Below are 57,671 nucleotides of genomic sequence, written 5' to 3'. Positions count from 1 at the left end.
TTGGCCACGTGCCCGGTGCGCAGGTCAACGATGGGCTGGTAGTACACTTGCAAGCCGTTTTCTTCGCGCAGCGCGTTACGCAGTTCTTCCTCCAGGTGCAATTCCAGACTGGCCTTGGTCTTCAAGGCCGGACTGAAGAAGTTGACCCGATTGCGGCCGTTGCCCTTGGACTGGTAAAGCGCAAGGTCCGCGTGTTTAAGCAGCTCGTCGCACGTGGCCCCGTCACGCGGAAAGACCGCGATACCAATACTGGTGGTCATGACCATGCGCCTGCCTGCCAGCGCAATGGGCTCCTTCATTTTCTGCATGACGCGATGCGCCAGATGACGGGCCTCTTCGTAGTTGGGAATGCTCAGCAGAATGCAGAACTCATCGCCTCCGAAGCGCGACACCACATCCTGAACGCGGGTGGCACTGCGAATACGCTCTGCAATTACCTTCAGCAGCTCATCCCCGGCATCATGGCCCAGGCTGTCATTGATGCGCTTGAAATGGTCGATGTCCAGAAACATGACCGCCAGCATGCCTTTGCCGATGGTGTGCTCGAGCAGCTTCTCGGCGAATATCTGGTTGAAACCGCGACGATTGATCAGGTTGGTAAGCGGGTCGTAATGCGCCACTTGCTGGAGCGAGACGCGTGCCTGGTCCAGTTGGCTGAGCAGGGCGTTGACGCGCTGCAGATCATGTTCTTTGCCTTGCAGCTTCTTGTCAGCCATCGCTGCGCTAATGCTTCCCGCGATGATCAGTAGGGTAATGGCGGCAATGGTCAGCCCCAACTGATGACTGTTTGCCGTGTTGGGGATATGCAGTTCGCCCCCCTCAGGAATGACCAGCCGCAAGGCACGCATGCCCATCAGATGCATGGTCAAGAGGCCTGCGCCCAACAGCAGGCTCACGCCGTACCGAAACATTTGATGGAACATGCCACTGTAGTGTCGCAGGTGTCGGGAGAGCGTCAGCAGGGCCACGCTCGCCAGAATGGCCACCAGAATTGACAGCGTAAACGTGCTCGGCTCGTAGTACTGCGCGGCATCCGAGTGCATCGCAGCCATGCCCATGTAGTGCATGACGCTGATTCCGATACCCATAGCGAGGGCGCTCAGCAGGCACCGTTTGACGCTCAATGACTGGACGGTCAACGCCCTCATGGCGATCAGTGCTGTCAACAGCACAATCAGCAATGATCCCAGCGTGATGCCCAGATCGTAAGTGATGGTCAGCGGCGCCTGAAAGGCCAGCATGCTGATGAAGTGCATGGCCCACACACCACCCGCCAGACAAAGCGCCCCCAGCGCCTTCCAGACCCGTCGGCTTCTTGTTGCGTCGACATGAATGACTCGGTCGGCGATGTCCAGTGTGGCGAAACAGGCCGCACAGGCCACGCCGTAGGCCAGTGCTAACAGAAACAGATTGTGACTGCAGTCGATCAGCAATTGCCCGTTTGCCGGCATGCCGACAAACATATTCAAACCCAGCCACTCCATAGCGAGCCCTATTTCTTCACTGCCAGGGCGCCAAGGCTTAAGGCCTGGGCGATTCGAGCTGAGTATAGAAGCTGTGAGCAGCTTGCCACTATGACGACGAACAAATTTGGAATGGGGCCAATAACGAATGGTTATAAAAAAACATCACCGAGTGTGCGGTTTACGAATGTTTACAGACAGTCAGGCGCTGGCCTTCTAGATTGATACGACTAATAAGAAGGGACGACTGCCTCATGAGCACGCTTCGTACGGAAACCCCCACTCAGGCCGCCAATGCATGGCGCGTCCTCTTTCTGCTGTTTCTGGCCAACCTGTTCAACTTCTTCGATCGCACCATTCCGGCCATTATCGTCGAGCCCATACGAATGGAATGGCACCTGAGCGATTTTCAGCTCGGGCTCCTCGGGACCGCCTTTACGTTGGTGTACGCCATCGCGGGGTTGCCGCTGGGGCGCATGGCCGACAATGGGTCGCGCAAAAAGCTGATGGGCTGCGGCCTGGCGGTGTGGAGCGGGCTTACGGCAGTCAACGGCATGGTCGGAAGCTTCTGGACGTTTCTTCTGGTGCGCATGGGTGTTGGTATCGGCGAAGCCAGCTACGCGCCTGCAGCCAATTCGCTGATCGGTGATCTTTTCCCGGCCCATAAGCGATCCCGCGCCATGGGCATCTTCATGTTGGGGTTGCCACTGGGTTTGCTGTTGGCGTTCTTCACCATTGGTGCGATGGTCAAGGCGTTCGACAGTTGGCGCGCGCCGTTCTTCATCGCTGCGGTGCCTGGGCTGCTGCTCGCGGTATTCATTTTCTTCATCAAGGAGCCCAAGCGTGGCGCGGCTGAAAGCGTGCGCATGTCGCAAGTCAAAATCGAGAAACCGATTCGCCGTGTGCTGTCGATTCCGACCTTTCGCTGGCTGGTACTGGGCGGCCTGACGTTTAACTTTGCCACCTATGCCTGCAACTCATTCATGGTGCCGATGCTGCAACGCTACTTTTTGCTGCCGTTGCAGGAGGCGGCTGTCGCAACGGGCGTTATTGTCGGTGTGACCGGATTGGTCGGCCTGACGGTGGGCGGCTGGATCGCCGATAAACTGCACCAGCGCTCACCTAACGGTCGCCTGTTGTTTGCGGCTTTCAGCATGCTGGTGGCGACGATTGCCACGGGCTATGCGTTGCACGCCGGGCGGATCGAAATCGGTATGTTCGTGGCAGTGTTCAGCGTGGGCTGGCTGTTCGCGTACAACTTCTACACCTGTGTCTATACCGCGATTCAGGACGTGGTCGAGCCGCGTTTGCGGGCTACAGCGATGGCATTGTTCTTTGCCGGGCTGTACCTGCTGGGTGGCGGGGCGGGGCCGGTGGTGGTCGGTTTGCTGTCCGATCATTTCGCTCATGCGGCCATGACGGTCGCGGGTGCCGAGGTGATGAGCGAAAGCTTCAAAGCCATCGGCTTGCACGACGCCATGTACCTGATTCCGGCAGCATTGCTCATGACCCTGGTGTTTCTGTTTCAGGCATCGCGCTGCTTCAGCAAGGATGCCGAACGCATGAAAGCAAGGATGGTGGCCGAGGAGCCGGCAGAGGATGTATCGGAGGGGGCGGTGGTTTGAGTGGGTCGGATCAAGGTCTGTTTGAGTGAACAAGCCCGCTCCCCGGGATTTGACCAGAGAGCAAGCTTGTGTCAGCGACAGCAGGCAGTCATCAGCCCGCCACGAGCACCCGAATCGCTTCCAGACGTAACGCGGCTTTTTCCAGCATGGCCAGACCTTGCTCACGCTGCGTGCGCAGAGCGACCAGTTCGCTGTCGCGCACCGTCGGGTTGACCGCTTGCAAGGCCGTCAGGCGTGCCAGTTCTTCTTCAGTATCGGCTGCCAGACGACGTTGCGCTTCGGCTACGCGCTCGGCGTGTTTCGGCGTGATCTTCTCTTCACCTGCGTTGATGCGAGGCGTGAGCACATCGCGTTGCGCCTGAATGAACTTGTTGGCGCTGGCACGCGGCACGCTTTCGAGCTGGTCGTTCAAGGTGTTGAACGATACGCGGCTCGACAGATCATTGCCGTTGGCATCGAGCAGGCAACGCAGCGCAGCCGGAGGCAGGTAGCGACCCAGTTGCAAAGAACGCGGCGCAACCACTTCGCTGACGTAGATCAGTTCCAGCAGCACAGTGCCCGGCTTGAGCGCCTTGTTCTTGATCAGCGCCACGGCGGTATTGCCCATGGAGCCAGATAGCACCAGGTCCATGCCGCCTTGCACCATCGGGTGTTCCCAGGTGATGAACTGCATGTCTTCGCGAGACAGCGCCTGGTTACGGTCGTAGGTGATGGTCACGCCTTCGTCGTCGCCCAGCGGGAAGCTGGCGTCGAGCATCTTCTCGCTCGGTTTTAGGATCAGCGCGTTTTCCGAATGGTCTTCGCTGTCGATGCCGAACGCGTCGAACAGGGTTTCCATGTAGATCGGCAGGCTGAACTGGTCATCCTGTTCCAGAATGTCTTCGACCAGTGCCTCGCCTTCACCTGCGCCACCGGAATTGAGTTCCAGCAGGCGGTCGCGACCGGTGTGCAGTTCGCTTTCCAGACGCTCACGTTCGGCGCGCGCCTCGTCGATCAGGCTTTGCCACTCATCGTCGTCACCGCTTTCCAGCAGCGGTAGCAGGCGCGGGCCGAACTGATGCTGCAGGGCGTTACCGGTCGGGCAGGTGTTGAGGAACGCGTTGAGCGCTTCGTGATACCACTGGAACAGCCGGGCCTGCGGGCTGGTTTCCAGGAACGGCACGTGCAGCTCGATGATGTGTTTCTGGCCGATACGGTCCAGACGACCGATACGCTGCTCCAGCAGGTCCGGGTGGGACGGCAGGTCGAACAGCACCAGATGATGGGAGAACTGGAAGTTGCGGCCTTCGCTGCCGATTTCCGAGCAGATCAGCACCTGAGCACCGAATTCTTCATCCGCGAAGTAGGCGGCAGCGCGGTCGCGCTCAAGGATGTTCATGCCTTCGTGGAAAACCGTGGCCGGGATGCCGGAGCGCACGCGCAGGGCGTCTTCCAGGTCCATCGCGGTCTCCGCGTGGGCGCAGATGACCAGCACCTTCACACGCTTGAGCATCTTGAGGGTATCGATCAGCCAGTCGACGCGCGGATCGAAACGCCACCAGCGTTCTTCCTCGCTGACTTCCGAGTGGGCCTGAAAGCTGACTTCCGGGTACAGGTCGGGATGTTCGCCGAGTGGCAGCTCCAGGTATTCGGCCGGGCAGGGCAGCGGGTAGGCATGCAGTTTGCGCTCAGGGAAGCCCTGTACAGCGGCGCGGGTGTTGCGAAACAGCACGCGGCCTGTGCCATGGCGATCGAGCAATTCGCGGATCAGGCGAGCCTTGGCTTCATCGTCGCCTGCGTTGACGGCTGCCAGCAGGGTGTCGCCTTCGGCACCGAGGAAGCCATGAATGGTCTTTTGCGCTTCTGCCGAGAGCACGCCCTTGTCGAGCAGTTCCTGCACCGCCTGAGCGACGGGGCGATAGTTGTCGCTTTCGGCCCGGAAGGCCTTGAGGTCGTGGAAACGATTTGGGTCCAACAGGCGCAGGCGCGCAAAGTGGCTGTCCTGGCCGAGTTGTTCGGGCGTGGCGGTCAGCAGCAGTACGCCGGGAATGACTTCGGCCAGTTGCTCGACCAGTGAGTACTCGGCGCTGGCCTTGTCTTCGTGCCAGACCAGGTGGTGCGCTTCGTCGACCACCATCAGGTCCCAGCCGGCCGCGAACAGGGCGTCCTGAGCCTTTTCATCCGAGACCAGCCACTCCAGCGCAACCAGCGCCAGTTGGGTATCTTCGAACGGATTGCCTGCATCGCTCTCCATGAAGCGCTCGGCGTCGAACAGCGCGACCTGCAGGTTGAAGCGGCGGCGCATCTCGACCAGCCACTGGTGCTGGAGGTTCTCCGGCACCAGGATCAGTACCCGGCTCGCGCGCCCCGACAGCAGTTGGCGATGGATCACCAGACCGGCTTCGATGGTCTTGCCCAGGCCTACTTCGTCGGCCAGCAATACGCGCGGCGCAATGCGGTCCGCCACTTCGCGAGCGATGTGCAATTGGTGCGCGATAGGTTGCGCACGCACACCACCCAGCCCCCACAGGGAGGACTGCAATTGGCGGCTGGTGTGTTCCAGCGTGTTGTAGCGCAGGGAAAACCAGGACAACTGGTCGATCTGGCCCGCGAACAGGCGGTCGGTTGCCAGACGGAACTGGATGAAGTTGGACAGCTGGGTTTCCGGCAGCGTGACCACTTCGTTCTGGGCGTTGAGGCCGTGATAGACCAGCAGCCCGTCGACATCGTCCACTTCGCGGACGGTCATCTTCCAGTTTTCGAAGTGAGTGATCACATCGCCCGGAGAGAAACGCACGCGGGTAAGCGGTGCATTACGCAGTGCGTACTGGCGCGTGTCGCCAGTGGCCGGGTAGAGCACGGTCAATAAGCGGCCGTCCTGTGCCAGAACGGTGCCTAAACCCAGCTCGGCTTCGCTGTCGCTAATCCAGCGTTGCCCCGGTTGATACTGCTGCGCCATGCTGCCTGTCTCCCGACTTGAAAAAGCCGACTATGTTAACGGAACGCGCCCTGAAGACCAAAGGCGGCGTTGAAAAACACCACGGATTGACGGCCGATCAGTAAATTTTCCTGTCCTTGGCACTAAATTCATTAAACATAGTCAAAAAAATCCGTACAAATTATTACAGCCTATTACAAAGCTGTTCAAGTTGACGAGCAGACGGCCGAAAGCCCGGTAAGAGGAGATAAACCATGCTGCAACCTATGCTTCCGCTGAGTGTGGTACCGGTCACGTCCCAGATGGACCCGGCCAAGCGCGTGCCGGATATCCCGCCTGTCGCACCCGTACAGGAGAGTTCCAACGAGACCTCCATCGACCTGCGCAATGAAGACACCGAGCGCAGCGCCTTGCTGTTACGTGAAGAACAGCAGCGTCAGCAGCAGCAACATCAAGGCCGCAGCGGGGAAGAAGGCGAGGAGTATCAAGGCCTGGTGATTCCGGGTGACTCGCTCAATGCCGACAATACCGTGCCTGTCGTGCCATTGATCGACGATGAGCCGCGCCAGGGTTTGTGGGTCGATATCCAGATTTGAGGTCGAGCATCCCGTAAGAGGATGCCGCCTGGCGTGTTTTTGATGGTCTTGCACCTGCCTTCATGTTCCTGACTGGTCATCGCCGATGCTATTGAGCATTATTGGCGATGATTCCCCGTGTCCGAGAGCTGCAAAACCATGAGCGACGATGGCAAATTGATCGATCTGGGCGCCGAGCGCGCCAAACGCGTTCATGACCTGAACGACAAACGCCTGAACGAGGTGCGCAATGCTTTCGAGCAGGCGATGCCGTTGAGCGGCAAGAAAAAACCGAAGAAAAAGCCCAAGAAGCGTTGATGACCGCTTATCTGCCCTACTAACTGCCGAGCCTTGAATCGCAAGCGACAAATTGCGCCAGTATTGACCTGAGTCAATTGCCCTGAGTGTCGTTGTGACTAATCTGATCTCAATGGATGGGTCATGAAGACGTTCCTGACCAACCGTCCGTCAATGAGCACGCAAGGCACTTGGGCGACTTCGGTCGCCTTTTTTTCGTGCGCACATTCATCAGTTACCTGTTCTGGCTCCAGCGTTCGCCAGGTTATAGGCCTTGGCTTCTTCGGCGGTCTTCACGTCGCGCTGATAGGGCGGCGTCCAGGCGGTGGTGGGTGATTTCTGGGTGAAACTGACGTTGCTGCCGATGTCCTTGAAGTGCGCGTCGCCCTTGTCATCCAGTACGCCCTGATTGCTAGGGTTGTTGGCGGTGTCCACGCCCTTCTGGAAGTAGTTGGCCTGGGACAGGATGGTTGCATCACCGGTCGCGGTGAAGCCCAGATGGAAGTCGTCGACCAGGTTGTTGTAAACATCGAAGTTGCCATGACGCATCAGGCCGGGCGCGCGAACGTCGAGGTTGTTGAACAGGTTGTTGGCGATGGTCATGTGCGGGTAACCCTTGTAGGCCGCCTTGGCTTGCGCCGAGTCGTCCGGCTGGCCAAGGATCACGCCGTATTCATTGTTCTGGAACTTCGAATTGGTCAGGCTGACATTGTCGGCCGTGCCTCCGACGTAAAGCAGCTTGTCCAGCCCTGTCGGGTTCTGGTCCTTGGTGCCTGAAAAGGTGTTGTGGTCCAGCCAGTAACGCTCACCACTGTTGATATACATCTGCATATCGTTGTTTTCACGGTAGCGGCTGTCGTGGCTGAAGTTCAGGTTCTGGAAAATGTCGTTACTGGCACCTTTGTCATTGGCCAGGTAAATGTTGTGCAGACCATTGCCTTTCTCCGTGCCGAGCAGGGTTTTGTTGGCACCGAATTTCACTGTCACTTTGCTATCGGCAGACAGATCGGCACCGAGGCGAACGGTGCGGGCCTTGTCGTCGGCGAGGCTTTTCTGCAGCTCTTCCACGGTATTGACTGTGACGACCTCACCACCATTGCCGCCGGTGGTGTTGGACGTCTTGGCGAAACCGACCATGCCGGACATGTCTACGCCGTCACCTTTGGGATGGGCTGAGCGAGTGACCGGGTTTGCCGCTTTTTCAGGGGCTGTCGGCGTCTGATCAATAGCCGGGTGTTTGATGGCTGGCACAACCGGATCGCTGGCCAGCGGCGGCTTTGTCTCATCCTCTTTTGTGCGTGCTTTATGAAGCGGGATGCTCGTGGGGTCTGCTGCTGGAGGTGGCGTGGCTGTCTGTTTTTTCTGCACTGTGACCGAATGGTCTGTCGTCGGGTCGTTGCGCACCTCGAAGGGCTTTTCTGTTGCAGGCGGCACTGAACGAGATGTCGACTGTGACGGTGTTGTCGGCGTCGATCCAGCACCAGAAGGTTGAGGATTGGCCGGTGTGTTGCGACTTTGCGGCTGCGCGCTGGACTGTGGTGCCGATGCCGGTTGCTGCTGCCGATCACCCGTCAACAGTGAAATCAGTTCCTTGAGAACGCTGCGGATCGCCTCTACCAGTTTGTTCAGCGTCAATGCGCCGTCCGCGCCTTGCGGGCTGGATGAGCAGGCGTTTGTCTGAGTCAGTTGGGCTCCGGCACGCAAGCTACCGGGTGCCGCACTCATCGCAGCCTTCTGCTGGGGCGAGCTGAAATCAATCGTATGGCTCGTCTGGCCTGCGCCAAAGCCTGGCGGCAGGGCAGTGCTTTCGGGTGCCGGATTGACGGCCGACGCAGATAAGCCGGGAGCGGGGTAGTAGTTTCGGTTGATGGTATTCATGCGTGCGGTCCCCGCCTGCGGGAGTGAACGGTTCGTGATCCCAGAGAAATGCTGCTTGCCTCTGAGTGGGCGTTGCACGAAATCAGTTCCACGAGGGGCGCGTGAACCGGTGCCGGGCTGAGTGCCTGGCGAAGGAGGGGGCTACAGGGCAAGGCCGGGCATGCGTCGTCACGCATGTCCGGCCATTCGAATCAGCCGAACGTGATTTCCGGCAGCACAGTCAGGTCGACGGTCTGCTGTTTGCGCGGAGCGAGGATTTCCGCTTCGCCGTCCACGACCAGCTCATCGTTCTGGTTGAACACACGGGTAGCGATGCGCACGCGGAATTTCGGCAGCTTTTCGAGAATTTCCAGGCGCACGGTCAGGGTGTCGCCCAGTTTGACCGGCTTTTGAAAGGTCATCTGCTGGCCAATGTAGATGGTGCCCGGCCCAGGCAACTCACACGCCACGGCGGCGCTGATCAGTGCGCCACTGAACATGCCGTGAGCGATACGCTCCTTGAACATGGTCTTGGCGGCGTATTCAGCGTCCAGATGGACCGGGTTGTGGTCACCGGACATGGCGGCGAACAGCTGGATATCGCGCTCGTGGACCGTCTTGCTGTAGCTGGCGGTCTGACCGACTTCAAGGGCTTCGTAAGGCGTGTTGGTGACTTGAGTCATGTGGCTGTCCTGAGCAATAAAAGGGTATGGAACACATCGCGTCATTCGGCCCGGCGCGGTCTCGGCTGGTCCAGGGCATACTGCAGCCAGTCGAGCAGGTCACGTGTGACCTCATCGCGGTGGGTGTCGTTGAGCAGTTCGTGACGCGCTTGCGGGTAAACATTAAGTTGTAACACTTGATGACCGGCTCCTGCCAATGCGTCGGCAAGATCTTTCAGACGCTTGCCGGCGCTCACCGGATCACATTCGCCGCCAATAATCAGCAAAGGAAGGGTTGAATCGATCTGCGCAAGGTTCGAACGCTTGCTGATTTTCTCCAGCCCGCCCAGCAGATCCAGCCAGAACTGATTGGTGCAGCGGAAGCCGCACAGCGGGTCATCAATGTACTTGTCCACCTCATCCTGGTCACGGCTGAGCCAGTCAAAACAGGTGCGGTTGGGCTTGAACGCCTTGTTGAAGGTGCCGAACGACAACCATTCAATCAGCTTGCTGCGCCCCTCCGGCCCTTGGCGCAGACGCTCGAACCGGGCGATGAGTCTGGCGCTGCGATACAGCGCCGCGGGCTGGAAGTTGGAGCCGCTGAGAATCGCGCCCTGCAGGCTCGCGCCGTGGTGCATCAGGAACGCCTGTGCGATGTAGCTGCCCATGCTGTGCCCGAACAGGAACAACGCAGTGTCCGGATGCCGCTGACCGATGGACTGGCTCAGCGTGGCCAGATCGTCCACCACCTTGTTCCAGCCGTCGCGCCGGGCAAAATGCCCCAGTCGTCCTTGCGCTGCGGTCTTGCCATGGCCGCGCTGATCGTGGGCATACAGCCCGATCCCGGCGGCGCATAGCGCAGTGCCCAACCGCGCGTAGCGGCCACTGTGCTCGGCCATGCCGTGGCATAACATCACAATGGCCCTGGGCGGTGTGTCCGGCAGCCACGCATTGACGAAGAGGCGGCAATGGCCGCTGGCGTCGAGCCAGAATGTTTCGTGCTTCATGGCGATTTCCCGATCTGGAGCGGCTGCCTGGAGAATGTATGCTTGAGTGTATAGCTCAAGGCTGATTGCAACCTGACAGGCTGCAAGATTCACAGCAATGATGACGACAACACGGATATTTGCCTTCCTGGCTTTAGCTGCTAACGTCGGGCCAGTCCCGAACATTGAACTGCGGGCCAGGCATAAGCAGGGAAGAGGATAAAAATAATGCAACCTGAATTCTGGAACGACAAACGCCCTGCAGGGGTCACCTCTGAGCTGGATCTGCACGCCTATCGGTCGGTCCTGGAGGTGTTCGAGCGCTGCTGCAGGAAGTTTGCAGACCGACCTGCCTTCAGCAATATGGGCGTCACGCTGACCTACGCAGATCTGGAGCGTCATTCGGCGGCATTCGCCAGTTATCTGCAGCAGCACACCGATCTGGTGCCCGGCGACCGTATCGCCGTGCAAATGCCCAACCTGTTGCAATACCCGATTGCCGTCTTCGGTGCCATGCGCGCCGGGCTGATCGTGGTCAACACCAATCCGCTGTACACCGCACGCGAGATGCGCCACCAGTTCAAGGATTCCGGCGCCAAAGCGTTGGTGTACCTGAACCTGTTCGGCAAGCTGGTGCAGGAAGTGCTGCCTGACACCGAGCTTCGCTACCTGATTGAAGTAAAAATGGGCGACATGCAGTCGCCCGCCAAAGGGTGGCTGATCAACACTATCGTCGCCAGGGTCAAGAAAATGGTCCCGGCCTATGACCTGCCTCAGGCCATCAGCTTCAAAAGCGTGCTGCGCCAAGGGCAGGGCCAGCCGGTGCAACCGGTCACGGTCGGGCTGGACGACGTCGCAGTGCTGCAATACACCGGCGGTACCACCGGACTTGCCAAGGGCGCGATGCTGACCCACGGCAATCTGGTCGCCAACATGCAGCAGGTCTATGCCTGCATGCGCCAGCAGTCCCCTGATGGCGGGATGATGTTCGAAGAAGGCAAGGAGGTGATGATCGCGCCGCTGCCGCTCTATCACATCTACGCATTCACTGCGAACTGCATGTGCATGATGATCAGCGGCAACCATAACATTCTGATCACCAATCCCCGGGACATCGGCGGCTTCATCAAGGAACTCGGCAAGTGGAAGTTCACCGCCATGATCGGGCTCAACACCCTGTTCGTGGCCCTGATGAACCACCCGGACTTCAAGAATCTGGACTTCTCGTCCTTCAAGAGCACCAACTCGGGCGGCACTGCGCTGGTCAAGGCCACGGCCGAGCGCTGGGCACAGATCACCGGCTGCGCGATCGTCGAAGGTTATGGACTGACCGAGACGTCGCCAGTCGCCAGTGCAAACCCCTACGGCGCGCTGGCGCGGCTGGGCACTGTCGGTATTCCGGTGCCGGGCACCGGCATGAAGGTCATTGATGATGAGGGCACGGAACTGGCGTTCGGCGAACGTGGCGAGTTGTGTATCAAAGGGCCGCAGGTCATGAAAGGCTACTGGAATCGCCCCGAAGCCACCGCCGAATCGCTGGACGCCGAGGGCTGGTTCAAGACCGGGGACATTGCCGTGATCGGCGCCGATGGCTTCGTCAGCATCGTGGACCGCAAGAAAGACCTGATCATCGTGTCCGGCTTCAACGTTTACCCCAACGAGATCGAAGACGTGGTCATGGCCCATCCCAAGGTCGCCAGTTGCGCTTGTATCGGCGTGCCGGACGAGCGCTCTGGCGAGGCGGTCAAACTGTTCGTGGTGGCGCGCGAGGCGGGGGTCAGCGTCGATGAGCTCAAGGCCTACTGCAAAGCGAATTTCACCGCGTACAAAGTGCCCAAGTACATTGTGCTGCGCGATTCCTTGCCCATGACCCCGGTCGGCAAGATCCTGCGCCGGGAGCTTCGCGATATCGCCTGAACGCAGAAAATCTGTCGCTTCTCATGTCTGGCCCCGCTCGCAGTGACTCGCAAGCGGGGCCAGACTTTTTTGGCTACGCTCAGAACGCCTGCCGTAGACGCTCTGGCTCAAGGGTTTCAGAGGTTTCGATATTTGCGGCTGTAGAATGGCAGGTTGTGACTGCCTGGTGCTTGCTAGTCACTTTTGTGACCGTGGAGGCCTTCTTTGCCTCTAGTCGGCCTTAGGCAAAGCTGCTACTCTCGGCGCGCTTTTTGACCTGTCATGAAGCGAATGAGCGTCTACTGCATAATTCCAAACACAAAAAAATCATCGCCTAAAGCGGTGTGAAGAATTCGCTATCGCTACGGAGCTGGCCGCATGATTGAAAACTTCTGGAAGGATAAATACCCGTCTGGTATCCCCACCGATATCAACCCTGATGAGTATCCAAACGTCCAGGCGGTTCTGAAGCAGTCCTGCCAGCGTTTCGCCGATAAACCCGCTTTCAGCAATCTGGGCAAGACGATCACGTACGGCGAGCTGTACGAGTTGTCCGGCGCGTTCGCCGCCTGGATTCAGCAACATACCGACCTCAAGCCCGGCGATCGCATTGCCGTGCAACTGCCCAACGTGCTGCAGTACCCGGTCGCTGTCTTTGGGGCGATCCGCGCCGGGCTGATCGTGGTCAACACCAACCCTCTGTACACCGCGCGTGAAATGGAACACCAGTTCAATGACTCCGGTGCCAAGGCGTTGGTGTGTCTGGCGAACATGGCGCATCTGGCCGAGAAGGTCGTGCCCAAAACCGGCATCAAGCACGTGATCGTCACTGAAGTGGGCGACATGCTGCCGCCACTCAAGCGTCTGCTGGTCAACAGCGTCATCAAATACGTCAAGAAGATGGTTCCGGCCTATCACCTGCCGCAGGCCATCAGGTTCAACGATATTCTCGGCAAGGGGCGTGGTCAGCCCGTGACTGATGTCTCGCCGGCGAGCTGCGACGTTGCTGTGCTGCAATACACCGGCGGCACCACTGGCGTTGCCAAGGGGGCGATGCTCACCCATCGCAACCTGATCGCAAACATGCTTCAGTGCAAGGCGCTGATGGCCTCCAACCTCAATGAAGGTTGCGAGATCCTCATCACGCCATTGCCGCTGTATCACATCTACGCCTTCACCTTTCACTGCATGGCGATGATGCTGATCGGTAACCACAACGTGCTGATCAGCAACCCGCGTGACCTGCCGGCGATGGTGAAAGAACTGTCGAAATGGAAGTTCAGCGGTTTTGTCGGGCTCAACACCCTGTTCGTTGCCTTGTGCAACAACGAGGGTTTCCGCAGCCTTGATTTCTCGGCACTGAAAGTCACGCTGTCCGGTGGCATGGCGCTGCAGCAGGCGGCGGCCGAGCGCTGGAAGCAGGTCACCAATTGTCCGATCTGTGAAGGTTACGGCATGACCGAAACCAGTCCGGTGGCGACCGTCAACCCGATCCAGAAGATCCAGATGGGCACCATCGGCATCCCCGTGCCGTCGACCTTGTGCAAGGTCATCGATGACGCGGGCAATGAGCTGCCATTCGGTGAAGTCGGCGAGCTGTGCGTCAAGGGGCCGCAGGTCATGAAAGGTTACTGGCAGCGCCAGGAAGCCACTGACGAGCTGCTTGATGCGGATGGCTGGCTCAAGACCGGTGACATCGCAATCATTCAGCCTGACGGTTATCTGCGTATCGTTGATCGCAAGAAAGACATGATTCTGATCTCCGGTTTCAACGTCTACCCCAACGAGCTGGAAGACGTGCTGGTGGCGCTGCCCGGCGTTCTGCAGTGCGCGGCCATTGGCATTCCGGACGAGAAATCGGGTGAAGCCATCAAGGTGTTTGTGGTCGCCAAACCTGGCGTGACGCTCACCAAGGATCAGGTCATGGAGCATATGCGCGCCAACCTGACCGGCTACAAGGTACCGCGCAGTGTGGAATTCCGCGATTCGCTGCCGACCACCAATGTCGGCAAGATCCTGCGCCGCGAACTGCGTGACGAAGAGCTGAAGAAGCTCGGCATCAAGAAGTAATCGCAAGGCCTGCATGACAGACAACGCCGTGTCCTCTGACACGGCGTTGTTGTGTGTGGCACACGCTTGCGCCTCCCACTAAAAATTGTGTTCAGTTGCCATGCATTGTTTGATCGTGCTGCGAGCGCTATTCGATTGACCTCCATCAACCTGGGCCCCGATCCATCCCCAACAGTCGTCCTCCTTCCCGCAATCTGCGACAATCGCGACCCTGCCTCCATCAAGAAAAGACTTTGCGCACCTGATGACCGACGAATCGCCTTCCATCGACCAACTCCTGAAAAACCTTGATCAAGCGATGATCGGCGAACGCCATCGTCTGCGCCGCCAGTTGCACGAGCTGCGCAAAAAGCCCGACGAGGCGAAGCTGGCGCAGTGGGTGACGCGGGTTCAGGCGTCCTGTGCGCAGGTGACGGCGCGGCGCGAAAGCGTGCCGACGATTCGCTATGACGACAACCTGCCCATCGCCGCCAAGCGCGACGAAATCAAGGACGCGCTCCTCAAGCATCAGGTGTTGATCATCGCGGGCGAGACGGGTTCGGGTAAAACCACCCAGTTGCCGAAGATTTGCCTGGAGATTGGCCGTGGCCAGCATGGTCTGATCGGCCACACCCAACCGCGTCGAATCGCGGCACGCAGTGTGGCCAGCCGCGTGGCGGAAGAACTCGCCACGCCACTGGGTGCACTGGTCGGTTATCAAGTGCGCTTCGAAGACCAGAGCGACAGCAACACCCTGATCAAACTGATGACGGACGGCATCCTGCTGGCCGAAACCCAGCACGACCGTTTCCTTGAGCGCTACGACACGATCATCGTCGATGAAGCCCATGAGCGCAGCCTTAACATCGACTTCCTGCTCGGTTATCTGAAAACCCTGCTGCCGCGTCGCCCGGATCTGAAAGTCATCATTACCTCCGCGACCATCGACCTGCAGCGCTTTTCCGAGCACTTCAACGACGCACCGATCATCGAAGTGTCGGGCCGCACCTTTCCGGTCGACACCTGGTATCGGCCGCTGACCAGCGAGCAGGACGAAGAGGGCAACAGCGTTGAAGAGGACCTGACCGTCGATCAGGCGATTCTGGCCACGCTGGACGAACTGGCTGCCTTCGAGCGCAGCGAGCGCAAGGGCCCGGGCGACGTATTGGTATTCCTTCCCGGCGAACGTGAGATTCGTGACGCCGCTGAAATGCTGCGCAAGGCCCAGCTCAAACACACTGAAATTCTGCCGCTGTACGCGCGCCTGTCGCCTGCCGAGCAGCAACGTATTTTCCAGTCCCATCCAGGGCGTCGTGTGGTACTGGCGACCAACGTGGCCGAGACCTCGCTGACCGTGCCGGGCATTCGCTATGTGATTGATAGCGGTACGGCACGCATCAGCCGTTACAGCTACCGCGCCAAGGTCCAGCGTCTGCCCATCGAGGCGGTTTCCCAAGCCAGCGCCAATCAGCGTAAAGGCCGTTGCGGGCGCGTGGAGCCTGGCCTGTGTGTGCGGCTGTACAGCGAAGAAGATTTCAACGCTCGACCGGAATTCACCGATCCCGAGATACTGCGTACCAACCTGGCCGCGGTGATTCTGCAGATGCTGCACCTGCGTCTGGGCGAGATCACGGACTTTCCGTTTATTGAGCCGCCGGACGGCAAGGCCATCAGTGACGGTTTCAATCTGTTGCAGGAGCTGTCCGCGGTCAATCGCGAGAATCAGCTGACGCCGCTGGGCCGCCAACTGGCGCGCTTGCCGGTGGACCCGCGTATGGGGCGCATGCTGCTGGAAGCTGCCAGACAAGGCAGTCTGCAGGAAGTGTTGATCGTGGCCAGTGCGATGTCGGTGCAGGACGTGCGCGAGCGTCCGCCCGAGCGTCAGCAGGCCGCCGATCAGGCCCACGCGCAGTGGAAGGATGCCGATTCGGACTTCGCCGGATTGGTCAACCTGTGGCGCGGTTTCGAGGAACAGCGCCAGGCGCTGACCGCCAGTCCGCTGCGCAACTGGTGTCGCCGCAATTTCCTCAATTACCTGCGCCTGCGCGAATGGCGTGATTCCCATCGGCAACTGAGCCTGATCTGTCGTGATCTGCAACTGACGGTCAACAAGGAGCCCGCGGATTATCCGAAATTCCACAAGGCGATTCTGTCCGGCCTGCTAAGCCAGATCGGCCAGAAAGCCGACGAAGGCGATTACCTGGGTGCGCGGCAGCGGCGCTTCTGGATCCACCCGTCGTCCGGGCTGGGCAAGAAGCGTCCGCAATGGCTGATGACCGCCGAGCTGGTCGAAACCACCAAGCTCTACGCGCGCATGGTCGCCAAGATCGATGCCGACTGGATCGAACCGCTGGCCGGACACTTGATCAAGAAGAACCATTTCGAGCCGCACTGGGAGAAGAAGCGCGGACAGGTCGTGGCTTTCGAACAGATCACCCTGTTCGGCCTGATCGTGGTCGGTCGTCGTCCAGTGCATTTCGGCCCGATCGATCCGGTGGTGTCGCGCGAACTGTTCATCCGCGAGGGTTTGGTACGCGGCGATATCCTGTCTCGCGCCAAGTGCCTGAGCGCCAACACCCGTCTGCTGGAACAGCTCGACGAGCTGGAGGCCAAGGCCCGCCGTCGCGACATTCTGGCTGACGAAGACACGCTCTACGGCTTCTACGAAGCACGCATCCCGGGCGAGATTCACCAGACCGCGACGTTCGACAGCTGGTACAAGACCGAGAGCCAGAAGAACCCGCAATTGTTGATCATGCGCGAAGAAGACGTACTGGCACGCGAGGCCAGCGAAGTCACCGCTGCGCAGTACCCGGATACCTTGCGCCTGGGCGAGTTGAGCCTGTCGCTGACCTACCACTTCGAACCCAATCACCCCCGTGACGGCGTGACATTGCGCGTGCCTGCGCCCCTGTTGCTGTCGCTGCCCGCCGAGCGCCTGGAATGGCTGGTGCCGGGGTTGCTGGAAACCAAGTGCATCGCGCTGGTCCGCAGCCTGCCCAAGGCCGTGCGCAAGAATTTCGTGCCGGTGCCGGATTTCATCAAGGCTGCGCTGCAGCGCATCACCTTTGGCGAAGGTTCGCTGACTGAAGCGCTGGGCCGTGAACTGTTGCGCATGACCGGCGCAAGGGTGACTGACGAGGCATGGGAGGAGGCGACCCGGCAGCTTGAAAGCCACCTGAAGATGAACCTGGAAATCGTCGACGGCAGCGGCAAGTTTCTCGGTGAAGGCCGTGATCTGGACGAGCTGACCGCACGCTTTGCCGAAGCCAGTCAGGCCGCACTTGCCGTGCCGCAGACTGCAAAAAGCCAGCAGCCCGTCGAGGCCAAGGTCTTCGCTCCGGTGGCGCAAAAGACCCAGCAGAACATCGCCGGCCTGTCGATGACGGTATACCCGGCGCTGGTCGAAGAGGGTGGCACGGTCAAGGAAGGCCGCTTCTCGACGCAGGCCGAGGCCGAGTATCAGCATCGCCGCGCTCTGCAACGCTTGTTGTTGCAACAGCTGGCCGAGCCCGCGAAGTTTCTGCGCAGCAAGCTGCCGGGGCAGACCGAACTGGCGCTGCTGCATCGCGAGCTGGGTCGTGTCGATGCGCTGATTGAAGACATTCTGTTGGCCAGCCTCGACAGCTGCGTACTGGAAGGCGAAGCCGAGCTGCCGCGTGATGGCGCCGGGCTGCTGTCACTGGCCGAACGCAAGCGCGCCGACTGGACCGTGCACGCCGAGCGCCTGGCGAAGCTGACCCTGGAAATCCTCACGCTGTGGCACGGTTTGCAGAAGCGTTTCAAGGGCAAGATCGATCTGGCCCAGGCCGTCGCGCTCAATGACATCAAGGCGCAGCTCGGCAAGCTGGTCTATCCGGGCTTCGTGCGGGAAACTCCGGCGCAGTGGCTCAAAGAGCTGCCGCGTTACCTGAAAGCCATCGAGATGCGTCTGGAAAAGCTGCCGGGTCAGGTCCAGAAAGACCGTGTCTGGAGCATCGAGCTGGCAGGTCTGTGGGCGCAGTTTCAGGCGCGAGCCGACAAACACCGCCAGGAAGGCAAGCGTGACCCGGAGCTGGCGGTCTATCGTTGGTGGATGGAAGAGTATCGGGTGTCGCTTTTCGCTCAGCAGTTGGGCACCAAGATGCCGGTGTCCGACAAGCGGTTGAGCAAGCAGTGGAGTCTGGTGGAGGGCTGAGGTCGGGCCTGACGTCTTGTTGAAAGAGTGTCCATGCGGTTCGTGCGGACAAGGGCGAGATGGATCTCTGGGCCAATGTGTCTTGGCCCGATAGCGCCAAAACCGGGCGCTGTGGCACACTTCGCGTCTGTTTTCGTCTGCCCGGATGCGGCTTGAGCGGCGCACGCTTTGATTCATACACGCATGATTCATATATGCATTGGTACGCTGGTCCCAGAAACGTTGTGGGTTGCCGCGTACCGTGCCTAGGCAGGCCAATACCTGCGACCTTTAATAAGAGAGGAACGACCGTGCACAACGTCGTCATCAGCGGCACAGGCCTGTACACCCCGGCCGACAGCATCTCCAATGAAGAGCTGGTGCAGTCTTTCAATGCCTATGTCGCCCAGTTCAATCGCGACAACGCAGCAGCCATCGAGCGCGGCGAAGTCGAGGCGCTGACTGAGTCCAGCGCAGCGTTCATCGAGAAGGCGTCGGGTATCAAGAGCCGCTTTGTGATGGACAAGCAGGGCATCCTCGACCCTCAGCGTATGAAACCGAACCTGCCGGAACGCAGCAACGAGCAATGGTCGATCCTGTGCGAGATGGGCGTCGCGGCTGCCAGACAGGCGCTGGAACGAGCGGGCAAGACAGCCGCCGACATCGATGGCGTCATCGTCGCCTGTTCCAACCTGCAGCGCGCTTACCCGGCGATCTCCATCGAGATCCAGGAAGCGCTGGGCATTGCAGGCTATGGCTTTGACATGAACGTAGCCTGTTCGTCGGCTACCTTCGGCATTCAGAACGCGTGCAACAGCGTTCAGTTGGGGCAGGCCCGCGCCATTCTGGTCGTCAGCCCGGAGATCTGCACCGCGCACCTGAATTTCCGTGATCGCGACAGCCATTTCATTTTCGGTGACGGCGCTACGGCCGTGGTGGTTGAGCGTGCCGATCTGGCCACTTCGCCTTACCAGTTCGACATCGTCAGCACCCGCCTGCTGACCACGTTCTCCAACAATATCCGCAACAACTTCGGCTTCCTCAATCGCACCTCTGACGAAGGCGAGGGCGCGCCGGACAAGCTGTTCGTGCAGGAAGGCCGCAAGGTGTTCCGTGAGGTCTGCCCCATGGTGGCGGAGCTGGTTGGCGCGCACCTGGACGACAACGGTCTTAACGTCAGTGATGTGCAGCGCTTCTGGCTGCATCAGGCCAACCTGAGCATGAACCACCTGATCGTCAAGAAACTGCTGGGTCGCGATGCGACGGTTGAAGAAGCGCCGGTGATCCTCGACACCTACGCCAATACCAGTTCGGCAGGTTCGGTCATTGCGTTCCACACTTATCAGGACGACTTGCCAAAAGGCGCGTTGGGCGTGCTGAGTTCGTTCGGTGCGGGCTATTCGATTGGCAGCGTGATCCTGCGCAAACGTTAATCAGACAGGCGGCCGGCAGCTCGCCCAAGAGAGGTCGGTCTGCCGGTTGAGCGCCCTGATGCAGCACGGGCGTCGATTTACCAGCGTTTACATTCCCCCTCGATGAGTGATACTCGTCGCACGTTTACCCATTGAGGAAACCTGCATGCCGGTCCATGTCGTCGATAGCCTGAGCACCGTCGCGCCCGCCCAGTGGGATGCGCTGGTGCCGGGTAATCAGCCGTTTCTGCGCCATGCCTTCCTGACTTCACTGGAAGACAGCGGCAGCCTGGGTCCGCGCTCCGGTTGGCGTGCCGAACACATCCTGCACTACGAAAACGAACAGTTGGTTGCCGCGCTTCCGGCCTACCGCAAATGGCATTCCTACGGTGAGTACGTGTTCGACCACGCTTGGGCCGATGCTTGCCGCCGTGCGGGTATCGCGTATTACCCCAAGCTGTTGGTGGCCGTGCCGTTCAGCCCGGTCGGCGGTTCGCGCATTCTGTCTGTCACGCCGCAGGGCGCGTCGGAGCTGCTGGGTGAATTGCCGGCGTATCTGCAGAGCGAAGGTCTGTCGAGCGCGCACGTGAACTTCACCGATCCTGCTGCCGATGCGGTGCTTGAGGGCCAGCCTGGCTGGCTGTCGCGCATCGGGTGTCAGTTCCACTGGCACAACCGCGGCTATCGGGATTTTCAGGATTTTCTGGACGCGTTGAGCTCACGCAAGCGCAAGCAGATGCGCAAGGAGCGCGAGCAGGTAGCCGGGCAGGGCATCGTCTTCGAATGGCTCGAAGGACGGCAGATGAGCGAAGTGCTGTGGGATTTCGTCTACGCCTGCTATTCCAATACCTATGAGATTCGTGGGCAGGCGCCTTACCTGACCCGCGAATTCTTCAGCCTGCTGGCCGAGCGCATGCCCGAGTCGATCCGCGTAGTGATGGCGCTGCAGGGCTCACGCCCGGTGGCGATGGCCTTCAGTCTGATCGGTGATGACAGCTTTTATGGTCGTTACTGGGGGTGTCTGGCCGAATTCGACCGTCTGCACTTTGAGACCTGCTTCTATCAGGGTATGGACTACGCAATTGCCAACGGCCTGCAACGTTTCGATGCCGGAGCCCAGGGCGAGCACAAGCTGATCCGCGGCTTCGAGCCGCAGATTACCCGGTCATGGCATTACCTGATGCATCCCGGCTTGAAAGACGCCGTAAGCGAGTTTCTTGAGCAGGAGCGCGTGGGCGTGATGGCATATGCCGAAGAAGCGCGGGCAGCGTTGCCTTACCGGCAGGTTTGACATACCCCGTGGGAGGCGGCAAGACGTGTGTATGACGTCTGCAAAACGCGCAAAACGGGGCCAAAACGAAAGTACCTGACTGCATGCAAAACCCGTGGGAGGCAGCTTGCTGGCGATGGCGTCAGTTCAGTCAGCGATGTGTCGCTTCAGAAAAAGCATCGCCGGCAAGCCGCCTCCCACAGTCTGTTTGTTGCATCAAGACGTGTGTATGACGTCTGGAAAACGCGCAAAACGGGGCCATAAGGAAAGTGTCTGACTGAATGCAGTCCCCGTGGGAGGCAGCTTGCTGGCGATGGCGTCGTTTCAGCCACCGATGGGCCGCTTCAGAAAAAGCATCGCCGGCAAGCCGCCTCCCACAGTCTGTTTGTTGCATCAAGACGTGTTTATGACGTCTGGAAAACGCGCAAAACGGGGCCGCAAGGAAAGTGTTTGACTGAATGCAGTCCCCGTGGGAGGCAGCTTGCTGGCGATGGCGTCAGTTCAGTCAGTGATGTGTCGCTTCAGAAAAAGCATCGCCGGCAAGCCGCCTCCCACAGACCGTTGGTTGCAGCAAGACGTGTGCATGACGTCTGGAAAACGCGCAAAACGGGGCCAAAACGAAAGCATCTGGCTGAATGCAAACCCCGTGGGAGGCGGCTTGCCGGCGATGGCGTCCGTTCAGTCACCGGTGGGCCGCTTCAGAAAAAGCATCGCCGGCAAGCCGCCCTCCACAGTCCGTTGGCTGCAGCACGGCTTGCGTATAACCCTCAATCCACGCCCACAAACCCGCCCGTCTGGTGCTGCCACAAGCGCGCATACAGCCCGCCATGGGCCAGCAGTTCAGCATGGGTGCCGGTCTCGGCGATCTGACCTTTTTCCAGCACCACCAGCCGGTCCATGCGTGCGATGGTCGAGAGGCGGTGGGCGATGGCGATCACGGTTTTGCCTTGCATCAGGGTTTCGAGGCTTTCCTGAATCGCAGCTTCGACTTCCGAGTCCAGTGCCGAAGTAGCCTCGTCCATGATCAGGATCGGCGCGTCCTTGAGCAACACACGGGTGATCGCGATACGCTGGCGCTGGCCACCGGACAGTTTGACCCCACGCTCGCCTACGTGCGCATCGAAACCTGTGCGGCCTTCAGAATCCGACAGCAGCGGGATGAACTCGTCGGCGCGGGCCTTGCGAGTCGCTTCCCACAATTGCGCATCGGTCGCGCCCGGGTTGCCATACAGCAGGTTGTCGCGGATCGAGCGGTGCAGCAGCGACGTGTCCTGGGTGATCATGCCGATCTGCGCGCGCAGGCTTTCCTGGGTAACGTCAGAAATGTCCTGTTCGTCGATCAGAATTCTGCCGCCCTGTACGTCGTACATGCGCAACAACAGGTTGACCAGCGTTGACTTGCCCGCACCAGAAGGACCGATCAAGCCAATTTTCTCACCCGGTTTTATATCCAGGTTCAGGTTGTGAATGATCCCGTTGGCATTGCCGTAGTGAAAATCCACACCGTCGAATTTCACGCCGCCATTGGCAATCTTCAGCGGCTGCGCGTTCGGCTTGTCGTTGACCGAGACCGGTTGCGAGATGCTTTGCAGGCCATCCTGTACGGTGCCGATGTTTTCGAAAATGCCGTTCACCACCCACATGATCCAGCCCGACATGTTGACGATACGGATCACCAGGCCTGTGGCCAGCGCGATGGCGCCCACCGAAATCAGCGACTGCGTCCATAGCCACAGTGCAAGGCCTGTGGTGGTGACGATCAGAATGCCGTTCATCGTGGTGATGGTGGTGTCCATCGAGGTTACGACGCGTCCGGCCAGCTGGCTCTTCTCAGTGTGGTCACGCATGGCTTCGCGCGCGTACTGCTGCTCGAAGTTGGTGTGGGCGAACAGTTTGAGCGTGGTGATGTTGGTGTAACCATCGACGATCCGGCCCATGAGCCTGGAGCGTGCGTCGGAGGAGTCCACCGAGCGCTGCTTGACCCTCGGCACGAAGTACATCAAGGCCAGGATGAAGGCCAGAATCCAGGTGCCCAGCGGGATCATCAACCGCCAGTCGGCTTCGGCAAACAGCACCATGGCGCTGATCGCATAGATCAGTACGTGCCAGAGTGCATCCACCGACTGCACTGCCGAATCACGCAGCGAGTTGCCGGTCTGCATGATGCGCTGGGCGATGCGTCCGGCGAAGTCGTTCTGGAAGAAGTTCACGCTCTGCTTGAGCACGTAGCTGTGGTTCTGCCAGCGAATCAGGTTGGTCATGCCCGGGCTGATGGTCTGGTGCACCAGCAGGTCGTGCAGGCCGACGAAGATCGGGCGCAGCAGCAGGGTTACCACCACCATCCAGATCAGTTCCGGGCCGTGGAGGCTGAAGAAGTCCTTGGGCGCAGTGGTCTGGGCCAGGTCGATGATACGGCTGAGGTAACTGAACAGTGCGACTTCGATCAGCGCGCCGATCAATCCCACCACCAACAGCGCAGTGAACGTCGGCCATACCTGGCGCAGGTAGTAGGTGTAGAACGCGAAGACAGTGTTGGGCGGGGCGGCGGTAGGGGCGTCTTTGAAGATGTCGATCAGTTTTTCAAAACGACGATAAAGCATTGGCTATCACACCCACTTGGCGTGGGTTCTCCCTTGATAAATAAAGGCTCTCCCGTCCGTACCGCGTGAAGCCTGAGCTCCACGCAGTGCAGCTTCCTGTCAGTCGACGCGCTTGGCGGATTTGATCAGGATCGGGTCGTTTGGCACGTTCTGCATGCCTTTCTGGTTGCCGGTGTTCACGTTGACGATCTGGTCGACCACGTCCATGCCTTTGACCACCTTGCCGAACACCGCGTAACCGTAGTCGCGGACGCCGTTATCGAGCATGGCATTGTCATTGGTATTGATGAAGAACTGGCTAGTGGCCGAATTCACATCCGACGTACGCGCCATGGCGATGGTGCCACGCACGTTATGCAGCCCGTTCTGGGCTTCGTTCTTGATCGGGTCCTTGGTCTGCTTCTGAACCATTTGCGGGGTAAAACCGCCGCCCTGAACCATGAACCCCGGAATCACGCGGTGAAAAATGGTGTTGGTGTAGAAGCCGCTGTCGACATAGCTCAGGAAGTTCTGGGTGCTGATCGGTGCCTTGGCGTCGGCCAGTTCGATTTCAATCTCACCGAAGCTGGTGTTGAGCACGACGTGAGTCGGCTTGTCCTGGGCGGCCATCAGTTGGGCGGCGAACAGTACGGAGCAGGCGGCGAGGGCGATTTTTTTCAGCATGAGCAACAGGTCCTTCAATAGAGATATCGACTGTGGCCGGCAAGGTAACCACGTTTGGCTTTTTTTGCCCAGCATGATCAAGAGGTCTCGTGCGGTCGCGTTTTTCAGACCCCGGTGCTGGCGATGAATTCCAGTAACGTGCGATTGAACTGTTCAGGCTGGTCCAGAGGCGTCGCATGCCGTGAGTCCTCGATGACCACCAGCCGGGCATTGGCGATACGCTTCACATAGGCTTGCTTGAGCGAAACCTTGGTGTAGTCGTGATCGGCGGCAATGATCAGGGTCGGGCAGGTGATACGCGCCAGTTTGTGCTCCACCCCCCAGCCGACGATGGCGTCGAAGCTGGCCAGATAGGCACGCTTGTCGTTGCGACCCCAGCGCTCGGCCATCTTGCGCCGCAACTCGGCCTGCTCCGGTTTGGGAAACAGCAGCTTGCCCAGCGCCTTGCCCATGGTCTCCATGCTGACCAGGCGCGCCAGTGTCCAGCGCCTGGCCCATTGCCAGAGATCACCCGCGCTTCTGACCTTGACCTGCGGCGCGCTGTTGACGATGCACAGACTCTTGAGCAGATGCGGATGATCGACCGCCAGTTGAAAGCCGATCATCCCGCCCATCGACAGACCCACCACATGCACAGGCCCCAGTCGCAGGTGCTCGATCAGCGCCTCGACGTCTGCGCTCATGCCCGGGATGCTGTAACGCTCGTGAGGTTTGTCCGAGCGGCCATGGCCACGCATGTCCATGGCGATGACGCGGTAGTGCCGGGACAGCGCCGGGATCTGGTATTCCCAGTCCTGACAGCTGGAACCCAGACCGTGCAGCAGCAGGACCGGGTCGCCCTGACCGTACTCTTCGTAGTGCAGTGAACAGTTGTCATGCTCGAAGAACGCCATGCGCCTACTCCATGTCAGGCTTGTTGAGGGGCTGCAAAGGCCGCTGTCAGCGGCGCGGTGTCGAAGGTGCGGATCAGGTCGATCAGGATCTGGGTCGCCGGGCCCAGCGGTTTGTCTTTACTGGAGTAAAGATAGAACGAAGGATTGCGACTGCCACCCCGGTCCAGCGGCAATACCTTGAGCACGCCCTCCTTGAGCTCGCGCTCGATCAGGTGCCTGGGTAGCCAGGCGAAGCCCAGGCCACTGCTGACAAAGGTCGCCGCCGTGGCAAGGCTGCTGACGGTCCAGCGCTGTTCCGCGCCCAGCCAGCCCACGTCACGAGGTTGCTGGCGGCCTGAATCACGAATCACCACCTGCAGCTGACTTTCCAGGTCCTGAAAGGTCAGTTCGCGATTGGCTTGATGCAACGAGTGTTCGGGGTGAGCGACGGCCACGAACTCGACGGCGCTCATCTCGGCACCCAGATAGCCAGGGATACTCAGCCCGCTGATGGCCAGGTCTGCCACGCCCTCCAGCAGCACTTCCTCGACACCGGACAGCACTTCTTCGCGCAAACGAACCCGGCAGCCGCGGCTCTGGGGAATGAACGCCGTCAGCGCGCGCACCAGGCGTGCAGACGGGTAGGCCGCATCGATCACCAGACGCACCTCGGCTTCCCATCCCTGTTCCATGTGGTGGGCGAGGTCTTCAAGCTGGCTGGCCTGCTTGACGAGCTGGCGGGAGCGACGCAGCAGCACGCCGCCCGCTTCGGTCAACACCGCCTTGCGACCATCGATACGCAGCAGCGGAACACCGAGTTGATCCTGCATACGGGCCACGGTGTAGCTGACCGATGACTGTGAGCGGTGCAAGGCCTCTGCGGCCTGGGCAAAGCCGCCGTGATCGACCACCGCCTGCAAGGTGCGCCATTGATCGAGCGTCACGCGGGGCGCTTTCATGCTGTAATTCCTCTTCTCTTTGCTATCTGTTGTTCTACTCTGACAATCCCGTTCTGGAGACTGCCCAATGAAACGAATGTGCTGTGTGTTGCTGGCCTTGTTGCCGTTGACGGCCGTTGCCTACCCCATCGAAGTGGAAAAGCAGTATCAGGGCGTCAAGATCGATTACGTGACTCACGATGTCGATCAAGATATCGGCTCCATCGCGGTGAGCAACTTCGGAGACGTGGACGCCAAGTGCGCGGTGGTATTCGCCAACGGTCCCGAGGCACCCCGCACCCGGCGTGTTCAGGTCGCCGCCGGCAAGAGCGTGAACGTTACGGCCAGGTTTACCCGCAGCATCATCAAGCTGCGTATCAAACTGGATTGCCAGCCTGCATGAGTTCAGTGAGGGTAGAGCGCTGCCCTGCATAAAACAAATTCTTAGATGGATTGAAGCAGGTTTTTGCGCTTTTTCATCGATAGGGTCACGTCTAGCCTGTGCTCCATAGAACACATCTACCTTGTTCAATGGAGCTCCGCCATGTCCCGCGTACTCGTCATCGAAAGCAGTGCCCGCCAACAGGATTCAGTCTCGCGTCAGTTGACGCAGCAGTTCCTCAGCCAGTGGCAGGCCTCACATCCGAATGATGAAATCACCGTGCGCGATCTGGCGATCGACCCGGTGCCGCATCTGGATGCCACCTTGTTGGGTGGCTGGATGAAGCCCGCCGAACAGCGCAGTGAGAGCGAACAGGCTGCGCTGGATCGCTCCAATACCCTGACCGATGAGGTGATTGCCGCTGATGTGCTGGTGCTTGCTGCGCCGATGTACAACTTCGCGATCCCCAGCACTCTCAAGTCCTGGTTCGACCATGTGCTGCGCGCTGGCGTGACCTTCAAGTACACCGAAACCGGTCCGCAAGGTCTGCTGACAGGCAAGCGCGCTTTTGTACTCACCGCTCGCGGTGGTATCTACGCCGGTAGCAGCCTGGATCATCAGGAGCCCTACGTGCGTCAGGTGCTCGGTTTCATTGGCATCCACGACATCACATTCATTCATGCCGAGGGCCTGAACATGGGCGGCGATTTTGTGGAAAAAGGCATGAATCAGGCGCTGGCGAAACTGGCTCAGGTGGCCTGACCCGTTTTCGTGAGCCTGCTCGTGCCTATCAAACACAATACGACTTGCTCAATAGAAGTGGTTTTTGTGGGAGCGAGCTTGCTCGCGAAAGCCATGGTTCGGACGCTGCTGTTTCAGCGGATGGACCGGCCTATTCGTGAGCAAGCTCACTCCCACGGGGATTTGTGCGGAGCACGGGTACGAACTTCGTGGGGGCGAGCTTGCTCGCGAAGGTGTAGGCAGATTCATTGTCCTGGATCAGGCCCCTGAACAAGCGGGCCTTTGCACCCATCAGACGATGATGTCCGACGCCTGAAGGCCCTGAACCCCAGTCAGCTGGATTTCGAAGTCTGCGTCGATATCGTCGTCGATGTTGCCGTACAGCACGCCATCGGCGAAACGAAGCTCGCCGGTGTTGTTGGCGCTGAACGCCGCGTTGCCGATAAATACGAAGGCATCCCTTGCATCGGTCGATGCGCGAGCGTCAATGGCGGAGAAGTCCAGGGTGTCGCCCTCTGCCGCCTTGAAGCCCTTGATGATGTCACGCAGGTCGCCCAGCCCCATCTCGGTGGTCGCGGTGAACGCGTAGCGGTCGGCACCTGTGCCGCCGATCAACGTGTCGGTGGCTGCGCCCCCGGTCAGCACATCGTCGCCTGCGCCGCCGGACAAGGTGTCGTCGCCGTCGCCGCCTTGCAGGATATTCGCGTTCTTGTTGCCGGTCAGCGCATCGGCAAACCGGCTGCCGGTCAGGTTTTCCGTGAACTTGAGGGTGTCCAGCCCCGACCCGCCAGTGGCTTGCTGTGCGCTGGTGTTCAACGCCACCGTGACCCCCGCGCTGGCAAACAGGTAGGACACCGTGTCGTTGCCATCGCGGCCATCGAGCACGTTGTCGCCAGCGCTGGCATACAGCACGTTATCCAGCGTGTTGCCGATGGCGTTGGCCGCGCCGCTGCCGGTCATCACAAGGTTTTCCAGATGCGCGCCCAGGGTGTAGCTCGACAAGGCGCTGTACACCGTGTCCGTGCCACCGGTGCGCGCATCGGCATGGGTCTCGACCACGCGATCGGCGGCGTCGTCCACGTAATAACTGTCTGATCCGTCGCCGCCGGTGAGCAAGTCAACGCCAGCGCCGCCGTCCAGAACGTTGTTGGAGGCATTGCCGGTGATCACGTTCTTTAGCGCGTTGCCGGTGCCGTTGATGGCCGAAATGCCGGTGAGCATCAGGTTCTCTGTGTTCGCTGCCAGCGTCCAGGTGACCGATGCCAGCACGGTGTCGATTTGCGACGGCGAGTCGTTGCTCTCGGTCACGGTGTCCAGCGCGTTGTCGACCACGTAAATGTCGTTGCCGTCGCCGCCCGTCATGTCATCCACGCCCTGATCGCCATCGAGCCGGTCATTGCCGGTCCCGCCCACCAGCGTGTCGTCATCGGCGGTGCCAAAGATGTTGCCACCCTCGTTCTGGCCACCGTCGGCGATATCGGCCGGGTCGTTGTTATCGCTGGCATCGCCTCTGAAACCCTTGTCGTCGGCGATGAAGTCGGCCAGTCGTTGGCCCACGATCTCTGCGGATTCTTCATGCAGGTGCCAGACGTCGTCGGGATAGACCAGTGGATTGACTTCATAACGCAAGGGCAGGTCGGTGTAGTCCACGGCCAGCTTGACGTCGGTGCGCTCGCTGGCGATGGCTTCCTGGGCGCTTCGCACATAACCGGCACCTTCAACGATGGCCTCGATCTTTTCATCGGTGTAGCCGCGCGCCTTGGCAGCGTGGGTCTGGTAGTGACCGGTTTCTATCAGGTACACCGTGAAGTCGCCGATCTGCGCGTGCAGGTAATCGAATACTTTCAGGGTCGAGGCCTTGTAGAGATCAGCGGCGGCCTGTTTATCAGTGGCGCGTGCAATCTCCTGCGCGGCTTCCTCGCCCTGACCCCAGATGATGCCCGTGGTCACCTTGTCGATGGCGTTCAACGACGCCAGTTGCGTCTTGAGCAACTCGGTGGCGCGCAGCAATGCCGGGCCCGGCTGGTCGGTGTCGGTCAGCCACCAGGACACTCGCTGTTCGTTGAGGCTGCGGGTCGAATAACCCACCACCGTGCTGCCCCCTACGGCCAGGTCAATGCCATCACCGTTGGCATCGGTGAACTGGCTGCGCACGTCGTAATCGGTGTACTTGGTCAGGTCCTTGACCATCTCCGAGGTCCCGGACTGGTTGTCGTCTTCGGTCATGCGCAGCAGTCGGGCGTTGGATTGGCCCAGCGTCGGCAGGTAGAGAATCTCCTGCGGCGCGCGCTGACCCAATACAAAGTCTGCGTCCGTCAGGGTATCGAGCAGATTGCCGTTCAGCGCGATTTCGAAGCGGTTGCCGTCGGCGTCAGGTGTGGCTGACTTGATGTAGGTTTTGTCACCTGTTTCGTTGAGCGTCATGTACAGCGTGTGGTTTTCACCGTTGCCCAGGCCCAGAAAGCCCAGTGCGGAGACGTCGATTCTGTCCTGGCCGGGTGTGAAGTCGTAGATCGTGTCGGTGGCCGTCAAGCCGCCTGCGTCATAGTCGCGGTAACTGTCGGCGAGGGTGCTGTAGATGAACGTGTCGTCGCCATCACCGCCGTACAGCGCATCGCGACCCAGTCCGCCATTGATGACGTCGGCACCCGTATCGCCGCGCAGTGTGTCGTCACCGCCCAGCCCCAGGATCGTGTCATTGCCTTCGGTGCCGTACAGCGACTCGGCGTTGTCGGTGCCGGTCAGGATCCCCGGTGTGACGTTGCCCACGTTAATGGCGAAGCTGTCTGTCACGGATGCGCCGGTCGCGTCACTGGCAGTCAGTAATACCGAGTAAAGGCCCGCTGCTGTTCCGCCCGGTGTGCCGCTGAAGGTCAGCGTCTTGCTGTCGAACTTCAGCCAGTCGGGCAGGGCGCGGTTGTCGGCCAGGGTAGCGCTATAGGTCAGCGTGTCGCTGTCCGGGTCGCTGAAACTGCCCGGCTGCACCCCATAGGAAAACGCTTCCCGCTCGCTGACGCTTTGGTCCATCAATGGCGTGTTGAGCGTCGGGGCCTGATTGGCCGAGGACGCGGTGGAAAAGATGAAATTGGAGGCGCTCAACGTGTCGAGCAGATTGCCTTGCAGGGCGATCTCGAAGCGATTGCCGGTGGTGTCGACTGCCTCGGTCTTGATGTAGGTCTTGGTGCTGTCACCGTTCAAAGACAGGTAGACAGTCTGCCCACTGCCATCGCCCAGCCCGCGCACGCCGATGCCAGAGAGGTCGATGCGGTCTTCGGTCACGTTGAAGTCCGTGAGGGTGTCGCTCTGTTTGGGACTGCTGGCGTTGTAATTGCGGTAGCTGTCCAGTCGCGAGGTGTAGATGAATACGTCAGCCCCGGCTCCACCGGTCAGTGTGTCGGCATCGGCTCCGCCCGTGATCGTGTCGGCTCCGGCGCCGCCATCGATACGGTCCGCGCCTGCATTGCCGTTGATCACATCGTTGCTGCCGGTGCCGGTCAACGTATCGCCACCTGACGTCCCCTCGATCACGCGCTGGAAGAGGAAGTGGCTGGCGTTCAGCGTGTCCTTCAGGTTGCCGCTCAGGCCAAGTTCGAACCGGTTGCCATTGGCGTCGGCGTCGAGTGACTTGATGTAGGTGCGATCCGTGGAGGCGTTGTAGCTGATGTTCAGTGTTCCGTTCTTGCCGCTGCCCAGGCCGCTGAAGCCCAGGTTCGCCAGGTCGATACGGTCCTGGCTGACGTCGAAATCGGTCAGCAGATCGACCGAACTGCTGCTGGCGGTGCGATAGCTGTCGGTTGGTGAATCGAAGCGCAAGGTGTCCGCGCCCGCGCCACCGCTGAGTTTGTCGGCCCCGGCCCCGCCGACGAGGATGTCATCGCCCGCGCCGCCGTTGAGGGTATCCTTGCCGTCCAGGCCGAAGATCAGTTCGTTTGCCGCGCCGCCATTGAGGGTGTCGTTGGCCGCTGTGCCTTGTACGGTGACCAGTGGGAAATCATCGCCCGCGAAGCTGCCATCGCCATAGATCAGCGTCAGGCCTTTGCTGGTGTGGCTGATCGTATTGCCCACCACGCTGTTGCGGTCCGTGCCGTCTTCATTGCGTTCGGCAACGCCATAGGTGGACTGATCGCTGCCGGTGATCAGGTTGCCACGGATCAGGTTGTCGCTGCCGTTGAAGTACTTGCCGGATACGCCCGACCTGTCGTCGTAGGACTGGATGATGATCTCCGGCACTGCCGCGCCGAGGGCGTTGTTGGTCAAGGTGTTGTCGACGATGTCCACCCCGGAACTGCCATAGATGCGCACGCCCGCGCTGGCGTTGTCGTGGATGTTTACGCCGCTGACCGAGACCTGGCTGGACAGCTTGATCAGTACGCCTTCGGCTCCGTTGTCGTAGACCGCGCCGCCAGTGATGGTGATGTTGGCGGGCGACGCAATGTTCTCGCTGCCACGCTGCACGACGATGCCGGTGCTGCCGTTGCCGTACGACACGTTGTTGCTCAGGGTGAAGTCGTGGGTGCTGGTCACCACGTTGAAACCGTGCCGGTCGTTGTTAAACGCCACGTTGTTTTCGAACACGCTGTCGCTCAGATAGTCGGCGACGAAACCGTCCAGGCCGTTACCGTGGGACACGCTGTTCTTGATCACCATGTTCACGGTCTGCTCGTGCGGATCGAAACCGTATCCCGAGCAATCCTTGATCTCGACACGGTCGAGCGTGACGTTGGAGTCCTTGCCGGTCGATCCCGGAATGTAGCCGTTGAACCAGCCATCCACCTTGCCGGTGGTGGCGTCACGGTTGCCATCCAGGGTCAGGTTGTTCATGCCAAAGTCGTGGGTTTCCTCGCCATAGGCCGAACGGACGATCCCCGTGATCTTGGTATCGGAGCCGTCCGCCAGTTTGAGGGTGGTCTCGCCCATGCCTGCGCCAGACAAGGTGACGTTGCTTTTCAGCATCAGGCAACCATCGGAAGGTTCTTCGCCACCCGAGACGATATACGTCCCTGCGGCCATCACCACCTCGCCGCCACCGGCTGCTGCTGCCGCATCGATAGCGGCCTGAAGTGCTGCTGTATCGTCCGTGATGCCGTCGCCCAAAGCTCCATAGTCTTTTGCATTGAATATCATGGGGTTACTCCGGGCGACGAAGATTTTAGGTAATGAAGTCAACATTGCAGCGCCCGGAGATGAGACCCTTGATATAAGAAAAGTTGCGCGATAATTGCTATATTTTCGGCGAAATAGCAGTTATATGCGTCAATAGAGTGGCCGTCGTATTTATGGCGGGCACTAGGTGGTGCGCCGACAGGATGGCGTCAAAAACCAGGTACGGCTGCTATTGTTCAACTCGTCGAATTCAACTTCAGGAGCATCCATGTTCGAAGAAGGCCGCTGGCTCAATGAACCCGGGCGATGGGAGGTCTGCAGCGACCGCCTCAGCATCACGACAGACGCTGCGACCGATTTCTGGCAGCAGACCCATTACGGCTTCTGCCGCGACAGCGGTCATTTTCTCGGCGTGCCCGTCAACGGCGCTTTTACGGCTCAAGTCCACGTCCAAGGCAACTTCAAGACGCTGTACGACCAGGCGGGGCTGATGGTTCGTGTCGACGAGCGTAACTGGATGAAAACCGGCGTCGAAGTCAGCGATGGCGCGCTTATGCTGGGCAGCGTGCTGACCCGTGATCAGTCTGACTGGGCCACCGGGTCGTTCGATGAGTCTGCGTCGGGGCTTTGGCTGCGTGTGACAGTGGCCGAGGGGGTGATGCGGATTCAGCACTCAGTGGACGGCGTGCGCTGGCCGCTGTTGCGACTGGCACCCTTCCCGATGGGTGAGTGTCAGGTCGGACCGATGTGCTGCAGCCCGGAGCGCGGGAGGCTGGAGGTGGTGTTTTCCAGGTTTGAAGTGGGGCCTGCGCTGGGCAAGGAACTGCATGATTTGACGTAAGTAGAGGTCAATCAATCTCCGCGCTCAAGCGACCGATACCACTCGGCGTAAGGCGTGTTGTCTACCTTGTGCCTGTTCAGGTCAGGCGCGCCATCGGTCCACCAGACCGGGCCACGCTCACCCAGCGCCACTTTGGCCGCATCGACGGCTTCTCTGGCCTGCTTGAGCAGGGTCGGATCACCTGAGGCTTTCGAGGTCTTTACCGCCCGTCGTGCCGTCATGAGCTCTTTTACCAGATGTTGGCGTTCATCCTCGTCGAGCGCAGGATTGGAACAGCGCCACAGCTGTCCTTTGACCACGAAGTAGCGCCCGTCAGGGGTTGTCGGGTTCATGGAGTGGAGGGTTGTTTGTCGACATCGATGTGCGTCAGCCCCAGCAACCCGGCCTTGGCCAGAATCTCATCCGGCGTCGCGTCGGCGTTGGGCATCATCAGGCCGTTTTCCGCATCGCCGAAATGCAGTTCGAGCAGATGGATGGCGGCTTGGTGAGTGCGCAGTTCGGGTTGGTCGAGTTCCAGCGTGTGGGTACGCGGCTCGTCCTTGAACAGATAATCAAGCAGGTAGACAGGCATGACAGGGCCTCGGATCAAGACAGGACGATTGATTATCCTGACTGGCGGGCCTGCCTGTAGTTCAGTTGAATGGCTGGGCCGGTTTGTCTGAATCAGCGATATGCCTCGGCCTCAGACTGTCGTTACACTTCTCGTTGAACCTTGCATCACGAGACTTGCTCATCCCCCCGATGTGGCCGACGGACCGAGAGACATTGAATGCCTTACGAACTGGATAACCGACTGGTGATTGGCGTGGCTTCCAGCGCCGTTTTTGATCTGCGTGAATCGGACGCAGTGTTCAAGCGGCAGGGCGAGGAGGAGTACCGCACGTTTCAGGAACAGAACCTCAACAACCCGCTTTCCAAGGGCATTGCGTACCCGTTCATCAAACGTCTGCTGTCCCTCAATGACCTTGCCGAACCCGATGACCCGCTGGTGGAAGTGGTTCTGCTTTCCAGAAACGACCCTGATACCGGTCTGCGCGTGATGAAGACCATTGAGCATTACGGCCTGCCCATGACCCGCGCAATCTTCATGCAGGGCAAATCCCCCTACGAATACATACCGGCACTGAACATCGCGCTGTTTCTGTCGGGTAACAAAGCCGATGTGGAGTCCGCCATCAAGGCCGGGCATCCGGCGGGGCAGGTGCTGGATTCCGAATTTGATGACGATGAGGACGACAAGACCCTGCGCATCGCATTCGACTTCGACGGCGTGCTGGCCGGTGATGAATCGGAAACCGTCATGCAGGCCTCGGGCCTGAACGAATTTCACGCCCATGAAGTGAAAAACGTAATGCAGCCGCATCACCCCGGGCCGCTGAAAGAATTCATGGTGCGAATGTCGAAGATTCAGTCGGTGGAAGAGCAGCACAAGAAACTCAACCCGGATTACCAGAACCGGATTCGTGTCTCCATCGTCACGGCCCGCAATGCGCCGTCCCATGAACGTGCGCTCAACACCCTGAAAAGTTGGGGCGTGATGGCCAACGATGCGTTCTTCCTCGGCGGCATCGAGAAAGCCAAGGTCCTGGCTGTGCTCAAACCCCATATCTTTTTCGACGACCAGTCCGGGCACTTGAAGTCTGCAAGCGCCGTCGCACCGTCGGTTCATATACCGTTCGGTGTGACCAATCAGCAGGCGATCGAGTCGCTTGTTCATGAGGTGGGTGTGTAGGGGCAGGGGATTGAATGCCGTTGAACATCGCGTAGGGATCAGAGGGCCGAAACCCGACAGCCGACGCTGTCAATTGTAAATCGCCCTCGTTCGCACGACAGGAAGTCCCCAGCCCCTCACAACTGACTCTGGTGTGCTACTACGGAGTGGGGTAGCTACTCAGGACAAGGGTAATTCAGACCAGATTCGATGGCCTCAAATACCTCGTCAAGCACTGCCGAATACATCCGGCTTCCATCAGGAATGTCCTTCCAAATTTCGTACGCGGCCGTGTAGGCATACTCTAACGTGTTCGCCACCAGGCTCGGCCGATTGTCAAACCTGGGATCCACACGCATCTTGGTCGCAAGGACTTCGATCAACGCTCGCTTACGATCCTGCGTGCGCTCCAGGTTTCTGGCGCACACGAGAGGGTGACCGCGAATCAGATGTTTTAGAACCTGGAACCGATTGGAGTCCAGACCGTAGGATCCCATCTCACAGCCGTGTACAACCTCCACCACAGCACGCCTGAGCGTTGTCAGTATCCGTTCGCCTTGAGGTCGCAAGTTGAGTGCGCTGATCACCTCATCATGCTCAACCTCTTGATAATCAAGAACAATATCTTCCTTGGAAGCAAAATAGCGGAAGAAGGTTCTGGAGGAGACGTCAACGGTGTCGGTTATGTCTTCCACCCGAGTGTCATCAAAACCTTTTTGCTCAAAAAGGTTGTAGGCGGCCTCAATCAAAGCCTCGCGGAGCATGAGTTTTTTCCGCTCGCGACGTCCCAGTTCTTCGGTAATTTTCACTCTGCCTCTCACGTTCTGTGCGGGCTTGTCTTGCCATCGCACGCCGGCGTACCAACAGGTCCGATGTTACGGGACTTAGATTCGGGCGCATAGGAACTTCTTACACCGAGACACATTTGTCATGCGATGAATCGTTTTTGTCCTGCTCCAAGGCCGAGAACTGCTCCCTTCTGGAGTCGCAATCATCGACCCTTTAGACCTGTCAGTCATAAAGATATGTAATTTTTGTAATTATGTCATTTATAGCATTCTGGCAGTTGACATAATATGTCTCTGGGTGACATTATTTTTTTGCGGCTTCTAGCCGCTCTTTAGTCCGGGCGGTACCGGACATCGTCTGTTGCTAATCAAGGAGAGATTTAATGACAGGCATCCCTTCCATCCCCGCTTACCCTATGCCCAAATCCGCCGACCTTCCGGTTAACAGGGCAAACTGGGCCATGGTGCTCAGCGGGAGATTGATCTGTTTGGCGAAGCCGTGCTGGTGGGTTTCTACAATGCTTATTCTGCTGCCTGTCCATCCTCCACGGTGACATTGCCCCAAGGCATTAAGGCCTACGTTAGTCGTGATCCAGTCAGCGGCGAAGTTCACGCCGTTTCAATTCCATCCCGAATCCATTCTCGCTACACGGCGCAAAGCTCTTGGGTGACGCCGCCAAGGCGCTGATTTCCTAATACTTAGCAATCAATAACAGGATGTTCTATATGCAAGAAGCAACCTTCACCCAGCCTGCAGGCAGGCAGGCATGGATCGGCTTGTTCATGGTTCTTGGACTGGTAGCACTAGTCGCCATGGATGGTTCTGTGCTTTATCTAGCGATGCCACATATTAACTCAGCGATCACGCCTACTGCCGATCAGGCACTTTGGATCCTGGATATCTACGGTTTCGTGGTTGGGTCTTTGCTCGTCGCGTTCGGCAACATTGGTGATCGTTTCGGTCGGCTGCGCTTAGTAATGGTCGGGGCAAGTGTCTTCGGCTTAGCCTCCGTGGGCGCCGCGCTGTCGGATTCTCCAGCAAGCTTGATTGCATTCCGTGCGTTGATGGGCCTTGGAGGGGCGACCCTTCTGCCTTCGGGGTTGGCCATCGTATCGAACCTCTTTCCTGATCCCAAACAGCGAGCACAAGCCATTGGCATCTTTGCTGCTACGTTTGCAGCAGGCTTCGCGGTAGGGCCTTTGATCGGTGGAATACTGCTGCAACACTACGCATGGGGTTCGGTATTTCTGATCAACGTGCCAGTCGTGTTGCTCTTCTTGGTGTTCGCGCCACAGTTGCTCAAGGAGGTGCATGCACCTACCGAGGGTAAAATTGATTTACTCAGCCTGCTACTTTCGTTTGTCGGCATCCTGCTGTTCACCTATTCCCTCAAGACAGGCGCTGTGCACGGAGTGTCTACAGAACAATTGGCTATTGGCGCGGCAGGTATTCTCGGATTGCTTTGGTTTATTAAGCGTCAGCGAAATCTTAAGCATCCCCTCTTGGACGTCAGACTCTTCATAGACCGAATCTTCACTATTGCCATTTTGACGGGGCTGCTTTCGCTGGTTGTCTGGTCGTCCGCGGCCTACCTGTCTGGCGTGTACATGCAGTCGGTTCTGGGTTTTGACGTCTTTAGCACTGCACTGTTGACTATTCCCGGTGCCTTGGTGCTGACCGCAACTTGCGTCTGGACAGGCCAAATCGTTGAGCGAGTTGGACGTAAGTGGGCGCTCGTTGCTACCCACCTGCTGATCACCGCCGGAATGGGTTTGTTATTGCTGACATCCACGACTCATGGTGCTGTTTATTTTGTTGCCTCCACCCTCATTGCGGGCGTTGGCTACGGCCTGTCTTTTAGCCTGGTCGCTGAAATTGCGGTATCGGCTGTGCCGCCGGAGCGTGCAGGCGCTGCTGCATCGATTGCCGAGACCAGTAACGAGATCGGCAATGCACTGGGGATCACGGTGCTGGGTTCGGTGGCCGCCTATTGGTTTCGGATGTATGGCCCAGGCGTAGGGAGCACTCTCAGTGAGTCGCTTGATCATGCTTCTCTCAGTCTTGAGACGATCCAGCAGGCCAAGGAAGCCTTTCTCGCCGGTATGCATATCGCATTAGGAATCGCGGGGCTCCTGACCTTTATCGTTGCCGTGCTCGCTATCTTATGGCTCCCCCGGAAGTTGCCCGAGTAACCCGCATAACGTTTTCCCTTATTTGCCAGTCAGTACAAAGGATTCTGTCATGAGCTTGGCCAACATTGTTGCCGCCGTATTTGCGAAACACCCTGATCGCGCCGCGATTGGTATGCGCCTTCGACGTCTCGTCACCGGCGAGTCCGCAAGCAAGACCCGAGCTGCTGCGCCCGCCTGTCGAAGACTACAAGCTTGTGGATGTGCCGGAGTTGGGCTACTACCTGAGATAGATGAACAATCTATTGCCCAAGTCTAGCAGAAGCTGCAACGGAACCTGTACAAGGTTTGGAATCGCATGTCGTTGGGTTCCTTATTTTCCACCACCGGTTCGGCAGTTGGAAATTACGAAGCAATTAAGTAGGAAGTTTCTGATTTTTGAGTTTTGAAGATTTCATCGCGGCTGAAACAAGACGGGCTGGCGTATGCTGATGCAATGATCGTTGCTCTTGTGATGAGCCGATGTTGAATGGGAAAAATGATGTGAGCTTGACGGTAGGCAAGCTTGCTGCCTATGCATAGGCAGTGTGAAGTGGCTGCGTTGTATTGTTATGAAGGTGAATGTGGGCTCTCTGCAGATGATGTGCTGTTGGTTGGTCGATGAACAAGACCGGATTTTTTGAACATGGGCGAAGGTAGGTTGGATCGAACAGTGCTGAATTACCTGGTCGAGAAAATATTCTTCTTCGCAGGTTTTGGCCGTAACGCTTTCGAAACGCTAAATCTTGCCACGCAATTGAGCGATGACCTAGGTCTTGATGGCGAGGATGCCAACGATCTGATGGCGGATTTCTTTGAGCATTTCAATGTGGCTCCAGGCGACTACGACCATTACCGCTATTTCAAACCGGAAGGCACGGATGTATTTGTGTTTTTTCGTCCCAGAGAAAGGCGCGCCGGCACACCCATGACGTTAGGGATGTTGTGTGAGGCTGCGAGGATGAAAGCGTGGGATTGCCAACTGCTTGAAGCGATGAGGTTCAGCTCTGCGCCTGTCTACAGTCGTACGGAGGACATACCTGTCGAGGGGTTCAAGATCCGGACGAGGTAATGCATCACGTCACATCGTTTGGCATCACGAATCAGCAGGCGACTGAGCCCCTGTCGGCGGAGGTCGATCAGGCGGCGGAGGTCGTGAGGGGGTGATGGCGCAGGCGAGGGGGCATTCGGCTCAGGTCAGCCTGGTCAGGTAAATCGCCGGCACCGATTGCACCAGCCATACGCCGTTGTCGGCCTGAAAGAACCGAACGCCTGCTTGCCGCATTCCGGGTACATCCACAGCGAGCAACACTGGCTGTCCGTATCGTTTGCCAACGCTCCTTGCCGTTTCGGGATTGTCGGTCAGATGCACATGATGCCGGCTTCCGGCGATGAGCCCCTGTGCCTCGATGCAGACCATGAAGCGTTCAGCCGTGCCGTGATAGAGGAGGTCGGGCGGCGTCTTTTCGACATGCTGAACCTCGACCTGCCCGGTGCTATGGCCTTGGGCTGCGCGAATGCGTTGGCCGTCGAGCGAGAGCGTAAAACGCTTCTTGTCGTTTGTCTCGACCACCTCGCCCAGCATCTGACGGTCAAGCGTATGGCCCTGTTTGTTCGCGTTCTGGATCAACAGATCGACGTCGGTCCAGCCATCTCGATCAAGAACGAGGTCCATGGATTCTGGGGCATGGCGCAAGACATAACTGAGTAGCTTGCTGATTTCGTCTCGTTGTTTCTTGTTCAAGGCGATACACCTTTCAAACGGTTGGAGTCAGTGCCGGGTTACAGGGTAGGCATGGGTTGCTTGCACACATACCCGGCGAATGTTTTTCGATTTTTCCACTCTTTCCAGTTTGCAATGAACCAGTCGTGATGAAGGCTTCCGTCCTTTGAGTACATGTCTTTTCCTTGCGCAACATTGAAGAAGAAGACGTGCTCTTCTGACGGGATTGAGCGGATCACTACTTTGATCTTTGCATCAGGTCCATAGGTGTTGGCAAAAAAACGATTGATGTCGTCGACGTAACGCGAATCCACAATCGTGAACGGTTCTCCGTTCGGCGAGTGGACATCGATCTGCGACAGCTTTTCTTCCGTCAAATAGTTGGAAACCCCCAGCAGATTTACATGCCTGCCAACGGTTATCCATTCGGTTTGACCTGGGGCGATCGTAAGGGGGGTGTTTTCGTTGGGGTTCGGGCCAAGCGTGCATCCACCTTTGCTCAAGCCTCCTTCAACCGATATCCCCGATCCGTCAGTCACTGATAAGACCGAGGACGTCAGTGTGATTTCAGTTTGCCCATAATTTCTGATCTGCAGGCTCAGAGAGGCTTGCTCTCTGCCATGGCGCATTTCAGGGTGGCGGAAGATCGGCGTCAAGCGGGCTTGAATGATCGACAGGGGTTCTGGCTTGTCGATCATGTTTTTAATGTGATCCCATGCGCCACCCAGGTCGCTCAAAAAAGCAGCGATTAACGCTATCGCCGCTGCAAGCGATGCGGCTGTCTTTTTATGTCGTCTGATGAAGTTTTCCACCATTGATCCCTTGCAACAGTCGGTGCTTTCGTTGGCCAGTGGGTCGATGAATACGCGGTCAGCGCGATGTTCCGTCTTGCGCGGAGTCTGCCACTATTCCGTTATTTACCCCGCTCAACGCCACGCGCATGTCTGCGCCACTGGGCTGCTGATAAAGGCTCAACCCGAACTCTGGCATCACCGCAATCAGATAATCAAAGATATCGCCCTGAATCCGTTCGTAATCCACCCACACCGTGGTGCGGGTGAAGCAGTAGATTTCCAGCGGGATTCCCAGCGAGGTGGCTTCCAGCTGCCTGACCATGCAGGTCATGTCGGGATTGATCCCGACGTGGCTTTTCAGGTAGGCGAGGGCATAGGCGCGGAAGGTGCCGATGTTGGTCATGCGACGGCGATTGGAGGCGAGTTCGGCGACGTTGCCCTGGGCCTGGTTCCAGGCGAGTAGTTCGGCCTGTTTGCGGCCGATGTAGTCGGTCAGCAGATGGACCTGCATCAGGCGCTGCTCTTCGTCGTCACGCACGAAACGCACAGCGCTGGCGTCGATGAACAAGCTGCGTTTGATGCGTCGCCCGCCGGATTGCTGCATGCCGCGCCAGTTGCGGAAAGACTCGGACATCAAGCGCCAGGTCGGGATGGAGACGATGGTCTTGTCGAAGTTCTGCACCTTGACGGTGTGCAGGGTAATGTCGACCACATCGCCATCGGCTCCGACCTGTGGCATTTCGATCCAGTCGCCGACGCGCAGCATGTCGTTGCTGGTCAGTTGCACGCTGGCCACAAAAGACAGCAGCGTGTCTTTGTAGACCAACAGAATGACCGCTGACATCGCGCCCAGACCCGACAGCAGCAACAGTGGCGAGCGGTCGATCAGGGTGGCAACGATGATGATTGCGGCAAAGATGTAGAGGATCATCTTTGCCAGTTGCACATAGCCCTTGATCGAGCGGGTGCGAGCGTGTTCGGTGCGGGCATAGATGTCGAGCAGGGCGTTGAGCAGTGTGCCGATGCTCAGGGTCATGAACAGGATCGTGAACGCCAGGGCGATGTTGGCGATCACACCCTTGCCGGTCGCGCTCAGGCCGGGGACCAGGTTCAGGCCGAACTGGATGACCACCGACGGCACGATCTGCGCCAGTCGATGAAAGACCTTGTTATGGCGAAAGTCATTGAGCCAGTGCAGGGCAGGCTGACGGCCAAGCATCTTCATGGTGTAGAGAATCAGAAAACGCGCCACGCGGCCAAGGACCAGCGCGGCAGTGAGCAGCAGGATCAGCGCCAGGCCGGTACGTACCCAGGGATGCTGATCGAGCATGCCCCAGAGTTCCTGTGTTCTTAGCCAGAGCGATTGAATGTCCATACAGCAGAAAATCCCGTGAACGAAGAGGGGGCGTGATTAAAGCATTAACGGCGCAGGTCGGGCAGAGGATGGCAAATGGCGAAACGTAAAATGATGTTCGATAGGCCAATACAGCAGCAGTACGCCCTGACAAGACACTGAACATAAAAAACTGCAGTAGACTCGCGGCTCATCAAACAGGGTGCTCACCATGCTGACTTCGATCATTCAACACGTGGCTTCATCGCGTGTTCTGCAGGCAGCGGTGATGCTGTCCGGGCTAATGCTGTCGACGCTGACCCGTGCTGCGGATGCGCCGGTGACTTACGGTGAGATGGACGCGGCGGCCTATGATCAGGCCGCGCGCGAACGCTACACGCTGCAGGATTTCTCCGACCGATACCGCGCCACCCTGGAAATTGCTGCCAAGGAGGATGTGTTCCGCCCCGGGGTCATCAGCATTTACGACAAAACCAGCGATCAGGCACTGATCCGTGTGCAGTCCGATGAGCTGGTGCTCGATACCGACGCGAAAACCGGCAAGGTCAAAGCCAACGTTCACGAGCTGCCGTATGGCGAGCAGAGCGTGTTGATCTATCAGGATTTCAACTTCGATGGCATCAAGGATCTGGCGTTGATGGATGGCCAGAACAGCTGCTATCACGGGCCGTCGTTTCAGGTGTTTCTTGGCACGGCGAATGGCTTTACGCACAGCGACTCATTCACGCAGCTGGCGCAGGAAAATTGCGGGATGTTCGGCGTTGATGAGAAAACGCGTGAAATCAGCACCATGACCAAAAGCGGTTGCTGCTGGCACCAGATGTCGACGTACACGGTGCGCAACGGCGAGCCGCTGCTGCAAACCGAGACGGTCATCGATCACACCGGCAACTCGGGCTTGCCCACCGAAACAGTGGGTGTGAACAAGAATGGCAAGATGACCTACACCACCCACATCCTGTGGGAGGACGATGATCAGCGTGAGATCCTGCTCGCGTTCAAGCTGGCGCCGTCGGGCAAACGCATCGTGATGTTCCGCGCCGCACCGGCTGAACCGGTCAGCTACGCGGCCATCGACGCGAAGGATCAGGTCGGTCTGGTTTATCCGCAAGCTGAAAACGAGCGGTTTGACTACGACGCCGCAACCCATACGCTGAGTTTCGTGCGCGGCGACACGACTTATCGGATTCTGGCCGATCCGAAGGGCGCACCCAGCAGCATGCAAGTGGTGATACGGGGCAAGGCCACCCCACTGACGTTACTGCCTGAACCTGCTCAGGGTTCACTCGACAAGGTCGTACAAGCCTTGAAGGAAAGCGGCCAGTAGCCGTCAGCCCCGATACCTGATCGCCTCCACAAATGCTGTGAAGGCCGGCGATGCCTGGCGGCGATTGGGGTAGTAAAGGTGAAAGCCTTCGAAATACGGGCTCCAGTCGGCCAACACTTCCTTGAGGCGGCCGCTGTCCAGATACGGCCTGGCAAGAAAGTCCGGCACGTAGGCCAGGCCGACGCCGTCGAGCGCGGCGTTCATGACGTGGATCATGCTGTTGGAGGTGAATTGGCCGTTGACCCGTGTGTTGAGCTTGCGCCCGTCCTTTTCGAATTCCCAGGCATAACAGCTGCCATTGGGTGAGTGGCGGATGTTGATGCAAGTGTGTTGCGTCAGGTCTTGAGGTATCAGTGGCGCGGCATGTTTCTCGAAGTATTCCGGCGTGCCCACCACGGACAGGCGCCAATCCGGGCCGAGACGCACGGCAATCATGTCCTTGCTGATCGATTCCCCAAGACGTATCCCCGCATCGAAGCGCTCGCTGACGATATTGGTGAAGCCATAGTCGATGCAGACTTCGACCTGAATGTCGGGGTACTGCGCCAGAAAGCCCGCCAGCATGGGGCGGATGATGTTCTCCGCTGCGTCATCGGAGCAGGTCATCCGAATTGTGCCGGCGGGTTTGTCGCGCATTTCGCCCAGCACCGCCACTTCTGTGGCGATCTGATCCAGCAGCGGCCCGATGGTGTTCATCAGTTTTTCGCCGGCTTCGGTGGGTGCCACATTGCGTGTGGTACGCGCCAGCAAGCGCACGCCCATCCTCTCTTCCAGCCCGCGAATGGTATGGCTCAACGCCGATGCCGTGACGCCAAGCTTTACCGCTGCGCGGGTAAAGCTCTGATCCCGTGCGACGGCAAGGAAGGCCTGCAGGTCATTCAGTCTGGGTGTGCTCATTACTGAGTTTCTCTCACAATCACATGGAAATTGCGGCGTCTAATCATCCTAATCCCTTTGCCCTAACCTGTGCTTCACATTTTTACAGGCGTCAGGTCGACAGCAGCGTAAATGTCTTGCAGCGACCTGCCGACCTTGTCCAGACAGGTCAGTGGAGCATGAAAACAGTTGATTCAACCCTTGGGCACACGGCGCAGGCAGCCCACCCGCCCGCGTGGGGCGCGATTTTTTCGATGGCGCTGTGCGTGGTCGTGCTGATTGCCTCGGAATTCATGCCGGTCAGCCTGTTGACGCCCATCGCACAGGACCTGGGCATCAGTCAGGGGCAGGCAGGCCAGGCGATTTCCATCTCGGGTTTCTTTGCGGTGCTGACCAGCCTGCTTAACACGCCGCTGACCGGGCGATTTGATCGCAAGAAAGTGCTGCTGGGTTTCAGCTTCCTGTTATTGGTGTCGGGCGTGACGGTCACCTTCGCGTCCAATGGCGCAGTGTTCATGACGGGTCGCGCCTTGCTGGGTGTCGCCATTGGTGGCTTCTGGTCGATGTCCACGGCCACCGTCATGCGTCTGGTGCCCAAGGCGTCGGTTGCCAAGGGCCTGGCGCTGATCAATGGCGGTAATGCACTGGCCGCAACCGTTGCGGCTCCGTTGGGCAGTTTTCTAGGCCAGTACATCGGCTGGCGTGGCGCGTTCTTTCTGGTGATCCCGCTGTCGATTCTGGCCTTTGCCTGGCAGTGGCTAAGCATTCCGGCGATGAGCAGCCCACAGAAGACCCGGGCGACCAATCCTTTCAAGCTGCTGCGCAACCCGCAGGTGGCCATTGGCATGCTCGCGATCATGCTGCTGTTCATGGGCCAGTTTGCGGTTTTCACCTACCTGCGTCCGTTTCTGGAAAGTGTCACCGGCGTGAGCGTGACCACCTTGTCGCTGATGTTACTGCTGCTGGGCCTCTGTGGTCTGGCCGGCACTTACATGATCGGCTCGCTGCTGCAAAACCGCCTTTACGCCTACCTGATCGCCATTCCCCTGGTGATGGCGATGTTGGCCGTCGCCCTTGTCGCACTGGGCCACTCGCCCATGGCTATAGCCGTCGTGCTCGGTGTCTGGGGGTTGGTTGCCACGCCTGCGCCGGTGGCCTGGGGATTGTGGCTCAGCCGCACGCTGCCCGACGACGCGGAAGCCGGTGGCGGCCTGATGGTCGCGACCATCCAGATGGCGATCACGGTGGGTGCGGGTGTCGGCGGCGAGGTGTTCGACCATCTGGGTTGGTGGAGCCCCTTCGTACTTGGCGCTGTGGTGTTGTTCGGTTCCGCAGTCTTTGCCTGGGCTGCGATGCGCAATGTTCGATTCAGTGAATGAAGCAATACAGAACCTTTGTTTATCACTCGATTCAGGAAGACCGCGATGAAGAGATTTCTATTAATGCTTGGCCTTTTGGTGGGCTCATACTCGGCAGTGGGAGCAGACATGTCCAACGGTGCAGACAACTTCTACAAGAGCGACAAGCTCATTCAGCAGAAGGTGACGTTCAACAATCAGTACAAAATGAGAGTGGCCGGGAATCTGTTTATTCCCAAAGGCTGGGACCCCGACAACAAGGCCCCGGCGATTATCGTCGGTCACCCGATGGGCGCGGTGAAGGAGCAGAGTGCCAATCTGTATGCACAAAAACTGGCAGAAAAAGGCTTTGTGACGCTGTCCCTGGACCTGTCTTTCTGGGGCGAAAGTGACGGTCGGCCTCGTAACGCCGTATCGCCGGACATCTACGCCGAAGACTTCAGCGCAGCGGTGGATTTCCTCGGCACCCAGACGTTCGTGGACAAGAACCGCATCGGCGTTCTGGGCATCTGCGGCAGCGGCAGTTTTGTCATCAGTGCTGCCAAGATCGATCCGCGGATGAAGGCCATTGCCACCGTCAGCATGTACGACATGGGCGCTGCCAATCGTGATGCGCTCAATCATTCGCAGACACTGGAACAAAGAAAGAAAATCATCGCTGAAGCCGCAGCGCAGCGTGACGTGGAATTTGCAGGCGGCGAAACCCGGTACACCAGCGGCACCGTGCATGAAATTACTGAAAAATCGCATCCCATTGAGCGCGAGTTCTACGATTTCTACCGCACACCGCGTGGCGAGTTCACGCCTGAAGGCCAGTCGCCCAAACTGACCACGCACCCGACGCTGACCAGCAACGTCAAGTTCATGAACTTCTACCCGTTCAATGACATTGCCACGATCTCGCCGCGTCCGATGCTGTTCATCGCAGGCTCTGAAGCGCACTCGCTTGAGTTCAGTCAGGAGGCCTACAAGCTTGCTGGTGAGCCCAAACAGCTGGTGATTGTGCCGGGTGCCGGTCACGTCGATCTGTACGATCGCGTCGATCTGATCCCGTTCGACACACTGATCGAGTTCTTCAGTAAGAGCCTGAAGTAACAGGCTCGATACGCAGAAAAAGCCCTGCCAAGAAGCAGGACTTTTGCGTTCAGTCCTTGATCCGTTCGAACCTGACGTTAAGCGGGCCTGGCTGACGGATCAGGTCCAGCGGCGATTCGAGTGTGCCGAGTTTGATCAGTCCGGGCGAGTACTTGAAGCCTTTGTGGAAGATCGCGATATTGCCCCAAGGCGCGTAGTAGGCGAAGTCTCCTGCGCTCGGCGTGATACCGGATGCCGCGCCTTGGGTGCTAAGTTTGCGGGGCAGTACGTTGATCTTCTCGGTCGAGGCGTAGTCTTCCAGAACCACGTCGAGCGGTAGCAGGGCGATGAAGTCTCGGGAGGTCTGATGGTCTTCAAGCGTGAACGTCAGGGTCTTGCCGTTGGCGAGCATTGCAATGCGCATGGGGTGTTCTCGGGTCGCGTTCTGGTTCGTTTCAGCAAGGGCCGAATGCGGCATCAGCGCAGGCAGCGCGCTGATACACAACAGGGCAGTCAGCAGTTTTTCAGAGCAGCAGGTGCGCAGTGTTTTTCGAGGCATCGGATTTACGCCTGTAACGACTGAAGCGTGAACAACGGGGTGGCGCCAAGCATAGGTCACTCGTCGTCTTTCATTACCTGGCTGGCCTTGCATGTGGATGTGAGCATTGCTCAGTAATCGGCTCACTTAAGGCTTTATGACCACACGGGACGCTCAGCGTGACTCACACCTCTTGCAGCCACTAACGGACTGTGGGAGGCGGCTTGCCGGCGATGCGTTTTCTGAAGCGACCTATCAGCGACTGAAGTGACGCCATCGCCGGCAAGCCGTCTCCCACAACCTCGTGTTGGCTGCGCGACAGCGCAGCGTTGTAGGCGGGGCGGGATCTCTCGCAGGCGGTGCATTCGATCAGGCACTCTCGTTTTGGCGCTGTTTTGCGCTACTTGCGCACGTGTGGATAACAATCAGCCGCCCTCCACCTCAGTGGACAGCCACGCCTTCAACCCGCTATGGTCGCGCCCTTCAAAAAAGGGGCGAGCATGGGCTATCTACTTTTCGTGACGCTGATTCAGGCGTTTTCCTTCAGCTTGATCGGTGTCTACCTGGCAGGCCATGTCGACAGTTATTTCGCGGTGTTGATCCGTGTGGTGCTGGCCGGGCTGGTGTTCATCCCGTTGACCCGCTGGCGTCAGGTCGAGCCTGCATTCATGCGTGGCATGTTGCTGATCGGTGCGCTGCAGTTCGGCATCACTTATGTCTGCCTGTACCTGAGCTTCAAGGTGCTGACAGTACCGGAAGTGCTGTTGTTCACCATTCTCACGCCCCTGCACGTCACGCTGATAGAAGACGCCCTCAACCGGCGCTTCAACCCTTGGGCCTTGCTGGCCGCGCTGGTTGCCGTGCTGGGCGCAGGCGTCATTCGTTACGACGGGCTTGACGGCAACTTCCTCGGCGGTTTTCTGCTCTTGCAACTGGCCAACTTCACCTACGCGGCCGGGCAGGTTTTGTACCGGCGTCTGGTGGTGCGTTACCCCAGCGACCTGCCGCACTATCGCCGCTTCGGCTATTTCTACCTGGGTGCGCTGGCCGTCGTGTTGCCCGCATTTCTGGCGTTCGGCAACCCGCAACGTTTGCCCGAAGACCCGACCCAATGGAGCGTGCTGCTGTTCCTCGGTCTGTGCTCGACCGCGCTGGGCATGTACTGGTGGAACAAGGGGGCCTGCATGGTTTCGGGTGCCACACTGGCGGTATTCAACGTATTGCATGTGCCGGTCGGGCTGCTGATCAACCTGCTGATCTGGAATCAGCATGAGCCGTTGAGCCGGTTGTTGATTGGCGGGGTGCTGATTCTGGTGTCGCTGTGGATCAGTCGGTTGGGCTCGCGTCGTGAAGCGTTGGCAGTTTCCAGCAGTCGCTGAGCTCACGTCTGATCGCGCCAATGCTCTGAGCTGGCATGCCGCCCGGGACGCTGTGCGTCCCGTCAGGTCTTCGCCACCTTAACCCAACGGCGCTCTCAGACTGGCCCGCAGCCCGCCACCCGACCGGTTTTGCAAGTTCACGCCGCCACCCAGCAACAGCGCAACCTTCTGCACGATGGCCAGCCCAAGCCCCACGCCTTGATCACTGCCACGACTGTAGAAGGGCTCGAACAATCGCTCACGCTCCTGCTCATCAATACCCGGTCCCTGGTCGTCGACGGTCAAAACAAAATCATGGGCGTTAAAGGAAAGGCCCACTGTCACTTGTCCACCTTCGGGCGAGAAGTTGACGGCATTGGTGACGAGGTTCTGCAGGGCAATGTCGAGGGCAGAGAAGTCCACGTTTGCTTCGTGCACGGTTTCGCTGCACTCGAAGGACAGTTCCAGGCCTTTGTTCAGCACCCACGGCGTCAACTGCACCAGGCTGTCACGCACGGCACCGACCAGTTCCACCGGCGCTCGGCCTGCCTGTGAGGGATCAGGTTCCAGGCGTGCGATGGTCAGCAACTGATTGACCAGCCGCGTGGTACGGTCTACGCCGATGATCAGATAGCCCAGCGATTCACGGCGCTGTTCCTCGTTGTGTGCCTCCAGCACGTTCTGCGCATGCACCCTGAGCACCGCGAGCGGCGTGCGCATCTCGTGGGCGGCGTCGGCAATGAAGCGACGTTCACGCTTGAGCAGTTCCTGAATCTGCCCCAGCAGCCGGTTCAGCGCTGCCTGCATGGGCTCCAGTTCACTCGGCAAGGGTGTCAGGCTCAAGGGTTGTAACGAGCCCGCATGTCGACCTCTGAGGGTGTGGGCGAAGTTGGCCAGCGGTTTCAGGCCCCAGCCGATGGCCAGCCAGATGGCCAGCACCAGCAGCAGGCTGCCGATCAGATTGGGCAGCACGGTGTGGCGAACGATACGGTTGACCAGATCCGAACGCACATCGTCACGCTCGCCTACCCAGATACGCAGCCCGTTCTGGGTGTCATTGAGCACGAACGCACGCCAGTAATGGCGGTTCAGGTCGGGAAAATTGCTGAAGCCGGCACTTTCCGGCAGATGGGTGAATGTCGGTGCACTGGCCGTGCGCACCAGTGAACGACCGTCCTTGTCCCAGACCTGAAAGGCAATCTTGCTTTCGTAGGGGTGACCGTCCAGACGCGGTTCGGCCTGAGCCAGCGCCAGGTTGAACGCCTCATAAAGCTGCGCGTGTTCCTGGCGCTCCAGCGGCATGCGCATGATGCCTTCCAGGAGCCTGGCGTTCTGTGCCAGTTGTGCGTCATAGATTTCGGCGATTTCGTGATTGCTGTCATGCACGTTGAACAACGTGAGGACCAGCAGACCGGCGAGCAGCAGGCCGATGATGGGCGTCAAGGTACGGCGGCGGATCGACTTCAAGAGCGCTCCTCCACCAGATAGCCGACGCCGCGAATCGTGCGTATCAGGTCGCTGGAAAACTTCTTGCGCAAATGGTGGATGTGCACTTCAAGCGTGTTGCTTTCGGCCTCTTCGTTCCAGCCGTAAAGCAACTGCATCAGCCGTTCGCGGGTCATTACCCGACCTGGCGGCGAGAGCAGTTCGTAGAGCAGCTGGTATTCCTTGGGGGTCAGCGCCACCGGTTCGTTGTGGTAGCTGACCTGTTGGGTGCCAGGGTCCAGGATGATGCCTGCGTGCTCGATCAGTACTTTGGCGCGCCCCGCACTGCGCCGCAGCAGCGCACGCAGACGGGCTTTGAGTTCCGAGACGTCGAAGGGTTTGACCAGGTAATCGTCGGCGCCGGTATCCAGGCCGGTGATGCGGTCATCCGTGGAGTCCCGCGCGGTCAGGATCATGACCGGCAGCGTCGAGCCGCTGTGACGCAGGCGTTTGAGCACCTCGAAGCCATCCAGCCTTGGCAGACCGAGGTCGAGAATCGCCAGGTCAAACGTCTCGCTGAGCAGGGCGTGCAAGGCACTGCTGCCATCACGAATCCAGTCGACGGTATAACCCTCACGGCTTAGCGCCTGATGGATACCTTCGCCCAGGGCAGCGTCATCTTCGATCAGCAGCAGGCGCATGTTGGCTCCGTCAGTTGAGCTTCTTGTTCACATCGACCAGCAAGGTCTGAATGTCTGTTTTGCGCGACGCATCCGCCTGCTCGCGGCCAGGTCTGGGTGGCGCCTTCAAGGCCTTGTTCAGGGCATCGCGGGCTTCAGCGTATTTGCCCTGGCGGTACAGGTGATCACCCCAGAAGTAGAGCGGATCGATGCCGTCAGGGTTGATTTTCAACGCTTGCTGAAGCAATTCACCGGCCTTGTCCGAATCGCCAAACGCCAGCGGCCAACCCGGCACGCGATCGTACAGTACGGCCAGGCTTGTGTAAGCCGAGCCTTGCAGGGCAGTAGGATCAATGCTCAGCGCTTTTTCCAGATCAGCCTTGGCCTGCTTGGCTTTTCCCAGCGCGCCGAGGCCCGCCCCTTGGGCGCTGGCCCAACTGCTGTTGACGATCCCGGACCAGATCCAGGCTTCGGCCGCCGTCGGGCGATCCTTGACGAAATCGGTCGATTGCGTCGCCAGCTTTTCGAAGGCGGCGGCACGCTGGTCTTTGGGCAGGTCGTACTGAATCCGCCTCCAGTCCTGCTGGATGGTACTCAGGCGTTGCTGGTCAGGGGCATCCAGGGCAGCCCAGACGGGCAGACTGATCAGGCCGACGAAGGCCAACACGATTCTTTTCATAGGGTCTGCTTCTCTTGCGGGTGAGTACTGCTCAGACGACGGATCAAGGGTAGGTGTTTACGCAGGCCTCGATCGACCAGCGTAGGCAAAATGCTGTTGAGCCGTACGAAAAAACGCTCCGGCCACCCCAGGTACAGGTCGCGACGATCTCCGGCGATGGCATGCACCACGGCGTGCGCCACATGCGCCGGATCATCGACGCCGGACTTGAGCGCCTCGTTCAACGCCTGCGCTGCCGGGCTGTTCATCGTGGTGCGTGTCGCTCGGGGGGCAACGTACAGGACGCTGACACGCGTATCTGCCAGCTCGCGGCGCAGTGCTTCGGAAAAACCGCGCAAGGCAAATTTGCTCGCGCAGTAGGTCGCGTAACCCGCGTGGCCGATGGAGCCGTAGGTCGAGCCGACATTCACCACCATGGCCTGTTCGGCCTGTCTGAGCAGAGGCAGCATCGCGCCCGTCAACTGAATCGGCGCGTGCAGATTGATCATCAGCATAGCGTCGATGTCGCTGGATGGAAGCTGATCCAGCATTGCGAAATGGTTGGTGCCTGCTGCGTTGATGAGCAGATTGACGCCCTGTAGCGCCTGCGCCTTTGTCACGACGCGTCGACGGCCTTCCTCGCTGCACAGATCGGCTTCGACCCAGTGCAGGGTGTGTGGGTATTGGGCGAGCAGGGCGCGCAAGGGGTGTTCGTGACGAGACACTGCCAGGACCTGTGCGCCATGGCTGCACAACGCCTCGGCAATCGCCAGGCCGATACCGCCGCTGGCACCCGTCAGTACAACGCGGGCGTCAGACAGTCGCATGAGCGATTTCCTTATGGTCTTGAGTCAGCATGCCGGGCAGTTCGCGGAACATGTCTGTGTACAGGCGATACACGATTTTCGAGGCGTGGATGACAGCCGCCTGGTCCTGCGGGTCGTCGATACGGTCCATCAGCGTGCGAAAGGTTTCCATATGACCGATGTCCAGGCTGCCATGGGAACTCAGGTAGCTGAACGCCTTGGCGGGCAGTTCCAGGTGTTCGCGGATGCTGTCGGCGGCGTGGGTCGCCAGCGCGATACTGGTGCCTTCCAGCACATTGACCATGCCGAACAGGCCCACTGGGTTGCCGCGTGCGATCAGGTCGTAGAGATACGCCACCATCAGTTCGATGGGGGTTCCCGGTGCGCCGTCGCGTACAGCGTTTGCATCCCCACCGCAGGCGCTCAGGTCGTTGAGAATCCACTGCTCGTGACCGTACTCGTCCTCAATGTACTCGCACACTGCGGCGCGCAGCCATTCCAGTCGGCTCGGCAGGCGCGCGCCACAGGCCATCATCAGCGGCACCGTGTGGCGCACGTGGTAATAGGCTTGCGACAGAAACGCCCGATAGCTCTCCAGGCTGACCTGGCCCTTTAATGCCTGGCGGATGATGGGCTGGTTGAACAGGGTGTCACGCTCTTGCTGGGTGGCGTCTTGCAGGGTCTGGAAAAAACTCATGATGAAATACCTTCGGCAGGGTTCGACGAAATGAACAGGGAGCGGTAGTGATCGAGAATGGCGTCGCGACGAGGCCGGCCATTGGCGGTCGCCAGACCGTTGGCCGGGCTGAACGGTTGTGTGAGCCGTGTCCAGTCGCGCACGCGGGCGTAATCCGGCAGTTGCTGGTTGGCCTGAGCCACGGCCTCGGCGAGTTGAGAGTCGGTGATGTCCGGGCGCTGCGGCCACAGCAGCGCATGGTTGTGCGCCATGGCCTCGCCGTAGACGAACGCCTGGGCGATACGCCCGCTTTGGGTGAGTTCGGCCTCGACCCATTCCGGGTTGACGTTGCGCCCGAAGCTGGTAACGAACTGATGTTTCTTCCGGCCCTTGAGGTGCAGATAGCCATCGGCGTCGAACTCACCCAGATCGCCGGTCGGCCACCACGTATCGGCAGGCGCGGGGTCGCCCAGATAGCCCAGCATGGGGACCTTGCCGATCAACACTTCGCCATCGTCGGCCAGGCGTACCTGAACATGGGGCAGCGGCTTGCCGACGCTGCCGATGCGCTGCAGGCCAGGACGATTCAGCGCTACGACCGAGGCGCACTCCGACAGGCCATAGCCTTCGAAAACCGGAAGGCCTGCGGCCTGCGCACGGACCAGCAGTTCGCGACTGACACGCGCCCCGCCTACGGCCACGAAGCGCAGCGTCGAGGCATCGAATACGCCCATCTCGCAGGCCGTGACCAGTAACAGCAGCAATTGCGGGACCAGAATCATGCTGTCGGCGCGCTGCTGGTTCAGGCACGTCAGCAGGCGTTGGGTATCGATGCCGCTGGCGCCTTGAATGCCAAGCGTCTGCTGACTCGGCAGGCTGACCCTCGCACCTGCATACAACGCTGCGTAACAACCGATGTTTTCCAGCAGGATTGCCAGTGGCAACAGGGTCAGGTGATGCGTCGGTTGCAACGGGCGGCTGGCTTCGTACAGCTCGCGGGCAACGGTCAGGACACTGTCGGCGCTCAGGCATACGCCTTTGGGCGTGCCGGTCGTGCCCGATGTGAACGTGAGTTTGGCAGTGCCTGGCGGCATCTTCGACTCTGCGCTGAAGGCGCGACGCCAGAACAGCGTGCCGTTTTCAGCATGAGCCTGGTAATGCGCCGCCTCAAGTTGCGCATGGTGCGCGGGGTCCGCGATGACCAGGTCGGCCTGGCTCTGCTCCAGGCAGTGCAGTTGCTGGCTGACGCTGAAAAACGGCGGCAGGGCGACGCAGCTCAAGCCTTCGAACAGAATGGCCAGGTCCCACAGCAAGGCGTCAGGGCTGTTGCCCAGCAGCAGTGCCACGACGCGGGTGCCAGCCTGTTGCAGTTGTTGGCGGCGCTGCTGGATCTCGACGAGCAGTGCGTCGTAACGCACGTCCACCGTGTCGCCTTTAAGCGCTATCTGTCCGGGCTGTTCGTGAGCGAACCTTTCCAGTCTGTTCCAGAACATTTCACGTTCATGCGACATGGCAACGCTCCTCCAGCGTCAGCGGCAGGCCGAAGCGTTCGAACACACCGGTATGACTCAGGTGCCGAAAGCCTGCGCCGATGTCGCCGACATGCACGCTGGGCTGGGTCTGGTAGTAGTTGCCCCACGCGTGGCGCTCGTCGCCCAGGCGCAGCGGATCGGCCGGGCCCAGTGTGACCGGGCACAGGCCCAGCCGGTTGAAACTGTTGACCAGCGCGGTGTTGCCGGTGAACGCCACCCACTCAAGTCCGCACACCGCCAGCAGCCAGGTCACGGTGATGATGCTCAGCCGCGCGCTGCCCAGTGAACTGGCGGCCAGGTTGCCGACTTCGACAATGGCCCGCCGCTCGACCGGACGCCCTGCAGCCATACGGACCTGCTGCTCAATGGGCTCATCCAGATAACGCTCCAGAAACAACTCCCCGCTGGCTGCCAGACGAGCACCGGCCACGGCGCACAGTGCTCCGCTGCCGTCGCTGAGCCCGAACAGTTCAGGCATGAAGTGCCGAACGTCGGCGTTGTGGGCTTTCTGGAAACGGGTCTGAATAAAGGTTTCGCAGGCAAGGCGCTGAGGGTCGTCAGTCGTTGCACGGGAAAGGATCAACGGTGCAGCGTCGGGATTGCCGAACTGCAGCGGCAGGCAAATGTTCCAGTCGATATCAGGCATTGGTGAGGTTCCTCCCCCAGTCAGCGAGTGAGGTGGAGTATCGAGTTGGTTTCTTAACGGAATCTGAAGGTGAACAAAAATCCCGTACGGGCGTCCCAAAATGCGCCATAGGCTGTGTCCCGCCAGCGTCTGTTTCGATGGCGCGATCGGGTGGAGCCAGTGCTTTGCCAAACAAAATCAGCCGTTGGTGGTAAAGAAACTCGGCCCCGGCGCTCGAAACCGTTACGCTATGCAGCTGTATTTTTGTTTTTCGTCGAGGTAGCACCCGTGTTTTCCGAATTCGCCCTGCACGAACGCCTGCTTAAAGCTGTGGCCGAGCTTAAATTTGTCGAGCCTACGCCCGTGCAGGCAGCGGCCATTCCGCTGGCATTGCAAGGGCGCGACCTGCGGGTGACTGCGCAGACCGGTAGCGGCAAGACAGCCGCTTTCGTACTGCCGATCCTCAATCGCCTGATCGGCCCGGCCAAGGTTCGCGTGGACATCCGCGCCGTGATCCTGCTGCCGACCCGCGAGCTGGCTCAGCAGACCCTGAAAGAAGTCGAGCGCTTTTCGCAGTTCACCTTCGTCAAGGCAGGCCTGGTCACCGGCGGTGAAGACTTCAAGGCTCAGGCCGCCATGCTGCGCAAGGTGCCGGACATCCTGATCGGTACGCCGGGTCGCCTGCTCGAACAACTCAACGCGGGCAATCTGGACCTCAAGCATGTTGAAGTGCTGGTGCTGGACGAAGCCGACCGCATGCTGGACATGGGCTTCTCCGAAGACGTCGAGCGTCTGGCGGGTGAATGCGCCAGTCGCGAGCAGACCATGCTGTTCTCCGCCACCACCGGCGGTGCGGGCCTGCGTGAAATGATCGGCAAGGTCCTGAAGGATCCCCAGCACCTGCAGCTCAACAACGTCAGTGAGCTGGCTTCCGGCACGCGCCACCAGATCATCACCGCTGACCATAATGTGCACAAAGAGCAGGTCCTGAACTGGTTGCTGACCAACGAGACCTACCAGAAAGCCATTATCTTCACCAACACCAAGGCCATGGCCGACCGTCTGTATGGCCGTCTGGTTGCGCTGGAATACAAGGCGTTCGTGCTGCACGGTGACAAGGACCAGAAAGACCGCAAGGCAGCCATCGACCGTTTGAAGCAGGGCGGTGCCAAGATCATGGTCGCCACTGACGTGGCAGCCCGTGGTCTGGACGTTGAAGGCCTGGACATGGTCATCAACTTCGACATGCCGCGCAGCGGCGATGATTACGTGCACCGCGTGGGCCGTACCGGTCGTGCCGGCAGCGATGGCCTGGCGATCTCGCTGATCTGCCATGGCGACTGGAACCTGATGTCCAGCATCGAGCGCTACCTCAAGCAGAGCTTCGAGCGCCGCGTCATCAAGGAAGTCAAAGGTACTTACGGCGGGCCGAAGAAGGTCAAGGCCTCGGGCAAGGCCGTTGGCGTGAAGAAGAAAAAGACCGACGCCAAGGGCGACAAGAAAAAAGTCGCCGCCAAAGGCCCTACCAAGCGCAAGACCGCCAACCGTCCCAAGTCCGATCTGGTCAGCCAGGACGGTATGGCACCTCTGAAAAAACGCAGCACCCCGGCACCTGCGGCTGAGTGATCTGCTGAAGCACACGCGCTGACCTCCTGAAGCACGGAAACGTGTGGGAGGCGGCGTTCCGGCGATGCGCTCTGTCAGACGACCCTTCAGCGTCTGACCTGGCGTCATCGCCGTCCTGTGACCCGCTGAGTAAACATGATTTTGTGTGCGGGCCGGCTGCGTTCCCTTTGTCCGCGAAAAGGCCGGTACATCTGATAGATATCCAGCGGCTGAAATACAGTATTCGCGGACAAGTTCGCTCCCACTGGTTGATGAAACCGGTTTTCAATGAGTAGGAGTGGACTTGTCCACGAAGACTGATTTTCGGACACAACACTTCGGCTGAATGTCCCGCTCCCAGCGCGGACGAGTCCGCACGAAGTTGCGCGACAGCCCTACCTCGAAGAAGGGGGGAGACACGGCGCTTACCCATTAGGTTTCGTGCCCCTGCCTGCGTATTCCCATCCCCGTCCTGCAACTCGGCATCCTGGCTGAACGGCTACACACCGTGCAGGTCACAACGTTGAGACATACGCTTGTGACTGGATGTCATGAGCCATTCATCCATGCAGGACGGAGGGTTTGACAATGACTTACAACTGGGACCTTATCGAACGTCTGCTTCATGAAGTACAGAACAGCGGTGGCGGCTCGTTTGATGCGCAGGAATACGCCACCACCCGAGCGTCAGAGGGTGAAACCGTTGCTGATCCGGGAACACTGGAAGCCGAAGCCGCTCAGCTCAAGGAGCTGTTGACCAATCGTGGTTTCATTCAGTCGCGTCTGGCAGATGAGGATGGCGGGCGTTCCGGATTCATCCTGACCCCACGTGGATCAAGTCTGCTGGCGTTGATCGACAGCAGTATTCCCGGTAACGACCACCCGCGCGAGGTGCTCGGCAGGCAGGAAGACGGTCTGGATCCGGCAACCTTCGACGAAGTGGCGTCAAAGCCGCAGGTGGCCTGATTCAACCGCTGTTGACGCGCTGCCTTGTTGGCAGCGCGTTTCCTTGATCAGGCAGCCATGCTGTAGACCTATCGGGCCGCGCCTGCGGACTTCAGGCAGTTCAGATCGGTAAAGTCCTTGCGCATGTCTGCGATGCGGCTCAGCAGACGATCACGCTGCTCCTGCGTGCTTTGCGCGGTGACGTCGACGATCAACGATATGGCTGCCTTCTCGGTCTGGTCATATGCCTTGCGATATTCCGGCGTCCAGAATGTTTCCCGATCCTGCAACAGCGCGCCGATGCGTTGTGCAAAGTCGCTGGATTGACGTTGCTGCACGGTGGC

The 57,671-nt window shown here is 59.2% G+C and carries 46 protein-coding genes (2 of these 46 running past the window's edge); 20 read left to right on the top strand and 26 right to left on the bottom strand.

The window, feature by feature from the left end; translation table 11 throughout:
- Nucleotides 1-1,484: the 5' portion of a putative bifunctional diguanylate cyclase/phosphodiesterase gene (locus tag H8S56_RS07860; protein WP_187518321.1), read on the bottom strand. The gene continues 832 nt to the left of window position 1, outside the view; the window shows 1,484 of its 2,316 coding nt (coding positions 1-1,484); it begins with the start codon at nucleotides 1,482-1,484; the stop codon falls past the left edge of the window.
- Nucleotides 1,485-1,717: 233 nt separating this feature from the next.
- Here H8S56_RS07860 and H8S56_RS07855 point away from each other — a divergent pair, with 233 nt between their 5' ends.
- The gene (locus tag H8S56_RS07855) at nucleotides 1,718-3,088 is read left to right on the top strand and encodes a spinster family MFS transporter (protein ID WP_187518320.1); all 1,371 of its coding nucleotides are present in this window, start codon (nucleotides 1,718-1,720) and stop codon (nucleotides 3,086-3,088) included.
- A 91-nt stretch (nucleotides 3,089-3,179) separates the two neighbouring features.
- Here H8S56_RS07855 and rapA read toward each other — a convergent pair whose 3' ends face one another.
- Nucleotides 3,180-6,026 carry an RNA polymerase-associated protein RapA gene (gene rapA / locus H8S56_RS07850; RefSeq protein WP_024695494.1) on the bottom strand — a complete coding sequence of 949 codons (2,847 nt, stop codon included), beginning with the start codon at nucleotides 6,024-6,026 and terminating at the stop codon, nucleotides 3,180-3,182.
- A 233-nt stretch (nucleotides 6,027-6,259) separates the two neighbouring features.
- On the opposite strand from rapA, the gene H8S56_RS07845 reads away from it, so the two are divergent.
- Both H8S56_RS07845 and H8S56_RS07840 read left to right on the top strand, forming a co-directional pair.
- Nucleotides 6,260-6,601, top strand: a complete 342-nt coding sequence (locus H8S56_RS07845; protein ID WP_024695495.1) for a hypothetical protein — start codon at nucleotides 6,260-6,262, stop codon at nucleotides 6,599-6,601.
- 138 nt (nucleotides 6,602-6,739) lie between these two features.
- Entirely contained in the window at nucleotides 6,740-6,898 is a 159-nt protein-coding gene (locus H8S56_RS07840; protein WP_032610653.1) for a hypothetical protein, read from the top strand.
- A gap of 210 nt (nucleotides 6,899-7,108) precedes the next feature.
- Here the strand turns inward: H8S56_RS07840 and H8S56_RS07835 are convergent, their stop codons facing one another.
- From H8S56_RS07835 to H8S56_RS07825, 3 genes are all read right to left on the bottom strand, one after another.
- Entirely contained in the window at nucleotides 7,109-8,755 is a 1,647-nt protein-coding gene (locus H8S56_RS07835; RefSeq protein WP_187518319.1) for a pectate lyase family protein, read from the bottom strand.
- A gap of 191 nt (nucleotides 8,756-8,946) precedes the next feature.
- The gene (locus tag H8S56_RS07830; RefSeq protein WP_024688516.1) at nucleotides 8,947-9,417 is read right to left on the bottom strand and encodes a MaoC family dehydratase; all 471 of its coding nucleotides are present in this window, start codon (nucleotides 9,415-9,417) and stop codon (nucleotides 8,947-8,949) included.
- A 41-nt stretch (nucleotides 9,418-9,458) separates the two neighbouring features.
- On the bottom strand, nucleotides 9,459-10,403 hold the full coding sequence (locus H8S56_RS07825) for an alpha/beta hydrolase (protein ID WP_024695497.1): 945 nt from the start codon (nucleotides 10,401-10,403) through the stop codon (nucleotides 9,459-9,461).
- A gap of 207 nt (nucleotides 10,404-10,610) precedes the next feature.
- Here H8S56_RS07825 and fadD2 point away from each other — a divergent pair, with 207 nt between their 5' ends.
- The 5 genes from fadD2 to H8S56_RS07800 all read left to right on the top strand — a co-directional run bounded on the left by fadD2 (nucleotide 10,611) and on the right by H8S56_RS07800 (nucleotide 21,186).
- Nucleotides 10,611-12,299 carry a long-chain-fatty-acid--CoA ligase FadD2 gene (gene fadD2, locus H8S56_RS07820; RefSeq protein WP_187518318.1) on the top strand — a complete coding sequence of 563 codons (1,689 nt, stop codon included), beginning with the start codon at nucleotides 10,611-10,613 and terminating at the stop codon, nucleotides 12,297-12,299.
- Nucleotides 12,300-12,656: 357 nt separating this feature from the next.
- A complete protein-coding gene (gene fadD1, locus H8S56_RS07815) occupies nucleotides 12,657-14,348 on the top strand; it encodes a long-chain-fatty-acid--CoA ligase FadD1 (RefSeq protein WP_187518317.1) in 1,692 nt (563 codons plus the stop codon).
- Between the two features lie 244 nt (nucleotides 14,349-14,592).
- Nucleotides 14,593-18,504 carry an ATP-dependent RNA helicase HrpA gene (hrpA, locus tag H8S56_RS07810; RefSeq protein ID WP_187518316.1) on the top strand — a complete coding sequence of 1,304 codons (3,912 nt, stop codon included), beginning with the start codon at nucleotides 14,593-14,595 and terminating at the stop codon, nucleotides 18,502-18,504.
- A gap of 290 nt (nucleotides 18,505-18,794) precedes the next feature.
- Nucleotides 18,795-19,916, top strand: coding sequence for a beta-ketoacyl-ACP synthase III (locus tag H8S56_RS07805; RefSeq protein WP_024688511.1), 1,122 nt, complete (start codon nucleotides 18,795-18,797; stop codon nucleotides 19,914-19,916).
- A 145-nt stretch (nucleotides 19,917-20,061) separates the two neighbouring features.
- Nucleotides 20,062-21,186, top strand: a complete 1,125-nt coding sequence (locus H8S56_RS07800; protein ID WP_024688510.1) for a GNAT family N-acetyltransferase — start codon at nucleotides 20,062-20,064, stop codon at nucleotides 21,184-21,186.
- Nucleotides 21,187-21,932: 746 nt separating this feature from the next.
- On the opposite strand, the gene H8S56_RS07795 is transcribed toward H8S56_RS07800, so the two are convergent.
- The 4 genes from H8S56_RS07795 to H8S56_RS07780 form a co-directional block, all read right to left on the bottom strand.
- Entirely contained in the window at nucleotides 21,933-23,765 is a 1,833-nt protein-coding gene (locus H8S56_RS07795) for an ABC transporter ATP-binding protein (RefSeq protein ID WP_024687613.1), read from the bottom strand.
- A 99-nt stretch (nucleotides 23,766-23,864) separates the two neighbouring features.
- Nucleotides 23,865-24,428: a peptidylprolyl isomerase gene (locus H8S56_RS07790; RefSeq protein ID WP_024687612.1), complete on the bottom strand. Its 564-nt coding sequence runs from the start codon at nucleotides 24,426-24,428 to the stop codon at nucleotides 23,865-23,867.
- A 104-nt stretch (nucleotides 24,429-24,532) separates the two neighbouring features.
- Nucleotides 24,533-25,321: an alpha/beta fold hydrolase gene (locus H8S56_RS07785; RefSeq protein ID WP_187518315.1), complete on the bottom strand. Its 789-nt coding sequence runs from the start codon at nucleotides 25,319-25,321 to the stop codon at nucleotides 24,533-24,535.
- Nucleotides 25,322-25,335: 14 nt separating this feature from the next.
- Nucleotides 25,336-26,259 (bottom strand): LysR family transcriptional regulator, encoded by a 924-nt coding sequence (locus H8S56_RS07780; protein ID WP_024687610.1) that lies wholly within the window; start codon nucleotides 26,257-26,259, stop codon nucleotides 25,336-25,338.
- Between the two features lie 67 nt (nucleotides 26,260-26,326).
- Here H8S56_RS07780 and H8S56_RS07775 point away from each other — a divergent pair, with 67 nt between their 5' ends.
- Entirely contained in the window at nucleotides 26,327-26,641 is a 315-nt protein-coding gene (locus H8S56_RS07775) for a hypothetical protein (RefSeq protein ID WP_024687609.1), read from the top strand.
- Nucleotides 26,642-26,782: 141 nt separating this feature from the next.
- Nucleotides 26,783-27,382: an FMN-dependent NADH-azoreductase gene (locus tag H8S56_RS07770; protein WP_187518314.1), complete on the top strand. Its 600-nt coding sequence runs from the start codon at nucleotides 26,783-26,785 to the stop codon at nucleotides 27,380-27,382.
- Between the two features lie 270 nt (nucleotides 27,383-27,652).
- On the opposite strand, the gene H8S56_RS07765 is transcribed toward H8S56_RS07770, so the two are convergent.
- Nucleotides 27,653-32,485: a M10 family metallopeptidase C-terminal domain-containing protein gene (locus H8S56_RS07765; protein WP_187518313.1), complete on the bottom strand. Its 4,833-nt coding sequence runs from the start codon at nucleotides 32,483-32,485 to the stop codon at nucleotides 27,653-27,655.
- A 247-nt stretch (nucleotides 32,486-32,732) separates the two neighbouring features.
- Here H8S56_RS07765 and H8S56_RS07760 point away from each other — a divergent pair, with 247 nt between their 5' ends.
- The gene (locus tag H8S56_RS07760) at nucleotides 32,733-33,305 is read left to right on the top strand and encodes a DUF1349 domain-containing protein (RefSeq protein WP_187518312.1); all 573 of its coding nucleotides are present in this window, start codon (nucleotides 32,733-32,735) and stop codon (nucleotides 33,303-33,305) included.
- An 11-nt stretch (nucleotides 33,306-33,316) separates the two neighbouring features.
- Here the strand turns inward: H8S56_RS07760 and H8S56_RS07755 are convergent, their stop codons facing one another.
- Together H8S56_RS07755 and H8S56_RS07750 are read right to left on the bottom strand one after the other, a co-directional pair.
- On the bottom strand, nucleotides 33,317-33,637 hold the full coding sequence (locus tag H8S56_RS07755; RefSeq protein WP_187518311.1) for a hypothetical protein: 321 nt from the start codon (nucleotides 33,635-33,637) through the stop codon (nucleotides 33,317-33,319).
- Nucleotides 33,634-33,876 (bottom strand): hypothetical protein, encoded by a 243-nt coding sequence (locus tag H8S56_RS07750; protein WP_187518310.1) that lies wholly within the window; start codon nucleotides 33,874-33,876, stop codon nucleotides 33,634-33,636. The genes H8S56_RS07755 and H8S56_RS07750 overlap by 4 nt, the downstream gene beginning before the upstream one ends.
- A gap of 198 nt (nucleotides 33,877-34,074) precedes the next feature.
- Between H8S56_RS07750 and H8S56_RS07745 the strand changes: the two genes are divergently transcribed.
- Nucleotides 34,075-35,037 (top strand): 5'-nucleotidase, encoded by a 963-nt coding sequence (locus H8S56_RS07745; RefSeq protein ID WP_187518309.1) that lies wholly within the window; start codon nucleotides 34,075-34,077, stop codon nucleotides 35,035-35,037.
- A gap of 155 nt (nucleotides 35,038-35,192) precedes the next feature.
- Here H8S56_RS07745 and H8S56_RS07740 read toward each other — a convergent pair whose 3' ends face one another.
- Nucleotides 35,193-35,825 carry a TetR family transcriptional regulator gene (locus tag H8S56_RS07740; protein ID WP_024695874.1) on the bottom strand — a complete coding sequence of 211 codons (633 nt, stop codon included), beginning with the start codon at nucleotides 35,823-35,825 and terminating at the stop codon, nucleotides 35,193-35,195.
- Between the two features lie 705 nt (nucleotides 35,826-36,530).
- Between H8S56_RS07740 and H8S56_RS07735 the strand changes: the two genes are divergently transcribed.
- Nucleotides 36,531-37,997, top strand: coding sequence for an MFS transporter (locus tag H8S56_RS07735; protein ID WP_187518308.1), 1,467 nt, complete (start codon nucleotides 36,531-36,533; stop codon nucleotides 37,995-37,997).
- A 649-nt stretch (nucleotides 37,998-38,646) separates the two neighbouring features.
- The gene (locus H8S56_RS07730; protein WP_408003784.1) at nucleotides 38,647-39,045 is read left to right on the top strand and encodes a DUF1493 family protein; all 399 of its coding nucleotides are present in this window, start codon (nucleotides 38,647-38,649) and stop codon (nucleotides 39,043-39,045) included.
- Between the two features lie 120 nt (nucleotides 39,046-39,165).
- On the opposite strand, the gene H8S56_RS07725 is transcribed toward H8S56_RS07730, so the two are convergent.
- Genes H8S56_RS07725 through H8S56_RS07715 form a run of 3 tightly spaced genes read right to left on the bottom strand, consistent with a single transcriptional unit; the run spans nucleotide 39,166 to nucleotide 41,865 of the window.
- Nucleotides 39,166-39,717 (bottom strand): RNA 2'-phosphotransferase, encoded by a 552-nt coding sequence (locus H8S56_RS07725; RefSeq protein ID WP_187518306.1) that lies wholly within the window; start codon nucleotides 39,715-39,717, stop codon nucleotides 39,166-39,168.
- Nucleotides 39,718-39,755: 38 nt separating this feature from the next.
- Nucleotides 39,756-40,508, bottom strand: a complete 753-nt coding sequence (locus H8S56_RS07720) for a hypothetical protein (RefSeq protein WP_187518305.1) — start codon at nucleotides 40,506-40,508, stop codon at nucleotides 39,756-39,758.
- A 58-nt stretch (nucleotides 40,509-40,566) separates the two neighbouring features.
- Nucleotides 40,567-41,865 (bottom strand): mechanosensitive ion channel family protein, encoded by a 1,299-nt coding sequence (locus tag H8S56_RS07715; RefSeq protein WP_187518304.1) that lies wholly within the window; start codon nucleotides 41,863-41,865, stop codon nucleotides 40,567-40,569.
- 190 nt (nucleotides 41,866-42,055) lie between these two features.
- Here H8S56_RS07715 and H8S56_RS07710 point away from each other — a divergent pair, with 190 nt between their 5' ends.
- Nucleotides 42,056-43,171 (top strand): XAC2610-related protein, encoded by a 1,116-nt coding sequence (locus H8S56_RS07710; protein WP_187518303.1) that lies wholly within the window; start codon nucleotides 42,056-42,058, stop codon nucleotides 43,169-43,171.
- Between the two features lie 3 nt (nucleotides 43,172-43,174).
- Here H8S56_RS07710 and H8S56_RS07705 read toward each other — a convergent pair whose 3' ends face one another.
- A complete protein-coding gene (locus tag H8S56_RS07705) occupies nucleotides 43,175-44,068 on the bottom strand; it encodes a LysR family transcriptional regulator (protein ID WP_187518302.1) in 894 nt (297 codons plus the stop codon).
- Between the two features lie 158 nt (nucleotides 44,069-44,226).
- On the opposite strand from H8S56_RS07705, the gene H8S56_RS07700 reads away from it, so the two are divergent.
- Both H8S56_RS07700 and H8S56_RS07695 read left to right on the top strand, forming a co-directional pair.
- A complete protein-coding gene (locus tag H8S56_RS07700; protein WP_187518301.1) occupies nucleotides 44,227-45,426 on the top strand; it encodes an MFS transporter in 1,200 nt (399 codons plus the stop codon).
- Nucleotides 45,427-45,471: 45 nt separating this feature from the next.
- The gene (locus H8S56_RS07695; protein WP_187518300.1) at nucleotides 45,472-46,500 is read left to right on the top strand and encodes an alpha/beta hydrolase; all 1,029 of its coding nucleotides are present in this window, start codon (nucleotides 45,472-45,474) and stop codon (nucleotides 46,498-46,500) included.
- A 49-nt stretch (nucleotides 46,501-46,549) separates the two neighbouring features.
- On the opposite strand, the gene H8S56_RS07690 is transcribed toward H8S56_RS07695, so the two are convergent.
- Nucleotides 46,550-47,038 carry a cyclophilin-like fold protein gene (locus H8S56_RS07690; protein ID WP_187518299.1) on the bottom strand — a complete coding sequence of 163 codons (489 nt, stop codon included), beginning with the start codon at nucleotides 47,036-47,038 and terminating at the stop codon, nucleotides 46,550-46,552.
- A gap of 479 nt (nucleotides 47,039-47,517) precedes the next feature.
- Between H8S56_RS07690 and H8S56_RS07685 the strand changes: the two genes are divergently transcribed.
- Nucleotides 47,518-48,396: a carboxylate/amino acid/amine transporter gene (locus H8S56_RS07685; RefSeq protein WP_024685748.1), complete on the top strand. Its 879-nt coding sequence runs from the start codon at nucleotides 47,518-47,520 to the stop codon at nucleotides 48,394-48,396.
- A 78-nt stretch (nucleotides 48,397-48,474) separates the two neighbouring features.
- On the opposite strand, the gene H8S56_RS07680 is transcribed toward H8S56_RS07685, so the two are convergent.
- Genes H8S56_RS07680 through H8S56_RS07650 form a run of 7 tightly spaced genes read right to left on the bottom strand, consistent with a single transcriptional unit; the run spans nucleotide 48,475 to nucleotide 54,798 of the window.
- Complete coding sequence (locus H8S56_RS07680; protein ID WP_024694407.1) at nucleotides 48,475-49,842, bottom strand: ATP-binding protein; 1,368 nt, start codon at nucleotides 49,840-49,842, stop codon at nucleotides 48,475-48,477.
- Nucleotides 49,839-50,501, bottom strand: coding sequence for a response regulator (locus H8S56_RS07675; protein WP_187518298.1), 663 nt, complete (start codon nucleotides 50,499-50,501; stop codon nucleotides 49,839-49,841). The genes H8S56_RS07680 and H8S56_RS07675 overlap by 4 nt, the downstream gene beginning before the upstream one ends.
- Nucleotides 50,502-50,511: 10 nt before the next feature.
- Complete coding sequence (locus tag H8S56_RS07670) at nucleotides 50,512-51,159, bottom strand: tetratricopeptide repeat protein (protein WP_024685751.1); 648 nt, start codon at nucleotides 51,157-51,159, stop codon at nucleotides 50,512-50,514.
- Nucleotides 51,156-51,965 carry an SDR family oxidoreductase gene (locus H8S56_RS07665; protein WP_024685752.1) on the bottom strand — a complete coding sequence of 270 codons (810 nt, stop codon included), beginning with the start codon at nucleotides 51,963-51,965 and terminating at the stop codon, nucleotides 51,156-51,158. Before H8S56_RS07665 ends, H8S56_RS07670 begins: the two co-directional genes overlap by 4 nt.
- Nucleotides 51,952-52,641 carry a TenA family transcriptional regulator gene (locus tag H8S56_RS07660; RefSeq protein ID WP_024685753.1) on the bottom strand — a complete coding sequence of 230 codons (690 nt, stop codon included), beginning with the start codon at nucleotides 52,639-52,641 and terminating at the stop codon, nucleotides 51,952-51,954. Before H8S56_RS07660 ends, H8S56_RS07665 begins: the two co-directional genes overlap by 14 nt.
- Nucleotides 52,638-54,131, bottom strand: coding sequence for an AMP-binding protein (locus H8S56_RS07655; RefSeq protein WP_187518297.1), 1,494 nt, complete (start codon nucleotides 54,129-54,131; stop codon nucleotides 52,638-52,640). Before H8S56_RS07655 ends, H8S56_RS07660 begins: the two co-directional genes overlap by 4 nt.
- On the bottom strand, nucleotides 54,121-54,798 hold the full coding sequence (locus H8S56_RS07650; protein ID WP_187518296.1) for a thermostable hemolysin: 678 nt from the start codon (nucleotides 54,796-54,798) through the stop codon (nucleotides 54,121-54,123). Before H8S56_RS07650 ends, H8S56_RS07655 begins: the two co-directional genes overlap by 11 nt.
- Nucleotides 54,799-55,065: 267 nt before the next feature.
- On the opposite strand from H8S56_RS07650, the gene H8S56_RS07645 reads away from it, so the two are divergent.
- Nucleotides 55,066-56,403 carry a DEAD/DEAH box helicase gene (locus tag H8S56_RS07645; protein ID WP_159372209.1) on the top strand — a complete coding sequence of 446 codons (1,338 nt, stop codon included), beginning with the start codon at nucleotides 55,066-55,068 and terminating at the stop codon, nucleotides 56,401-56,403.
- 567 nt (nucleotides 56,404-56,970) lie between these two features.
- The gene (locus tag H8S56_RS07640) at nucleotides 56,971-57,348 is read left to right on the top strand and encodes a hypothetical protein (protein WP_024695502.1); all 378 of its coding nucleotides are present in this window, start codon (nucleotides 56,971-56,973) and stop codon (nucleotides 57,346-57,348) included.
- A 68-nt stretch (nucleotides 57,349-57,416) separates the two neighbouring features.
- On the opposite strand, the gene H8S56_RS07635 is transcribed toward H8S56_RS07640, so the two are convergent.
- A protein-coding gene (locus H8S56_RS07635) for a DUF6279 family lipoprotein (RefSeq protein WP_024695503.1) crosses the window boundary here: on the bottom strand, nucleotides 57,417-57,671 show its 3' portion. 618 nt of this gene lie beyond the right edge of the window; 255 of the gene's 873 nt are visible here — the last part of the coding sequence; its start codon lies off the right edge, out of view — the gene reads right to left on this strand; the stop codon is at nucleotides 57,417-57,419.

Origin of the sequence: Pseudomonas triticifolii (assembly GCF_014358015.1) — a bacterium.
Lineage (GTDB): Bacteria > Pseudomonadota > Gammaproteobacteria > Pseudomonadales > Pseudomonadaceae > Aquipseudomonas > Aquipseudomonas triticifolii.
This window is presented reverse-complemented; position numbering and strand designations above follow the sequence as displayed.

Bases quoted from the DNA above. Each gene is read 5' to 3' on its own strand.
- H8S56_RS07855 (WP_187518320.1), top strand. From the start codon at position 1,718: ATGAGCACGCTTCGTACGGAAACCCCCACTCAGGCCGCCAATGCATGG.
- rapA (WP_024695494.1), bottom strand. From the start codon at position 6,026: ATGGCGCAGCAGTATCAACCGGGGCAACGCTGGATTAGCGACAGCGAA.
- H8S56_RS07845 (WP_024695495.1), top strand. From the start codon at position 6,260: ATGCTGCAACCTATGCTTCCGCTGAGTGTGGTACCGGTCACGTCCCAG.
- H8S56_RS07840 (WP_032610653.1), top strand. From the start codon at position 6,740: ATGAGCGACGATGGCAAATTGATCGATCTGGGCGCCGAGCGCGCCAAA.
- H8S56_RS07835 (WP_187518319.1), bottom strand. From the start codon at position 8,755: ATGAATACCATCAACCGAAACTACTACCCCGCTCCCGGCTTATCTGCG.
- H8S56_RS07830 (WP_024688516.1), bottom strand. From the start codon at position 9,417: ATGACTCAAGTCACCAACACGCCTTACGAAGCCCTTGAAGTCGGTCAG.
- H8S56_RS07825 (WP_024695497.1), bottom strand. From the start codon at position 10,403: ATGAAGCACGAAACATTCTGGCTCGACGCCAGCGGCCATTGCCGCCTC.
- fadD2 (WP_187518318.1), top strand. From the start codon at position 10,611: ATGCAACCTGAATTCTGGAACGACAAACGCCCTGCAGGGGTCACCTCT.
- fadD1 (WP_187518317.1), top strand. From the start codon at position 12,657: ATGATTGAAAACTTCTGGAAGGATAAATACCCGTCTGGTATCCCCACC.
- hrpA (WP_187518316.1), top strand. From the start codon at position 14,593: ATGACCGACGAATCGCCTTCCATCGACCAACTCCTGAAAAACCTTGAT.
- H8S56_RS07800 (WP_024688510.1), top strand. From the start codon at position 20,062: ATGCCGGTCCATGTCGTCGATAGCCTGAGCACCGTCGCGCCCGCCCAG.
- H8S56_RS07795 (WP_024687613.1), bottom strand. From the start codon at position 23,765: ATGCTTTATCGTCGTTTTGAAAAACTGATCGACATCTTCAAAGACGCC.
- H8S56_RS07790 (WP_024687612.1), bottom strand. From the start codon at position 24,428: ATGCTGAAAAAAATCGCCCTCGCCGCCTGCTCCGTACTGTTCGCCGCC.
- H8S56_RS07785 (WP_187518315.1), bottom strand. From the start codon at position 25,321: ATGGCGTTCTTCGAGCATGACAACTGTTCACTGCACTACGAAGAGTAC.
- H8S56_RS07780 (WP_024687610.1), bottom strand. From the start codon at position 26,259: ATGAAAGCGCCCCGCGTGACGCTCGATCAATGGCGCACCTTGCAGGCG.
- H8S56_RS07775 (WP_024687609.1), top strand. From the start codon at position 26,327: ATGAAACGAATGTGCTGTGTGTTGCTGGCCTTGTTGCCGTTGACGGCC.
- H8S56_RS07770 (WP_187518314.1), top strand. From the start codon at position 26,783: ATGTCCCGCGTACTCGTCATCGAAAGCAGTGCCCGCCAACAGGATTCA.
- H8S56_RS07765 (WP_187518313.1), bottom strand. From the start codon at position 32,485: ATGATATTCAATGCAAAAGACTATGGAGCTTTGGGCGACGGCATCACG.
- H8S56_RS07760 (WP_187518312.1), top strand. From the start codon at position 32,733: ATGTTCGAAGAAGGCCGCTGGCTCAATGAACCCGGGCGATGGGAGGTC.
- H8S56_RS07755 (WP_187518311.1), bottom strand. From the start codon at position 33,637: ATGAACCCGACAACCCCTGACGGGCGCTACTTCGTGGTCAAAGGACAG.
- H8S56_RS07750 (WP_187518310.1), bottom strand. From the start codon at position 33,876: ATGCCTGTCTACCTGCTTGATTATCTGTTCAAGGACGAGCCGCGTACC.
- H8S56_RS07745 (WP_187518309.1), top strand. From the start codon at position 34,075: ATGCCTTACGAACTGGATAACCGACTGGTGATTGGCGTGGCTTCCAGC.
- H8S56_RS07735 (WP_187518308.1), top strand. From the start codon at position 36,531: ATGCAAGAAGCAACCTTCACCCAGCCTGCAGGCAGGCAGGCATGGATC.
- H8S56_RS07715 (WP_187518304.1), bottom strand. From the start codon at position 41,865: ATGGACATTCAATCGCTCTGGCTAAGAACACAGGAACTCTGGGGCATG.
- H8S56_RS07710 (WP_187518303.1), top strand. From the start codon at position 42,056: ATGCTGACTTCGATCATTCAACACGTGGCTTCATCGCGTGTTCTGCAG.
- H8S56_RS07705 (WP_187518302.1), bottom strand. From the start codon at position 44,068: ATGAGCACACCCAGACTGAATGACCTGCAGGCCTTCCTTGCCGTCGCA.
- H8S56_RS07700 (WP_187518301.1), top strand. From the start codon at position 44,227: ATGAAAACAGTTGATTCAACCCTTGGGCACACGGCGCAGGCAGCCCAC.
- H8S56_RS07695 (WP_187518300.1), top strand. From the start codon at position 45,472: ATGAAGAGATTTCTATTAATGCTTGGCCTTTTGGTGGGCTCATACTCG.
- H8S56_RS07690 (WP_187518299.1), bottom strand. From the start codon at position 47,038: ATGCCTCGAAAAACACTGCGCACCTGCTGCTCTGAAAAACTGCTGACT.
- H8S56_RS07685 (WP_024685748.1), top strand. From the start codon at position 47,518: ATGGGCTATCTACTTTTCGTGACGCTGATTCAGGCGTTTTCCTTCAGC.
- H8S56_RS07675 (WP_187518298.1), bottom strand. From the start codon at position 50,501: ATGCGCCTGCTGCTGATCGAAGATGACGCTGCCCTGGGCGAAGGTATC.
- H8S56_RS07670 (WP_024685751.1), bottom strand. From the start codon at position 51,159: ATGAAAAGAATCGTGTTGGCCTTCGTCGGCCTGATCAGTCTGCCCGTC.
- H8S56_RS07665 (WP_024685752.1), bottom strand. From the start codon at position 51,965: ATGCGACTGTCTGACGCCCGCGTTGTACTGACGGGTGCCAGCGGCGGT.
- H8S56_RS07660 (WP_024685753.1), bottom strand. From the start codon at position 52,641: ATGAGTTTTTTCCAGACCCTGCAAGACGCCACCCAGCAAGAGCGTGAC.
- H8S56_RS07655 (WP_187518297.1), bottom strand. From the start codon at position 54,131: ATGTCGCATGAACGTGAAATGTTCTGGAACAGACTGGAAAGGTTCGCT.
- H8S56_RS07650 (WP_187518296.1), bottom strand. From the start codon at position 54,798: ATGCCTGATATCGACTGGAACATTTGCCTGCCGCTGCAGTTCGGCAAT.
- H8S56_RS07640 (WP_024695502.1), top strand. From the start codon at position 56,971: ATGACTTACAACTGGGACCTTATCGAACGTCTGCTTCATGAAGTACAG.